This window comes from Bdellovibrio sp. 22V (assembly GCF_030169785.1).
Taxonomy (GTDB): domain Bacteria; phylum Bdellovibrionota; class Bdellovibrionia; order Bdellovibrionales; family Bdellovibrionaceae; genus Bdellovibrio.
The window spans coordinates 55,717-112,654 of sequence record NZ_CP125854.1 but is presented as its reverse complement, the minus strand read 5'-3'; the positions used below and the strand labels follow the sequence as shown (position 1 = coordinate 112,654).

Here is a 56,938-nt window from a genome sequence, read left to right as displayed (position 1 = left end):
CTTCCATGCCGAGCCGCCAAAAATACTTTCCCAATTATTCGGCTCTTTGCCATTTTTGCCGTCGCGCCAGATGTACCAATCGCGCTTGGGATTGTCTTTGGAAGAACGAGATTCAATAAACCAAGGGTGCTCATCGCTGGTGTGATTGATCACGAGATCAATCAAGAGTTTCATGCCACGCTTGTGAACTTCGCTTAAAAGTGTGTCGAAGTCTTGCATCGTTCCGAACTCAGCATGGATATCCTGATAGTCACTGATGTCATAACCATTGTCGTCCTGAGGAGATTTATACATAGGACAAATCCAGATAACATCAATTCCCAGGTCCTTGAGATAATCCAGCTTGGAAGTGAGGCCCGGAAGATCGCCAACACCGTCGCCATTGGAATCCATAAAGCTGCGCGGATACACTTGATATACAACGGACTCTTTCCACCATTTTTTCGTTGGCGCCATCTTCCTACTCCTGAACCAAGAACTCTTGGAAGTCATAGAACCAAAAAATGACGGCGCTGTCTACTTGGGGTGCGTATTTTTCCGTGGAAACTGATGTCTTGAGACAAACTAAAATGTTAAACTATTTAAAACCGCGTCCTGGGAGAAAACGATGTCCGCTGGTGACTGGAAAGAATTGTACTCTGCTGCGCTGAGTGGAAACATGGAGCTCGTTCGCTATCACATTGAAAACGACGTCAACCCCAACTATCAGCATCCCGAAATTCTAGCGACACCCCTTGTAGCTGCGATCACGGCAGGCCATACCGATATCGCCCTTTACCTTTTGGAAAATAAAGCGGATCCTCGTTTGCAGTCTTTTTTTGACGAGATGACCCCGCTTGAAGCAGCGATAAAATATAAAAACGAAGTCGTGCTGGCCCATCTGCAAAAATTGGGAGTGCAAATAGAAACCACGTGGTTTCACAAGCTGGGAACTTGGCTGAAGCGCTATTGCTGGGTTTTTTCTTTATAGGCGAAATGGGTTTTTAGTTTTCTGACAAACTTATCCATGGCGTAGACGACAGCACAGGCCGCGAAAGCTGCCGCGCCAAGGCCTCCGCCATAGCCTTTTACGAGTGGAATCAAGAATGTAAAAATCAGACCAAAGATAAGACTGGCCATGAACACACGCTTCCATCCCATGCGTGACTTGTCTGTCATACCAACGAAAGTGGCTCCGAAGAAAGCCGCCTGAAGGGCGCCGACAAATGAAATCGGTAACGCACTGACAAGCACGGCAAATACCAATGACGTAGCACTTGAGGCGCGCACCGTTGACATCTGTTTTTTGTGAATAAGAAAAAACGTCAGCTCGGCGGCTATAACGGAAACGGCGAGAACGCTAAAAAGAATCATTTCCAAAACCTCAAAGCAACGCCCATCAACGATGCAACAAACGCGATGAATCCCAATCGGCCGCCCAACCCACGAAGGTAGGGACTGACGAATGAATAAATCAGACTTCCGATAATAGACACGAACAGAATTTCCTTAAGTCCCGCATCGACGACCTTAGAACCCATGGCGACAAAAGCACCAATATAAATCGTCGCGTGAATATGCGTTCCTTCGATTCTTTTTGAGTCCGGAATAAACGTTCCCAAAAGGCCCGTGAATGAAGCGGCTATCACGGCACTGACTTTAAACTGAGATTGAAGAAAAAAGCAGAACCAGCAACCCGAAAGAAAGAAAAGAAATTTAAGAAACCAGAGTTCGAGTCGCTTGAGAGTCTGAGGCATAAGTGGAAATTTGCCATAGTTCATGTGTCGAAACAACTTGGGGAATGGGCCCTACCAAAAAACTCTACCCGGAATTTCACCCGAGTAGAGTTTTCTAATGAAGTCTCACATTTTATTCGTAGTTGGCGAGGATGTATTTAGACTGCCCGCCTTCGTTGATGTTCATGATACGAGCGCCTTTAAGACCAGAAACATCGCGGATACCAATGCTGTTATCATAAAGAGTCACACCAGAGCAGTTAGGACCGTCTTTGACTTCGAATCGCACAGAGTAGGCGAATCCATAGTCATAGTAGCCTCCCCAACCGCGTCTTTCACCAGGCTGCACGCAACCCGAGTCGCGGATATCTTGGAAGACGTTGTAGATTGTCACCCACACGGATTTTCCGTTACGAAGAGCATTGTGCGCTTCAATCGTACTGCCGCCTTGAACTTGCAAAGAGTCTTGTCTTACTTGCGCGACTTGCTCTTCCGAAAGTAGCGGTCGCACGCGAGGTTTGACGGACTCAGGTGACATCGTTACACGCCACATGTAGCGCTCGCGGCCTCCATCAGGATAAGAAAGCACTTTTGCATACACTCCGCGAGTCGGCTCCACTTTTGTTTCAATGTCATCAAGGTTTCCACCCGAACAATCGAGGTTTTCTTTCACTTCCGCGCGGATGTAGTATTCGAGTGGAGGATAGTAACCAGAGAATGTTGTATCTTGTCCATCACGCAAGCAGCGAGCCTCACGAACAGAACCGAACATGTTATACATCGTCACCCAGACGGAACGACCGTTACTCGCGCGATTTTGCGCAACAACGGAGTACGCTGGTGCACCCGTTACACCCACATTGTTTTGCTGAACATTTTCATCAGCGGAAGCCACAAGAGAAGTCACCAAAACCAAAACACCCAAAACACTTTTCATCACTGCTGTTTTCATACGCCCCTCCGGTCGTGTATCGTTCATCGATACAAACCTCTATTGCACTGGCGATGCCAATGGGGTTTTTATGTAATTTCAATAGTTTAGAGCGACTTCGACATGCCGGGTTTTCGGCATTGCCGAGGGCTCGGCGCGAGGTCTGCCGAGGGACCGGCAGTGCTAGATTTTAGACGTAGGCCCAATAAAAAGCGATAGGAATCACAAGGCCGGCGGTTACGAAGATCCATCCGCGTCTGCCAAAACCGTTTGCGCCTTTGACCATGAAAAGGCCCGAAAGACTTAAGTAGATCAATAAAACAGCGAAGACATCGGCGACGTATGTCCACACGCGTTTGGCTTTATTTAAGTGCAAGTAGTTCGCGAAAAACAGACCGAGTCTTTTTTCTGTCGTTTCAACATAAGCAGTTTGTTTGGTTTCATTCCACTCGACTCTGGAGCCTTCGTAGAAGAACAACACTTCTTCCGCGGAATCTCGCACTCGACTGCGGAAAGATGTTTTGATGCCAAGATTTTTTGCCAGAGCTTTTTCAAATTCTTCAGATTCGGCAGAGCCTGGCAAATCTTTAAGTGTGTGTTCGGATCTTGTGATAACATAGCTGGGATTCCAAGAGTCGACGTGATTCACGGCTATTCCCGAAATGGCGTAGATAAGGATCAAGCCTACGCAGAAATAGCCGATATCGCGGTGAAAAGATCTGTTCAAGACGAACAGCTTTTTTCGCCAGTCTACACTGTTCTTCTCAGAACCCGACATCTAGTTACTCCTCGATGACAGCGCCTGTTGCCTGAACTTGGTAGACAACCATTGGCTCTTTCACAGAAGCAGGATCAAATTTCTTTTTATTTTCTTCGGCTTGATGCTGCAAGAAAGACTTTGTCTGTTCCAGCGTCAAAGTCATTTTTTTGAATTCGCCTTTTGCTGCCGCTTTTTTACCGCGAGACTCAAGAGGAAAAACCATTTCGCCGTCATTGACTTTGATTCTGACTTTTTCGCTTTGATAATCCGTCGTCAATTGCATCCAGCATCCGCGCTTTGCACAGACGTCAACGATCAGACCCGACACCGTCACTTCTTTACCGACATACGACTCTGGGTTTTTCATAATTTTTGACATAGGAACGGCGTCAGAAAACTGAGCACCGGCGCCAAACTTTTTCTCTGCAAAAGCTCCCAGGACGAAAACAGTCACAAGGACAAAAAGTAAACTTCTCATTTAATACTCCCCTGCTAAATCTTAAAATATCGTTGCGAGCGACAGACTGTAATTACGACCTAATTCAAAAGTACCGCTAGGACTGTTATGAACGACATACTTTTTATCAAGCACGTTGCTGACTCCAAGACCCACTTCGAACTGGCCGATTTCGCGAACTTTCGGCGTCCATCGCATGTTAAAACCGTACACATCGTAAGACGGCGTACCGTAGCCCGCCAACAAATATCTTTCAGAAAGATTCTTTTGCGCGCTCACGTATTGCGCATCAGCGCCAATTTCGAGATTCAAAGAAGGGAATTCATAACCCACTGCCACGCCGAACTTGTCCGCCGGAGCCGTAAATAAAGGCTCGGTGATGGTCGTCGCCGTGTACATATCAGGACAGTCTCTACACTCCATGCGAATCATGGAGTACATCGTTTCAAACTCCCAGTTGCCATAATCCATTTGCGCTTGCGCTTCGACACCGTGGCGAAGAACCGTGGAAAGGTTGCGATTCATATACTCGCGATGAGTGGCGTTCGCAGGTCCCGCAGGAACACGCTGCCCGTTTTCGATGCGATACATCTCTGGCATGTTCTCGACATAATCGCTGATCGTTTCATCGAAGTACGTCACTTTCAAACGGCGTTGATCGACAGACTCTGGAGTTTTAAACAGAACAGAGACTTCTTTTGAATGAGCTTGCTCTTCATTGAGAGCTGGATTCGGAGAGTTCGAACATTCTTTGGCAGGACGATGACATTTAAATGGCACCCCTGTTCCGTAGTACATCTCTCGAACGTTCGGCGCACGATTAGAAACACCGTACTTACCGGAGACCTTCATCCAATTCACCGGAGAATAAGAAATGCCCACCATTGTCGACAAGGTGTCGCCGTCTTTGCTTGGAGTATCGAGGCTGAGCTTGTCGGATTGACGGTGATATTTGCTGACGCGAGCACCGGCCATCAACACGACTTTGTCTTCGGCGAGGCTCAAACTGTTTTCGGAAAACACGCTGCCATCGTACCCAGATGATTGACCGTAAAAGGGACTGTCAGTTCCGTCGTCTTCAGAAATACGACTTCCGATGCCTTCGATGCCGTTTTTCGAGAGAAGCACAAGATCTGAAGACAATGGGAAGATGGAGACTCCCGCGAGTTTCATTCCGGCGTTCTCAAGACGATCTTCAACTGTTCCCAAAGTCGCCTTAGAATTACGAAAAGCCGTGTGCGTGTCTTTGATGGAATCTGTTTTATTGTAGTAGCTTAAGAATTCGTATTTGAAATTGGAAGTAAGACTCTGCTCGTGATTCACGACCGCTTCGAGAGTCGAGCTTCTGTAATCAGAATTCGATTCTCCGTATCCTGCAAGATAAGACGCGTTCTTGCTTTGCGTATCGGAATACTCGGCCTTCACGTCGGTTTTTGTCGTGCCGGTTTTACGAACGTATTTACCAAGGAATGTGTTTCTTGTGGCCTCAGCCTCTTCGGTTTCTTTGCTGTCACCAGATTCGTTGGGCGAACCAGATTCGACTTTATTGGAGTTTCTCATCGTCACGCCAACAAGAGCGGATGAGTCTTTGTTAATGCGAGTTGCTGAATGAATGGAACGCGCCTGTCCTTCAGTTGCGGAGTCTCCGGAGATTTTTAACTTCGTCGAGACTTTTTCTTTCCCAATCAGAATATCTTCGGGCGTGATCGTTTTGTATTGAATGGTCCCGCCGATAGCACCAGAGATAGAGCTGACAGAGTCCGCGCCATTTTGCACGTCGATTTGCGAAAGCATTTCTGGCTCCACAGAGATCCCCGCAGCCATTCCCTCTTGCGTAGACTCAAGTCTTTGCGCGCCGTCGACTTGTTGGATCACGCGGAATCCATCAAGCCCGCGGATGAAGATTTTCTTGTTTTGCAGTTCTCCCCCACCGATAACGCTAACCCCGGGGACCTTTTGCAAGACATCGCTAACGTCTCGTGGATTTCCTTTAACAAGATCCTCGCGCGAAATCACGGTTTCGGAGTTGATGGACTCGTAGGCTTTTTCTTTCTTGTCTTTGTCTGCTTCGACGAGAATGGAGTCGAGAAGGTAGGACTTTTCGCTCAGTCGGCTTTCGCCGGCCGTGTCGTCTGCGAAGGATGATTGCGCGATCAGCAACAGTAGTAACAAAGATAAAGACTTAAGATTCACGAGCCCCCCCTGGCTAAGTCCTTAAAACATCAGGGATATCAACCGGGTGGCGCTTGTTTGTCTAATAAATAGGTTGTGCTAACAGAAGATGAAAATTAATTGGTACTTTCTATATTGATGCGCATAGGCAGGACCATAAAATCAGTGAGATCGCCTATAATCCAGAATCATCTTTTTTGTGACATCTGAAGGATAACACAGCGGCTGTTTGCCTCCTGGGCGACTATAGGCGCTTCTCTTTCCGCATGAGTGACCTTTCCTCGTTATATTATATGGACAGGGACAATTCCCAGAGTAATTTTCTATAGACTCTTTAATCAACACCGCTGCAATTTGACTGTCGCTAAGAGTTGTGGTCGCACTCACTTGCAACGATAAAAGGAGCATTAAGAATTTCACGATGCTTGTCCTTTTCCAATCTTAAGTTGAGTTGTGGGTTTAAACCCTTCGGAATTTTTATAGTTCATGTTGTGATTAAAGTTTTTCATACAGTCAGAGGGATCAATCTGATTAAAATTAAGATTCCACATACTTTCTCGAGGAATAAAAACGGACAATACGGGTTGCCGCTCTAAATTCCCAGTCGATGTATTGAGTAGATCTACCATCGCATGCACTAGGATCTTATCGACAGGAAACCATCCAAATAACATTTTGGCCACGGCAAGAGACACACTGCAAGTATAGTCTTGATACAATTGATTATACTGAGTTTTTGGAAAATCTTTTTCAGAAATTTTCCCCGTTTTTGTCACAGAGTATATTGTGTTAGGAAGAACCTCTTCCTCCCGAAGGATATCAATCTCGACATTCAAAACTCCATCGTTGAAACACAACCTTATCGCAGAGCAAATAATCGATCCATCTTTCAAAACAGACTTTGAGGAAAGAACCTTTTCATATGCATTTATATCGTTTTTAAAGATTTTCTCGGCAAGGTCTTTATCTCTTTTCCATTGATTATGTTCCGCTTCAAATTGGCTCCGCAACGTTCTGTTTTCCTCTTCATCCTGAAGCCGAGCCTTCGCTATTCTTTTTTTCAAGAGACTTTTTCGCCAACTATGAAGTCGGAACAACCGGATTAGAAAATTTGGGCTATAATTTTCGTATTTAAAAATGGCGCTTGTCTCACGCACAAATTTTTGCTCTGGTGGAACCGGTTCAGTTGCTTTCGCAAATACATTCCAGTCAGTTCTTTGTACAAACATTTTGTGAAATGTTTTAATCCTCTCAAGATAATTATTTTGGTTTTCAACAAGCTCTCTGGCTTTTTCAGCCTGTACTTGTTTTTCATATTGAATTTGGCGCTTCTCTGCACGCCTAATCTCAGCTCTCACTGATCTTAATGTACCTTTCCAGCCCACGTTAACTCCTTATTCAACTTTATTCGGAAAACATAGATTTTAGTTTAGTGAAATTATTTTGATAAAAATCTGTTAAGAACCGAACAAGCCTGCTTACAACCAAGGCAAACTAAACATTTTTATAAACAAACCGAAATATACGAAAGTTCAACCGATGCACATCGAAGAGAGGATTTAGGAATGGCTTTTAAATTAAGAGAAAATGAAGAAGTAAAAATGAGTGCAAGCTTTCATTGGTCCGATTATTTAGTGGCCGGCTTTTGGGCTGCCATCTGCACCCCTGGTTTCTTAATGACCGTCATTGAAAAATCCGAACGTGCACCGTCCCCAATGTTATTCGCTCTGATCGCATATAGCCCGATCATTTATAAGTTTATTAAAAACAAATCCAGAAAATATTTGATCACCAACCAAAGGCTTTATATTGAGACAGGAATTCTCACTAAAACTGCGACAGATGTACCTCTGAATAAAATTAACGATATCGCTTTCTCACAGAACTTCATTGAACGACTTTTTGACGTTGGTAGTTTAAATATTCTAACCGGAAATGATAAAGGAAATGCTATTCGAGGAATAGTGAATCCCGAAATCTTTCGAGAATGTTTAAGTAAACACTGCAATCACAAGGCTTCTTAGGACAAAGAAATGAAATATTTCTTTCGATTGAAACCATTTCTGTTTGCTGTTGCAGTATCTTTGCCAAGCAAGTTTCTTCTTTCTCATCTCGAGAAAGAAGAAACTCCGCCGATAAAACCAGCACAAAAGACTTCTCTGCTATCGCGCTCAGAAAAATCAACTCCAGAAAAAAGAATAGAAATCCAAAATAAAAAAACGACAGGAAAAGTTACTAAATCCACCCACAGCGAATCTGACCAAATCATCATTGATCGAGTTCGGGTAGGTTTCAAAAGCGGCGATTACACTAAATAAAGTATTAAATGGGAATTACCATGATTAAAATTGCACTTGTATCAGTATTATTCAGTCTTTCAGCGTCTGCAAATGATTGCAAACCACAATCATTTGTCATCTCACCTATTCTTCGCAAAGTAGCGACAGCCACCAATATGGCACCCACAACCAGAACGTCTACAAATTCAGAAGCTGAGCGAAGTGGATGTTGCTCTCATCACAAAGGTGTCTGCGGATGTTCTTTTGGGAGAGCCGTATGTTGTGACGGAAGCTATTCGCCGACTTGCGGCTGCAATTAGAGTTAGATTTTAATAACTGATTCAAAATCAAGATATACCATTCAGCGGGATAAATTATGACAATGTTAGTCTTGGGCTTAACTGCTCTGTTATCATATACTGCCTTTCTATTCTTCAAAAAAAAACGAGAACTATCTTCTGTAAGAAACGAAAACAGCCTCCTCAGAGAGCAAAACTCAACAATATTTTCAACTGCAGAAAAACTGACGTCCGAAAAGAAGGTCCTTGAGGAAAAACTCTCGCAACTTTCTCGTTATCAAGAAATTCAGGATGTAGAAAGTCATATCGAAGAACTTAGAACAAAAGCTGAAACAGAAATTTTTGAACTTAGACAACGGGAAGATTCTCGAATCAAAAACGAACAACATGCTCTTTTTCTTCTATCTACAAAAGCTAAAGAAGAAGCTGATTCTATTGTTACTTCGGCAAAGGAATCTACCAAGCAGGTTCAGCTTCGCAACAATCAAATTCTCGCTGACGCAAATAACAATGCAAAGCTGATAATTGAAAGAGCAAATCAGGAAGCTAGAAAAATTGCTTCTGATGCATTGGATGCAAAAGATAAGGCTGAATCTTATGAGCGAACAGCCATTGCCATGAAAAACATTATCGAAGGCTATGGGGACCGATTCTTGATCCCTACATTTAGCTTAATAGATGGCCTTGCTGAAGACTATTCCCATACAGACGCTGGAAATGAACTGAAACGTGCAAGAGAAATGACTCGAGCAATGATTAAAAATGACACAGCCGCGACATGCGAATATGTGGAAACAAATCGCAAAGAAACGGCTATTAATTTCGTTTTAGACGCTTTTAATGGAAAAGTAGACACAATTCTCTCAACCGTTAAAAAGGATAACTACGGAACTCTACAACAACGCATCCACGACGCATTTCAAACCGTCAATTTTAATGGAAGAGCGTTTCGAGATGCCAAAATAACGGACCTATATCTTACCGCTCGCCTTGAAGAGCTTAAATGGGCGTGCACGGTTCAGGCACTAAAAGATAGAGACAAAGAAGAACAGAGAAGAATTCGAGAGCAAATACGCGAAGAAGAAAAAGCTGCTCGCGACTACGAAAAAGCCATCAAAGAAGCTCAGAAAGAAGAAGAGACACTCTCCAAAGCAATGGATAAAGCTCGACAGGATCTCGAATCAGCGAGCGAAAAACAACGAATTAAATATGAGGAAAAACTGCGCGAGTTAGAACTTAAATTAAAAGAAACGGAAGAAAAGAATCAGAGAGCACTCTCAATGGCGCAGCAAACTAAAACGGGTCACGTTTATATAATTTCTAACGTTGGTTCATTCGGCGAAGAAGTCATAAAGATAGGCTTAACTCGAAGATTAGACCCCCAAGACAGAATTGATGAACTTGGAGATGCAAGTGTTCCTTTTGATTTCGACGTACATGCGATGATTCTGAATGAAGATGCTCCGGCTCTCGAAAAAGAGTTGCATCGACGCTTCTCTTCACATCAAGTCAACCGCGTAAATCCACGCAAAGAATTTTTTAAAGTGAAGATTGCTGAATTAAGAAAAGTTATTGAAGAAATGGGGATAAGTGTTCATTGGACCATGACCGCCGAAGCGAAAGAGTATCGAGAAAGCTTAGCAATTTCCCAAAGAGAACCGAAAAAAGCTGCATAATCAAATGGTATGACTCTATTTCGGACTAGTAACACATATCAATTACCTTGCACTTTTATCTACCGCGCGCTTCCACGCGCGATACCAAGGCGGTCTTCGTAAGCATTAAGAACCTTCACAAACGCCGGTCGTTCTTCGCAGCGGCGGCGGTAGTTCTCGATGTTCGGATACTGACGTAGAATTTCTGTTTTACGAAGCTCCCGCAGTACACCCGTCAAAGCAATATCCGCGACAGTAAACTCAGTCCCCGTCACAAATGGTTGGGTCTTTAGCATTTGATCAATCGCCGGGAAAAAGCGATCGAGTATTCCAACGTGCCACGGGCGCAGTGCCTTCATAGGCGGATTCGAATCACCTTGAAGATCGGCAAAGAAAATCGGTAGCGCAAACGGTTCGATATTATTTAAAGATGTAATCAACCAACGATACACCTGAGCGCGTCCCTGCAGATCCGAAGGAATCAGCTTTCCTGATTTCTCTGCAAGATAAAGAAGGATCGCACCCGACTCTGTTAAAACATATCCGTCGTCATCGATCGTTGGCACTTGCTTAAAAGGATTCAGCTCTTCAAACCACGTTTCATCCTGAAGACCGTTTGGTCCGCAATCGAGGCCGACAGTTTCGTACGGGATTCCGCACTCTTCTAGAGCCCACATGGCGCGGATGTCGCGAGTGTAGCCCCAAAGAAACGGCGGTAGTGATTTGAAGACATATACTTTTAGCATCTTACTTCCCTATTCGGAGTCTGGGCCTTCTGTTGGAGCCGTTTCTTCTTCTGATTCTTCAGGCTCTGGCGGAATGTCTTTTTTTGTTGTCGTCAATGTTGCTTCTTCCAAAGCGGAAGGAGTTTTTGCCAGAACTGCGTTACAAGAGGCTTTCGCTCTGAAGAAGTGCTTCCACATTTCTTCGTCGGTTTTTCCCTTGAGTTCAGGTTCTTGCAACTCGGAGCCCATGTAGGAGCCGGCTTTTGCGAATTCCTTCAAACGTTTCAAACGCGGGATTTTGCGTTCACCGTCGCACTCACCTTGAGAAGCTTTTCCCCCTTCGGCGATAAAGCTGTAAGCTTTAGGTGGGGATTTTCTTTTTGCGTGAGCGACGGAGCCTTCGTTCAACATGGGTTGGAGGAATAATATAGTCGCGAGAATGGTTAGGTTTTTAATTTTCATGTTACGCATGTGGAAAATGCTAGCAGGAAAAGCCGCGCGAAGAAAATGAAAGAGTCACTTTTGTTGGGAAGAAAATTTTGAGTAGTGCGAGAGCGGAGTGGGGCTCGGGCCGTCCGGGCCCTCGGTGCTTCGCACTGCCTCCGGCACCCTGGCGCTAGCTTCCTGCTGGGGCCATGAACCGCGAGGTTCGAGATTAGTTGCAAGTTCGCCGTTCGCGGCCAGATCTGTAAAAATAAAAAAGGCAGCACGTTGGCTGCCTTTTTTATTTTTAGAAAAATTTGGTAGTGAGAGGCGGACTTGAACCGCCGACCTACGGATTATGATTCCGTTGCTCTAACCAGCTGAGCTACCCCACCACACAGTAACGCTATGTTGCCAGATAAAAGAACCAGGCACCATATGCGTGAGACAGGATTTTTAATTGTTGGAGCGCAGTAAGTCAATAATGGGCTTTGCGTTATAATGCGAAAATTAAATATTCCGGATTTTCCTCGCCTTAGGTCTTGACCTGCCGACTCTTCCGAAATGCAATGACAGATGAGTTAAGAAAACCACGGAGGGGGAATTAATGAAAAAACTGATGATGGCACTGGCTGTGCCAGCGCTACTAGCCGGCTGTTCTAAGGCGGATAAACCGAAGAAACCAAGCGAAAATGGCATCTCAGGGTTCTTCTGGATGCAAGAAACCAACGTAATCACGATCAAAAACATCGAAGATCAACCGATCGCAGGTGCTCAAATCTTGATCGGCGACGCTCTCAATGCTCCTTTTTCAGGCAACTTCCTGACCACAGATGCCCAAGGACAAATCGAAATTCCAGCAGGTTGGGTGGATGCTCAAGCCGTGACAATCCAAGCTCCGGGCTACATCCGTGCGACTTATTTGTCACAAGAGCCCGGCGCCTTGACGGTTAAATTGCGTCGTGCTCCTTCAAAAACGCAATTTGAAGTCAAAGGCGGAACTTCCGGCCTTCCCGTTCAAGATAAAGACGGCTTCGTTGATTTCGGTCTCGTGATGCCGGCATTCACTAAACTAGATATGTTGGCGTTCAGCATCGATAACGTGATCAGCCCGCAAAGCGATCGCATCACAGCTGTCGGCCAAGACATCGACGTGCCAGCAAACATTTCTTTGCCAGAGCAAAGAGAGAAGTACGCTCTTTTCACAATCACTTTGGACAAACCGACCTATCGTATTTATTACGGACAATCCGGTGTGAATCGCGTCTTTGCGGCGCGCGGTCGTTTCCCGTTTAAATCGACAGTCGACGCTCTTCGCGGTGGCGCGGAGTTTTATGAATTGATCAACGATTTCAAAATCAACGGTGGAGCGATCCGCGACATCGACGTGAAATCCGGTCAAACAAAACTCGACATGCCCACTCGTGAGTTGAACTTCACAGAGGCAAAATCGATCACGGCTCCAAGCCTACGCGGGGATGAGCTTTTCCTTGCTGTCGGTGTTGCGAACCAATCTGGCTACATGATCCCAACAGACGTGAAGAAGATCGCAGCGAACCAAAAAATGAACTTGAACACATTGCCAGGGGCAGAGCCTTTCGTTCTGGGCGTGCTTAAGAAAACAGCAGAATTGAAAAATGGCGGAGACCGCATGTCTGTGACACTTCTTCCGTTCTCTAACGGAACTGCTCCGACAATGCTTCCTCTCATCCCAGATCCAACAATGGCAGCTGATGGCGAGATCTTGATGCCGAAGTTCAACACGATCACAGGTGTAAATCCGATCGCGACGTACTCGATCCTCACAAAAGAGGAAGAAGTTGTTCAGGGGTCTGCGAAAGTGAAGATCCTTCAGCCTCAGTGGGAAGTGTACGCTCAGAACTGGATTGAGCGCATGAAACTGCCCCAATGGCCGAATGACTCTGCAGTGACAGGCAAAAAACGTTGGGAAGTGAACTTTGTCGGCTCCCAAACTGCTTCACAAGCACCGGTTGGACCTGCTATGATTGAAGCCGCAACACATGTCACACACAGCTCAATCGCTTTCTAGAAAAATCCTTCTTGGACTTGTGATTATCACAGGCTGCACTCTTTTTGGGTGCAGCTTGTTCGACAAAAAGCCTTCCGCTCACGCCCGTATGGGGCAAATCACCAAACAAAAAGTCTTCTTTGCGAGTTACGACTCCGTTTGGAGAGCGGCGCACGCTGTTCTGAAATATCCTATCTCTAATGAAAACCAAGACACAGGCATAATTGAAACCGAGTATATCAAAGGTCTTGATGGTTGGTTGCCGCCGAATGAACAACGCCCGCCTTCAAGTGGCATTCGTTATCGTATTACGATGACCTTCGCACGCGGGAAAGCCGACGGTCGCGAATCCGTGCGTGTGACGATCGACAAGAAAATGGAAATTTTAAGAGATTTCTTTTCTGAACCAGAACCGATGGAGTCCGACGGACTTGAAGAAAAGATCATCTTCTATCGCATCGAACGGGAATTGATCGTTAATGACGCCCTTAAAAGAGCTGGATTCTAAAACTCCAGCTTTTCTTTTTTAACGTAGTCTCTCCACATACCGACCAAAGCAGACTGTTTCATAGAACCTACACCGAGTTTAACTCCTGTGAGTTTTTCTAAACCACGAACCGCCGGCATTTGCACTCGCGGGTCTTTGTCGGAAAGAAGTTGGGCAAAGATTTTGGCTTCGCGATCTAAAGGCTTGCTTGCAAGAACCTGCACGATTTGATGACGAATCCAGAGGGATTGCTCGTTTTTGAAATTGTACTTTTGATTGAGTTCTTCCCACAAAAGATCACGAACTTCCGGCGCAGAACTTTTTTGCAAAACATCCACCGCCGCAGAACGAATCACAAGCGCTTTATCTTTTAAAAGTTTTTGCGCGGTCTTTTCAGCCTGTGAAGGATTTACTTCCGCTAGCGCCACAAGCGCAGCATTGCGCATGTACCACTGATTATGTGTCGCCGCCTTCATCAAATCGGGCGTCGCTTTTTCACCGCGTGCTTCCGCCAAAGCCATCACCGCACGCCAGCGCACGTTCATCGGTTGCGCTTCATTAAAAGCCAAAGAAACAAATTGAGGATAATGTTTTTCGCCTTGAGACTGGACCACCATGCGGCGGTTTTCAGTAGGCAATTTAAGAACTTCAATCGCTGAACTTAAAGTACTGGATGAAGGTTTTGAAGGAGCTGCGAAAGCGCTTGAAGAAAGTGCGACAACAACACACGTACCAAAAAGAATCTTTTGCATAACGTACTAACCCTTCTTCGAAACGAAGTTTTCAAACTCATTCATGAGTTGATTGGTTTCATCTCCTGATTTTTCCGCTGTTTCAGTGCCGCTGCCCGCTTTGGTTGCCGCTTGGTCTAAAGCTTTCTGACCTTCAACCGCCGCTGCAAACTCACGCATCAATTCATCGTCAATGATATCACTCGCGGCAGATTCTGTTGCTGGAGCCGGAGGTTCTGGAGTTGGAACTGCATCCACAACCGGAACTTGCGCAGGTTCAAGTGCGGGCTCAGCCGCGACTTCTTCTTGCGGAGTCGGTTCTGGAGCCGGTGTTACAACGGGAGCCTCAGCTTGCGCTGCGGGAGCTCCCCCTGCCTTCAAAGCATCCAATTGTTTTTTAAGATCTTCATTTTCTTCACGATAACGAGAAAGATCGGCGATATCTTCACTGATGATTTCGTATTCTGCCAAACGCGCTTCAAGATCACGCACTTTGCCCGTCAGTTCCTCTTTTTCTTTGGAACCGATGCCTTCACCGGAAGCCACGGATCCTGCCGCCGTCGCGATCTCGACTTGTTGAAGAGCGTCCTTCAACTGTGCTTGCAGAGTTTCCACTTTTTTCTGGCTGTCTGTTAATGAAACACGCAGTTGAGACACCTCTTCAGCCGCAGCTCCAGAAACTTCGCCTTGCGAGCCTTCACCACCCATTGGCGCGCGCTCCATCGCATCCAAGTCCACATCCATACCAAGATCTTCGCCCGCACCGCTACGCGAGGCTTTACCACCGCCGCCTGCAGATTGATTGTCGAGAATCTTTTGCAGAGTTTTCTCAAGCTGAGCCGTATCTAAATTAGAGCCGTTTTCAGCGCCCGCATCCTTTGATTTCTTCGCGAAAAAACCACGATACGCTAAGTAAAGCGAGAGCAAAATGATAAGAGCAACGAGGCCCTCAATGATAGCGGTATTGTACTGACTCCAGAAGGAGAGGAATTTTTCAATTGTCACAATTCAAATTCTCGCCTATCCAAAGGACCTCGTCAATGCTGGACCTTCGAAGGTAGGTGGTGATATCGTCTTTTCAATCCGAGGTGATACATGTCTCAAAAACCTTTCGATCTTCTAATACAAGGCGGAACTTGCATTCTTCCTCACCCGAATGGGAATGGCTTGGTAGAGCAACAGGCCGATATCGGTATCCGGGATGGACGCATCGAAAAAATCAGCACCTCCATTCGTGAGTCTGCTCTCAGAACCATCGATGCTAAAGGCCTTCATGTTCTGCCCGGAGTGATTGATAGCCAGGTTCACTTTCGCGAACCCGGATTAACTCACAAAGAAGACCTCGAAACAGGAACAAAGGCCGCTATCCTTGGCGGTGTTACGAGCATTTTTGAAATGCCGAATACCAATCCCCCGACCACAACGACAGAGCTTTTCCAGGACAAATTGCAGAGAGCGCAAGGGCGTGCTCACTGTAACTATGCTTTCTTTATCGGCGGTTCCCATGACAACGTCGCGAACCTTGGAAATCTTGAACGGCTTCGTCATTGTTCAGGTATTAAGATTTTTATGGGCAGCTCGACCGGAAATCTTTTGGTTGAAGACGATGCCACTTTAGAAAAAATCCTAAGCCAAGGCCATCGCCGCGTGATTATCCATAGCGAAGATGAAATGCGTCTGCGCGAAAGAAAGCATATTGCAGTTGATAATGCCGACCCGCACTTTCACCCCGTATGGCGTGATGTTGAGACCGCGGTGAACTCAACGACCCGCCTTTTAAGAATTGCGCGAAAAACCGGCCGTCGCATTCACGTTTTACATGTTTCCACGGGCGAAGAGATGGACATTCTGAAAAACGCGAAGGACATCGCGACTGTGGAAGTGCTTCCACAGCATCTGACTCTTTATGCTCCGGACTGTTATGACAAACTGGGAACTTATGCCCAGCAGAACCCGCCCATTCGGGAAAAACGCCACATGGACCGTATTTGGAAAGCGGTTCTGGACGGCACCGTCGATGTTATCGGCTCGGACCATGCTCCGCACACGCGCGAAGAAAAAGAGAAACCCTATCCTTCAAGCCCTTCGGGAGTTCCCGGCGTGCAAACTTTAGTACCGATTATGCTGAACCACGTTCATGAAGGACGCTTAAGTCTGTTACGCTTTGTCGAGATGGTGACAGAAAATCCTCGCCGCGTTTTTGGAATTAAAAACAAAGGACGCCTGCAAGAGGGTTTTGACGCCGATGTCACTCTGGTGGATTTAAAGAAAACGAAAACTATCGACAACTCATGGATTGCGAGCCGCTGCGGATGGACTCCGTTTCATGGCATGTCGGTGACAGGTTGGATGACCCACACTGTTGTCGGAGGCCATGTGGTCATGGAGAATGATCAGGTCGTTTCCGCCGCTTCAGGCAAACCAGTCGATTTTGATGAAACGAATTTATGAGTAACGCCAATAATCCCAAAGCCCAAGCCGCGAGTCTTTTCTTCGCCGGCCTCGTTCCCGTCATCGCTTTCACTTTGATTGAAGAATATTACGGGACCATGGCGGGCTTGATTGCCGGAATGGTTTTCGGAGTTGGTGAAATTACTTACGAACTTATCAAATACAAAAAAGTTCAGAAGATCACGTGGTTCGGAAACGGACTGCTTTTGGGTTTAGGAGCAATCTCTTTAATTTCCAGCGAAGGCCTGTGGTTTAAACTTCAACCTGCGTTGATGGAAGGCGCTTTTGCTTTAGCACTTTGGGGTTCCGTTCTTATTAAAAAACCGTTACTCAGTTACCTTGCCGAACTTCAAGGTCATCAGTTTCCGCCATTTATTAAAGAACGTATGACAGGCATTACAATTCGTTCGGGATTTTTCTTTGCCATTCACACGGGCCTTGCGGTGTGGGCGGCACTGGCATGGAGCACGACGGCTTGGGCTCTCCTCAAAGGTATTGGCCTGACGGTGAGTTTCATTCTGTATCTTGTCATAGAGGGTTTTCTCTTACGGAGAGCCGTTCTAAAACAAAGATCGGAATGAGATATTTATTTTTAATTTTCATCCTCTTTAACACTCTCGCCTGCAGCCGTTCGGACGTTCTTGTTCGTTTCTTTGATACGCTTGCCGTTTCCGAGGCCGACGACTACTTTGATCTCACAAGTGAGCAAAAAGAAAATCTGAAAAAGAATATTCAAAAAGATCTGGGCCGCGCAAAAAAAGAACTTTTCCCCGAGGTTGCCAAGAAACTTCGCGAGTTGGAGCCCGCGGTCGCCAAGGACACTCTGGATGCCCAGAAGGTCGCGGCGCAGTTTGCGGATTTTCAAACTTATGTCAAAAAATTCTCAAGCTATTTTAAAGACAGCGCCATAAAAACGACATTGTCGCTCAAGCCTTCGCAGTACGACCATTTCTCGGGGGAGCTTCATAAAGAAATTCAAAAAAGTGAAGACCGCAACGGCGACTCCGATCACGCGCAGAGGGAAGCTTATAAACGCTACCGCCGCTCCTTGGAGTTTTGGGTCGGAGGCATATCCAAAGATCAACGCGACCGTCTGAACAAGTTTTTAGAAACGCATCCTTTTCCGTGGAAGCTGCAAAATCAAAACAAAGAACATGTTCTGTCACAATTCCTTGAAGCACGAAAAAATCCTGAAACCTTAAAAAAATTCGTCGGGGATTTTTACGAAGATTTTGAGGCCGTGCGCCTGCCCGCCTACACGGAGGCGCTCGATGCTCACAAAAAGGCTTTTCAAAATTTTCTGGTGAATGATTTTTGGAAAACACTTTCCGAAGTCCAAAGAAAGCGCCTGCGCGAAAACATTTTGGATCGCGCGCAGGAACTGGAAAAAATCGCAGAATCGACTTAACTTCCTTTAAATTCAGGAACCCTTTTGTCTTTCATCGCTTGCAAAGCCGTAAAGTGATCCTCGGTTCTTTGCGTGATTCCTTGATAAGCCGCAGACAAATCCAAAATCGTATGCAAATCATTAAGATATGCCATCTTCATCGCCTTCTTTGTCATTTGCACGGCGATGGGAGCATTGTTTGCGATCTTCTCTGCCAGTTTCTGCGTTTCATTTTCTAGATCAGCTTCATCAACAAAATAATTCAGAAGACCCCAGCGTTGCGCCTCGTCCCCGGCGACCAAATCCCCCGTTAAAGACATTTGCATGGCTTTAGAGAAGCCGATCACACGCTGAAGGAAGAACGTCCCGCCGTCGCCGGGAACAAGTCCCAGCTTCACGAAAGTTTCGCCGAATTTGGATTTCGTGGTGCCGATACGCAAATCACACATCATCGCCAGATCACAACCCGCACCGATCGCCGGTCCATTGACCATCGCAATCACTGGCGTCGAAAGCTCTTCAATACATTTAGGAATTTGCTGAATGCCATGGATGTAGCGCATGCGCAATTCATTGCCTTCACCAGCGAACATGCCGGTTTTATTTTGCATCGCTTTGATGTCGCCGCCAGCGCAAAAAGAAGTGCCTTCCCCCTTGATCACAATCACACGCACTGCCGGATCAAAATCCGCATGCTTCAAAACGCGTGTCAATGAATCCACCATTTCCAAAGAAATCGCGTTGCTTTGTTCGGCATTGTCGAGCGTCAACCAAAGGACGGTTCCGTTCAACTGCGTTTTGAGATGTGTCCATTTTTGCGAATAAAAATCCATGCAGAGCTCCTGTTTCGATTGAAACAGAAGAGCTTCGTTTTGTGAACAGCATTCGTTCTTAAGGCAGGAAATATTCAATGATTGCGGGAAGACCGTTTTGTTTCACCATCATAACAAGGCGTTTTGGTTTCGGTCCTGACGCGGCCTTCACAAGAATACGTCGCCCCTCGCAGACAATATTATCCGTCGGCATCGTCAATTCCGTGACGGTAAAGTGCGTGTTGTACACCAGCGGCCAATTCGCTTTTGAAGTGAGATCTCCCGCATTCGTGATTGTCGCCTTATAGACTTTGCCGCCAGAACAGTAATAAATACTTCCGGCATCATAAGCAAATCCGCCCGGTGCCGTGGGCAGAGTCAGCATTTTGTTTGCGACACCACCGGCAACAACGTGCATATCCGCAGCGTATGCCGACGACCGAGTCGGATTAAAGAGCCAACCCGAAAGCGGGCCGTAATAAACGGGTGCTCCCTTTGTATGAACGCCGCGAGGTCCGATATCACAATTCGCGGAAGATCCGTCAGGGCATACATCCCCGTCTTGATTTTGCGCGATAGTACCTGCAACGTAATTAGTAGTCGTCGGAGTCACCAAACGGAAATGGCTGCTATTGTGGGCGGTGCCGTTCCAGTAGAATTGATTGATTAAGAAATTTCCACCTTGGTACGCGACGACTTCCGGTGAATAACCGGCAAGTTGTAAATCAGCGCGGGCCACTGTCGCTTGCGTGTAGCTGGGTGTAGCGCCCTGTCCATCAAAGAGCTCTTCCCAAAGTCCCGTTGCCCGGTTAAGGCGGCACACACTGTGATATGAAGTATAGCCATCCGGAGGTGTTGTAAGAATCGAAGCCGCCGAACAGTTCATGTAAATGTCACCATTCGCAGGATTGGTTGCAAATGGGTTTGGATCCCACCAGTTCCCCAGACGAATATTCTGAGCATTGGCCGCGGTTGCGAAATTCACGTTGCCGTTTTGTCCGTTCCCTGCGACGAGGCGCACTTCCGGCGATGCTCCGGGAGAAACCTCACGTAATTTATTTTGCTGATGATCTAAGATCACGACGCTGTCACCAGCACCGTGATCAAGATAATAAACCATCGAAAGACGCATGTCGGTTGCAACACCTCCATCACCCGCGTCTTTGCGTTGTCCGAACAAGGTATAAACGTTTCCATTGTAAACAGTTTTGATGATCCCGCGAGTGGAGAAGAAAATACGACCATAGCGATCCACGAATGCATCGTCCAAAGAAACCGCACACGAAGTCGCCGCCGTTCCGTCAGCACATTCTCCCATGGCGCCGGTGCCAAGAACGCGGGTCCATGTGCCATTATCATTCAAGCGTACCAGAGAATGCTCTGTCGCCCGGTTCGCGCGATAGACATAGCCATCCATCGACTGAACTTCATAGTAGTTCAAGCTGGCATTCGTATAAGGATGATTTGGATGAACACCGTTTGCAATCCACGTGTTGATATCCAGCTCCGTCATATTCCCGTAAGAGTTGCCGGGAACCGAGTACACAACGTTGACGTACGCTTTTAAAATATCGCTCGTTTGGGAGTCATAACGCAAACTGAAGAACGAATAGTCTTTTGTATTTAAATCCCATGTCGGAAGATCTTTGGCTCCAGTTCCTGAAAACCGAAACGCTTCCACACGCGGAACTGCCAACGAACCTTTGTACACGCGGATGCGCCCGCCGTTGTCTTTTCCCTTGCCTGGATTGTCCGAGACAAAATAAATATCCCCGTTCGGATGCGCTTGAAAAATAGCGCGGCGACGGATCAACCAGCTTTGATCATTCGTTGAAATATAAGAAATATCGATCTTTAAATCTCGTGGATCCGCCACAGTATCAGCCGTGTTGGTTCCTAAATTCCCGGCAGGATCGGCACCGATAATAGTTTCAATCGTCATGGGCTCAACGGACGTGTCAATTCGGCGGATCATATGGCGGTCATAGACAAGCACACGATTTTGATAATCCAGAGTAGCTCTGTAAATCGCCTTCGCACGCGCCTGTTCGACTGGAATTCCGTCACCGTACGAATCTTCGTTAGACTTCGCCAAACGCAAAAGCACTTTCGAGTTGTTGGTCTTTGGATCGACATACATCAAACCATAAGAAGAATCGTTGAAGAAAATTTTTCCGTCTGTCGTTACAAGCAAAGATCCAGGAGCCGTATCATTGCCCACATTCGTGTTAAACACTGTTTGCTTGGCATTGCCGTTATGTCCCGGGTCCTGATTCCCCGCCAGCAAATTCACATTTCCGCTATTTAGCGGCGGACTTGTCACCTGCGAAGTCTGACCGTAATTATCCGTGAAACGCAGTTGCAATTTAAAGAAAGTGTTATTAGGGAAGGTTGAATTCCACACATAACATCCCGTATGCGGAGCTGAATAACTGCAGCCCGCTCCATTATCAGAATTATTTGCCAGTGCATCGCTGATTAAAGTGTACTGACTGCCATCTTGCGAAGAATACAACTCCACTTTCGTAATCGTACCGTTATCCGAAGCTTTCCACTTCAAATAAACCGCAGCACCGTTTGCGAAAGTCATATCGGTATTGATCGGCGGAGCATTCGGCGTCGTCGAGTTCACCGCCAAAAAATTGCCAACAACAGGAGGCGCATCATTAATATAATTGACGGTGTTGTAGTCTTTCTTAAGAGTCGCCGAGTTCGTGCTGATGTTTCCGGCAACGTCCTTCACCCACGCATAAATGTTGTAAGTCCCAAAATTAATTCCTAAGAAAAAGTCAAAGTCGACCAGGAAAAGATCGGGCAACTCTTCCAAACCTGGTTTCGGAGCTTTCACGGAAACCCAGCACGCATCCGACGCTGCAGGAGCTGTGTTAGTCGTCTTAAGACAAAACTCACTCACGGCTGTCTCGGCATCGTGACCTTGCAAACTCACCGTGACGTAAGAGCGAACCGAATCATCCGGAGTCAAAGAACCGTTGATCTTCATTTGATTTGCAAGGATTGTTGGCGGAGTCACGTCAAAGACAACGTCGAAAAGATTCGACTCGCCATAACCTGTGTTGCCATTATCGTCGGTCAAAACCGCACGTACTTTTAAGCCGGTATAAAAACTTGTCGGTGTCCACGAAATTTCAAAAGACTTGTTATTCATTGGGCCGGCAAGCCCCAAAGTACGTGAAGCCCCGTTGTTCCAGGTCACTCCGTCGGCCGAATACTGCAGCGATAAAACAGCCGTTGCCGAAACAGTGGCTTCTGTCACATACACGACAAATGGATACGCCACGTTTTTCGCCAACGTCGGCACCGCATCCAACGTCATGATCGGCGCTTTTGAGTCGTAAGTGATTGTGAAAACAGTCGCTGTCGAAATATTCCCAGCTTCATCGCGCGCATAAAAACGCACGTTACGCAGCCCTTGCTGATCCGTCGCGCTTAAATCAAAAACATAGTTTTGCGCCGCTGTCGAACAAGGCAGCCAACCCGCATCTCCTAAAGCTGGCGGAGCGTTTTGTTCTTTCAGCATAATCATTGTATGATCGGAACAATTGTTCACAGTGAACTTCGCCAAGGCGGCACTCATCATCACCGGCGTATTCATCGTCACATTCGGCGGAACAATCTGCGTATCTTTAGTCACCGAGTGAAATGCAACCGCCGTCGTATTGCCTGCACCATCGGTCGTCGAGACAGAAATATTTTTAGCTCCATCCCCCGCCGATAAAGTAAGATTCATCGAGTAAGTGCCACTCACCGAGCATGTTTGCGTTGACGGCGCTGGAGTAAAATCCCCCGTCGCACTCACAATCAGACCTGCCTCACAAGTTCCCGTAAGAGTAAATGTCGAATGGATTTTGCTATTCGCGACCGGAGTGGCAATTGTCAACGCAGGAGCCGTCTTATCAATCACAACAGCGCCACTTTCGACGAGCCCCGCCGCCGATGCCCAGTTATCAGCCTGGTCTCCGGCCAAAGCACAAATGCGATAAGTGCCGTCACCGCTAAAACTTAAAGGAATATCGGTCCCGGCTGCAACCGGCGTCGCCGCCATCACAGCCGCCCACTGTCCCGAGCAATCGGCGTCCTTCACAATAATATACTTATACTGAGTGCCGCCATCCGAAGGCAGAGTCACGGAAACCTGGCGAGTCGTATCGTCGTTGCTAAGCGCACTGCCTAAAGAACCAAAACTTGGCAACAACAAGGGCGCAATCGTATCTTTATTAAAAGTCATACTTGTTGCCGTTCCCACATTGTTCGCAATATCTTTTTGCTTCACTTCGAAAACATTGCTGCCTTCAAGAAGTCCCGCTCCGTCAATCATCGTCGCAAAGGTTCCATTGCTTTGACATGAAAAACTTGAAAGCAACTGCGCACCCGAATAAATTTCAACCGGCCCGTCTTCACTTTCACAAGTCCCCGCCACAGGAATGCTCCCGACAGTCGCATTTCCAACCTCCGCCGCAATCGCCGAAGTGAAAGAGACAACCGGAGCCACAATATCTTTAAGAACTGATGCCTCAGTGCTTGAAGAAACACCCGCAATCGAAGTCACAGCCAAAACTACTTTATAAGAGGTGTCCGTCCATGCCTGCGTATCAAGCTGCAGTTCAAATTTATTATTCACACACCGAGCATTGAATTTGCGCGTTTCATGCTGCGCTAAAGAAGAGTTTTCGGGAACAAACGAAACTTGAATATCCTGATTCTCGTAGAAACACTCCCCTTGCACGGTCACATTCTGAACATCCGAAGATTTGTTAATGACAAAGGAGTCCATCCGCTCCCCAAGAGCGTCAGTAAGAACCGGTGGAGTCAGCGCGTTCATATCAAGAACACTGCCGCTGAGCGAACACCCCACTAGAAAATGGATCATGATGAGAAGTACCGTGACGTTCCGCATGCTATAACCTTCGGAACACAGGAATAAGTTCTAAATACTACAAATTAAGATTCGAACTCACTATCTCAAATCGACACAAGACAATCGTTCCACCAAAATCCGAAACAAAGAATCATTTAATTCAAAACCCACGACCACATCAAAAAAACCAACATTCATTGGAAATCCATCTCCCATCCCTAGACCCCAAAAACACTCTTAAAAAAGCGCAACAAACATCCCTACCAACCAAAATAACGAAGCAAGAAACTCCCAAGTGGCCTTTATTTTTTTGAACTTGTCTTTATGAATTCAGCGAAATTTGCGTGCAGCGAAATTATGGGTGTTCGTCCGAAGGCTCGGCCTTTGCCGGCGCCACGATGGCGCGAACCGCCCAGAGGGCGGCGGCAACTGAGCCCGGATGGCGTGCCGACCGAAGCGACGAAGACCCATAACTTCGCTGCACGCAAATCCCCGCCCGAAGCCAAATCACCCGAGCAAAAAAAAAGGCCCCCTCTCGGGAGCCTTCTTATCATCCGCCTATTTAGCTTGGCAGAATGGAAGATCTGGTTGGAGTTGACAGATGATCTGACAGATCATCGGATCCCCAAGCGGACATTCACCTGGTTCACCAGGGTTGCCTGGATCAGGAAGACCGCCACCATCATCTGGAGGATTCGAGCCACCTGATTTAGCGCCTACGTTGATGTTCAATGTAGAAGCTGTTTTACCATCAGCGTCTGTAACTGTGATTGTCGTTGAACCGTTCGCAACAGCAGTCAAAGTTCCGTTGTCAGCGATAGTTGCTACAGAAGTATTGCTAGAAGCATACTTGAATGGAGCTTTACCGTGAAGAACAGAGAATGCCAAAGTCTCAGAAGGTTTGATAGTTGCTGCAGCAGGAACTACAACCATTTTCTTAGACATAACAGTGTCGATAGCTTCGTAAGCGTCAACGCGGCAGTTACATGCAGTCTCGATAGAAACTTTAGCACCTGTCGTTTGTAGGATCGCACGAACTTGCGCACCTGTTAGAGAAGGATCTTGAGCTTTCATCAAAGCAACAAGACCAGATACAAGCGGAGTTGCCATAGAAGTACCAGAAAGGTTTCCGTACTTATTGTTTGGCAATGTGCTCATGATGTTCTCACCAGGAGAAGCTACGTGAACAGTCGCTGTACCGTAGTTAGACCAAGATGGTTTTGCATCAGACGGACCAGAAGCTGCAACTGTGATTGAGTTCGGGTAGCCGTTGTTAGCTGGATACATCTCAGTTTTATCGTTGTTCTTACCATCGTTAGCAGCTGCTGCGATGAAGATAACGCCTTTATCGTCAGCACGCTTGATCGCCTCAAGAAGAGGAGCTGCTGTAGAGCGAGGAACCGCGGCACCCCAAGAAGCAGAGATGATTTGCGCGCCTTTTTCTACTGCGTAGTCGATCGCTTTAATAGCGTTGTTCAAGTCACCAGAACCGTCTTCACCCAAGAAGCGAAGAGGCATGATAGAAACTTCTGGAGCCAAACCTACGATACCACCATCTACCAAACCAGTCGCACCTACTGCACCAGCGCAGTGAGTACCGTGACCAGGGTTTTGGAAGCCTGTTTTATCCATTGGATCTGCGTCGTTTTCTTTGAAGTCATAGCCCGCGATCATGTTCGGAGCCAAAGATTGGTGTCTGTAGTCAACACCAGTATCGATAACAGCTACGATCACGTTGCGGTTACCTTTGTTACCAGCGCGTTGCCATGCTTTTTCAGCTTGAACTTTCGCGATAGCCCATTGTTCTTTCAAAGCTGCTGTTTCAACAGGAGCAGTGAAAGCTCTGATTTTGAAGTTAGGAACTACATACTCAACGCCAGGTTGAGAAAGTAGAGTCGCCAAAGCTTGCGCTTCGTGTTTCTTTTGGATGTCAACTTTTACAAGGCTTGCTGTTGCGTTATGATCCGTCATTTGGATCGTAGCAACCTTCGACATTGTCATTGTGTTGAGCATGTTAAGAGCGCTTGTGTTCTTATATTTTACCAAGTATTCGCCTGCGAACGCCTGGCTTCCGAACAACAATGCACCTACTAATAATGCACGTTTCATATATTAACCCCCTCCGTGGTGAAAAAATCATATTCAGATTTCATCCACAAATGTTAGGAAAATCTTAAATAAATCTTAAATTTTTTGACACATTCCATCGAACATTGAACCCACCGACGATCTTTTCAAGAATGATCGCGACTGATTTTTCACACCGAACTGAGGAACAACTTATGAGTTATCTGCACGCTATCATTCTCGGCATCGTCGAAGGCATTACGGAATTTCTGCCGATCTCCTCCACAGGCCACATGGTTATTGCCAGCTCCTTTATGGGGATCGAAGACAGCGCTTTCACAAAAGCGTTTGAAGTGATCATTCAGTTCGGCGCGATTCTTTCCGTGCTTGTTCTGTATTGGAAACGTTTCCTTCCTAATTGGGGCTTCTATAAAAAATTGTTCGTGGCATTTCTCCCCACAGGCATCATCGGCTTCCTTGCCAAAGACCTTGTCGATCAACTTCTTGGCAGTGTGCAAGTTGTCGCTTGGGCGCTGATCGCAGGAGGTCTTATCCTGGTTTGGTCGGATAAGATTTTTGCGCATCTGACAGCGATGGGTCGCAAAACCAGCGACCTCTCTTATGCAGATGCGGCGAAACTGGGAATGTTTCAAGCCATCGCTATGATCCCCGGTGTGTCCAGATCCGGAGCCACCATCATGGGTGGATTGACACTTGGCATGAACAAAAAAGAGGCAGCTGAGTTTTCATTTTTTCTCGCTGTTCCCACGATGGCCGTCGCCACGGGTTATAAATTGTTAAAGATCTATAAGACCATCGAACCTTCGCAAATCGGTCTTCTTGCCGTGGGCTGTTTGGTGGCTTTCATCGTTGCGATGATCGCAATTAAATTTTTTATCGGCGTGGTGGCGCGCTACGGGTTCCGTGGATTTGGATATTATCGTATCGTCCTCGGCGTGATTCTTTTGATCATGATTTATTCAGGTCGCAACCTGACGTTGATGTAGACATATATATAAGGATACTTCGTTCATGGAAAAACTCATTCTCGATCAAGCTGCTTTGATTTCCGATGAATTGGCGCAACTTTTAAAGACGACCGTTTTGGTGATGCCGAATTGGAAGTGGGGGGTGTTGCTGACGGCGATTGTTCTTGGCTTTATCCTCCGCCCCGTCATTCAGTTTATTCTGAAGGAAATTAAGAAGCACAATCCGTTCACGAAAAAATATCCGAAAAGCTTTTCGGCGTTTTTCCTGAACCTGCCTGTCGAAAAACCAATAGCCTGGTTGCTTGTGATTTTCTTCTTCTTTGCCATTGGTGATGCCGTTGCATTGTCGGGTAAGTTTGAAACTTACTACAATCATTTCTTGCGCGGCCTTGTGGCGCTTTGTCTTATTCGTGTGATTTATTATGCTGTGGATGCTCTGTCTTCCGTCTTTATGGAGATGGCGGCAAAAACGGAAAGCACTTACGATGATCAACTTGTACCTTTCGCATCGAAGGCGTTGAAAGTTTTGGTGGTCGTTCTTGGTGTTTTGATCGCCTTGCAAAGCTTCGGACTTAACGTGATGTCTCTGCTTGCCGGTCTTGGACTGGGAGGTTTGGCGTTGGCCTTGGCAGCGCAAGACACCGCTGCAAATCTTTTTGGTTCCATCACGATTCTTGTCGACCATCCTTTTAAGATCGGCGACTGGGTGAAAGTGAAAGACATGGAAGGGACGGTCGAAGAGATCGGGTTCCGCTCCACACGCATCCGCACGTTCTACAACTCTTTGATCACGATTCCGAATGCGATGATGGCAAAAGAGACCATCGACAATATGGGGGTGCGCCCTGCCCGTCGTTCACGTCAAATCTTGGGTCTTGCTTACGAAACGCCGCCGGAAAAAATCAATTCCTTTTGCGAGCACGTTCGTTACATGATTAAACAACACCCGAAAGTAAATCCGGAAACTGTGACTGTTCATTTTAATAATTACAACGCTTCTTCATTGGATGTTTTGGTGAATTTTCACTTGAACGTCTTTACGGGACCGGAAGAACTCGAAAATCAGCAGCAAATCTTTATTGAAATCCTCAAGATCGCCGCTGACATGAAAGTCGACTTCGCTTATCCCACACAAACTGTTTATTATAAATCGGCGGAGCCTGCGACTCCGTCCCTCACCACGACTTAAAGAGAAGAGCCCTTGTCCTGGACAGGGGCTTTGTCTTTTTCCTGCCAGGGCCAACGCCCATGAATCTCAACTCCCAGCGACAAGCTTAAGAACGTTCTGATTAGCACGATAAGAGCTAGAACTCCGACACTGACAAATGTAGGTTCTACGGCGACAGTGCCGATAATATCCCCGGCGACTAGAAACTCCAACCCTAGCAGAATGGCATTTCCCAAAGAACTGCGATATCTGAAATAGGCTTCTGCGGACTTGTTTAAGTAGTTTTTCAAAAATTCAAATGTCGAGACAATCGCGCCAATAACAACGACGCCGATGCCAGCGACTTCAAAGATCAAAGCTATGTGACGAAACGTTTCGTGGACCATGATGCCATTGTTAACGTCTTTGCCTCATCAAGGTACGGCAATTCCAGTGAGTTTTAACATAGAATGCTGGATGCAAGAGGACGTCTTTCAAAAGCGGAGATTTGACATAAAAAAACTCCGCGTTTTGAGACGCGGAGTTTTTGAATTTTTATTTAACAGGAAGAAATTATTTTTTCTTCTTTTTCACCAAGCCGGCATCAGTGCGGATTTTCTGTGCTTCGAGTTTCATTTTCTCAGCTTCCGCTTCGGCTTTACCGGTTTCCATTTTGATTTTTGCTTCTTCTGCTTTGTTCAGAGCCACATCCATTTGTTGCTCCAAATTTTCGCGCTCGTTTTTCGCTTTTTCAGCTTCGTCACGAAGGCGCTTCAACTCAGATTCGGCACGAAGAGTTTCAGCCTCGCTGTCAGCAATGGCTTTTTTCGCTCTTGCGATTTCAAGACTTGCCGCCGCTTGTTCTTTTTTAAGAGTGTTGCGGTTGCTTTCCAACTCTTGGCGCGCCTTCGCGGCTTGTTGTTTTACTTTCTCTTCTTGAGATTTCAACTCGCCCGCTTTTTTACGCTCAACTTCCGCTTGCTGAAGAGCTTCTTTCGCTGCGGATTGCGCCGACTTCAATTCACCGTCGATCTTTTCAATCAGGGCTTTTGATTGTTCTTCTTGAACTTTCAAACGTGCCATTTCCGCTTCCGCTTTTGCTTTATCAGCTTCCGCACGAGCGATCTCTTGTTTGCCTTTGGCTTCGCGAGCTTTGGCTTCCGCCACCGCTTTTTGCGTTAGCAAACGAGCTTTAGAAAGATTTTGTTCGGCTTTCGCAGCGTCTGCTTTGGCAGCTTCCGCTTCTTTCGTAGCCTGCATTCCATTCTCAGTCGCTTCTTGCGCCTGCTTTTCTTGCTCTTTCGCCTGGTCGCGAAGCTGCTCGGCTTTTTCTTCCGCTTGCTTACGCTTACCTAAAGCTTCATCACGAACTTGCTGGGCCTTTTGAGTTTTTTCTTGAGCCGCTTTGATACGTGCTTGAGCTGCCGCTTGATCTTTCTCGGCTGCTTTTTGCTGGCGCTCATGCTCGTTGGCTTCGGCTTTGAGTTTTGCGGATTCTCTTTCAGACTCCGCCTGCTCTTTCTTCGCATCGTTTTCCAACGAACGCGCTTTATTAATAGCGGATTGCGCTTCGGCTCTCATTTTGTCACGGCGTTTGCGATCTTCTTCAGCGCGTTTTTTTGCTTCCGATGCTTCAGCTTTTGCAGCCTCGGCGTCCGCTGTTGCTTCTTCCGCTTCAATCTGCGAGCTGTCCACTTGTGCAAATACTGGCTGAGCGCTCACGATAGCGGCCAATAGAAGAATACCAAGGGGTTTTTGATACATTGACTGTCTCCTTAAGATGATGTCTTTGAACAGAAATTAGAATATCGGGATTTTTGGCAAAAAAAAAGCGACCAGGATTGGGGGGGGAGGGTCCTGGCCGCCATGGGGGGTTGCTTTCTACTAAAGCAACGGCGGTGCCATGATCACTTCTTTGCCAAAATGGATAAAACTTGCGGCGATCGCAAAACCTATGTCGAGCTTTTAGACAGAAAACGACAATTGCGGGCCACTTTTTTGAGCAGCGAAGCATCTCCTCGCATATCTAAGAGTCTGACAAAATATTTTAAAGTCTTCCCAAAATGAGACGGGCAAAAGTCTAACTTGCATGGATTTCAAAGATTAAGAGGCCACAAGCAAGACCTCATTACGCTCCAATGCACACGATCTACACCAAGCGGCTCACGCGTTCCACATGAGATAAGTGAAATGAAAATAACCGGTAAGAGTTTCTGTTTTTCGATTTCTTTTTGTCAGCTCTCAGATTCAAAAAAGTAATTCTGCAAATTCTTGATCACGATGCGGATTTCGAGGAAGACCTTTCACAAAACAAGAAAGGAAACTTCCTATGAAAACACTCATCGCACTTTTAATAATGGTAGGCACAGTTCACCAAGCTCAAGCTTTGGAAAGTTATTATGGCAAAGCGACTCGCTCTGGCAGCAGTCTGTGGACGTGCTCCTTGCACAACCACACAGACAGTACTCTCGACATGAAGTACGTCGTTTTTGAATTTGAAAGAACAGGCGCCCATGGCAATACGTTCACAAAACAAGTGCGCATCGACGAACGCGTCCGTTCCGGCGAATCTTTGTCCAGCACTGTCAGAGAATTCCATGTGCAACAGGTGTCTCACTGTAAATTCTTGGCGCGTTAAAACTTTTTCCGGCGGTGCAACGTATGTACTGCCGGAATTCACCACGGCCTTGGTCTGTTACGGACTCGACAACCTCCGTCGGCCTTTCTAATCTAAAAAAATGAACTTTTTGCGTTTCAAACAGGCCGTGGCTGTCAGTGCGTTGTTGTGGGCTCTTCCCGCTTCCGCGCTTCATATCATGTTGGATCCCGGTCATGGCGGCGTTGATACGGGGGCCGTTCACGGTCCCGCTAAAGAAGCGGACCTGGTTTTGAAGGTCGCTCAACGCGTGAAAGCGCTTCTTGAAAAAGACACGCAATTCAAAGTGACTTTGACTCGTCATCACGACAAAAACGTGACGTTGCCTGCGCGTGTGAAAATGGCCGAAGAAGCGAAAGCGGATTTATTCGTCAGCCTTCACGCGAATGCCGCTTCCGATCAGCGCGCGAAGGGCGTTGAATTCTTTTTCCAAAACAATCTGCCCCCCGATGAAGAGAGTTTGTTTTTGGCAAGCCAAGAAAATCAAATGATCCTTAACAGTAAAGAGCTGCACAGCATTTCCGGCGGCGACGAGCTTTCCAAAAAAGGTGACGTCGCTGCGATTGTCGAGGACTTGCATCGACAAAATCGTCTGATGAGCAGTCTGCGCCTGACACAAACTTTAACGAGTGTTTGGGGCGCGGATCAAAATGCGGCGCACGCGACAATCAAACAAGCGCCGTTTTATGTGATTTCAAAAACGACGATGCCTTCCGTTCTAATTGAAATTGGTTTTCTCACGAATCCCAAAGAAGCTAAGCGTCTTTTAACCTCTGACTATCAGAATGATCTTGCTCAGAAAATCTACAGCGCTTTGCTCTCCTACAAAGAAAAGATGGACAATCACACGGCAAAAACATTAGATTAACTCCTGTCCAACCTAGGAGTTTTTCATGCGCGCAGACGGCCGTCTTTACGACCAACTCAGACAAGTTAAAATCACACCTCATGTTTCTGAATACGCCGAGGGCTCTTGTATCGTTGAGTTCGGAAAAACGAAAGTTTTGTGCACAGCTACTTACGAACCGAAAGCACCGCAATGGCTTGTCGGCACGGGCGCAGGCTGGGTGACAGCGGAGTACGGGATGCTTCCCCGCTCGACTCACACTCGGATCAAACGTGAAAAATCCATGACCGGCGGACGCACGCAAGAAATCTCTCGCTTAATTGGGCGTTCACTGCGCGCCGCTGTTGACTTAAAGCAACTCGGTGAAAAACAAATCATCGTCGACTGCGACGTTTTAAATGCCGACGGCGGAACACGCACAGCTTCTGTGACTGGTGGTTATGTCGCTTTAGCTCTGGCTTTTAAAAAACTTCTTGCTGTCAACGAAATCAAAAGCAACCCGTTGATCAATTACGTTTCTGCGATCAGCGTCGGCCTTCATGAAGGAAACATCCTTCTTGATTTGAATTACGATGAAGACTCTGCGATCGGTACGGATATGAACTTCGTGATGACTGACAAAGGTCATTTCGTTGAGGTGCAAGGAACGGCAGAGCATGTTCCATTTACACGCGATCAACTTTTCAAGATGATGGATGTCGCTGAAAAAGGCTGTCGTGAATTATTCATTCACCAAGCTTCTGTTGTTTCCGAAATCTACAAAATCGCGGGTAAATAAAAATGGAACTTTGGATCGCTACAGGTAACAAGGGCAAACTTTCCGAATACAAACAACTCTTCCGCGAAATCGCGGATTTGAAAGTGTTCTCACAAGGGGACCTGCCTTCCTTCACTCCCCGCCCTGAAGACGGAAAAACTTTCGAAGACAACGCTCGTATTAAAGCAAAAACTTTGCGCGCGGTAAAAAACAACGTGTGGGTTTTAGGTGAAGACGCCGGCCTTGTTGTTGAAGGTCTGAACGGTCTTCCGGGAATACACTCCGCTCGTTATGCGGGACCAAAAGCTTCTGACAGTGAAAACGTCGCAAAACTTTTGAAAATGATGACGTTAAAACCGATGCAAAATCGCAACGCGAAGTTCGTGTGCACGACGGTCGTTTATACGCCGACAGGTGAAGAATGGGTTTTCACGGGAGAGATGAAAGGCACCATCGCATCAAAGCCTGCGGGTCTTCATGGCTTTGGTTATGATCCTGTTTTTATCCCGGAAGGCCAGACGCAAACTCTGGCCGAACTCGGTGCCGGTTTTAAAGCGCAGCACTCGCATCGCGCTCAGGCCGCCCGCGATTTCCTCGCGAAATTGCAGACGTAAGCAAGTAAATTTTTCCTATCTCTACGAGCCTGCCTTCTGGGTCGGCTTCCTCTGCCTTTTTTCATAGCAAAGTCCCCGTTTTTCCGAGGGAAAACACTCTAGCGATCCGCGAAAAAGTGGACAAAGGCCTGACCTCTTTGCTAGGTTCTTCCAAACGGACTTTTACCTCAGGAGACTACGAGTGATGAAGGGCCTAAAAATCTTTACTGCCAATGCTAATCCTCAACTGGCAAAAAAAGTAGCCGAAGCCGCGGGTGTGGACCTCGGGTACTGTGAAGTCAGCAGCTTTGCGGATGGCGAAATTCAAGTTGAAATTCATGAGAGTGTTCGCGGACAGCATGTCTTTGTCGTACAAAGCACCTGCCCTCCAGTGAACCAAAACTACATGGAGCTTTTTGTGATGCTCGATGCTTTAAGACGAGCTTCCGCAGCCTCCATCACGGCCGTCATTCCTTATTACGGTTATGCGCGCCAAGATCGTAAAGTGGCGCCTCGCGCCCCGATCTCGGCAAAATTGATGGCCGATCTTTTGACCACGGCCGGAGCCACTCGTGTGGTTTCCGTCGACCTGCATGCGGCCCAAATCCAAGGTTTCTTCAATGTTCCAGTGGATCACTTGTTTGCGATTCCGACTTTAGCTCGCGCTTGGCGAGAGGCTTATGGCCAAGGCGGCGACTTTGTCGCGGTGAGTCCAGATGCCGGTGGGGTTGAAAGAACCCGCGCCTTCGCAAAACGCATTGAGTCCTCGATGGCGATCATCGATAAACGCCGTTCCGGCCCGAACGAGGCAAAAGCCCTCCATCTAATTGGGGATGTGACTGGCAAAACGGCGGTGATTGTCGACGATATGATCGATACAGCAGGAACCCTTACACAAGCAGTTGACAGCCTCTTGAAGAATGGGGCAAAAAGGGTGTTCGCCGTTGCAACGCACCCTGTTTTTTCAGGACCCGCGATCAGTCGTCTCAAAGAAAGCCCTATCGAAAAAGTATGGGTGACCGACACGATCCCGCTTAATGAAGCGGCGAAAAGCTGTGGAAAAATCGAAGTGGTTTCTGTAGCTCCGGTTTTGGCCGAGGCGATCAAACGAATCCACGGAAATGATTCCGTCAGCAGCTTGTTTGACTAGGCCGGATGGCCACAGTGCCGAAGCACCGAAGGGTGTACAGGCTGAAGTAAATTTTAAACCCAGAAATGGGATTTTATTAACAAACCCTCTATTGGACTAGAAGGAAAAAAACATGAAAAATAGAATCGAACTAGAAGTAGCTCCTCGTGAAACTGGTAAACACAACAGCCGCGCACTTCGCAACTCTCGCAACGTGCCTGCAGTTATCTACGGAGCTGTTGAGCCTATCAACGTATCTGTTGGTGAAAAAGAAATGGTTAAGTTCAACACTCGTGCTTACGAGAATGCTCTTTTCACATTGAAAAGCTCTGACAAAAAAGCCAACGGTATCGTTGTTCTTGTTAAGTCAGTAGACGTTCACCCACTTTCTCGCCGTCCTCAACACGTTGATTTCTTCGCTTTGGATCTTAAGAAAGCTGTTCGCGTTAACGTTGAAGTTCGTCTTGAAGGTAAACCAATCGGTCTTTCTGAAGGCGGCTTGTTGAACGTCGTTCTTCGTTCTGTTGAGGTTGAAACTCTTCCAACTGAAATCCCTGAATTCATCACTGCTGATATCTCTAACTTGGCAGTAGGCGATGCTCTTCACGTTTCTGATTTGCAAGTAACTGGTTCAGTAAAAGTTATCACTGGCGGTGACCAAACTATCGCGGTTGTTAACGCTCAAGAAGAAGAAGCTGCTGCTCCTGCGGCTGCCGCTGCTCCAGCTGCTGCTGCACCTGCTGCTGCCGCTCCTGCTGCTGCAAAAGCTCCAGCGAAAAAGTAATTCCGCTGAGTGCACAATGCTGAAGGGACCTTCGGTCTTGGAAGCTGACGTAGTAATAAAATCAAAGGCAGCCGTTATGGCTGCCTTTTTTTCTTTCAGAGGCTTTGATTTATGTGGTTAGTGGTTGGACTTGGAAATCCCGGCGGAGAATACAAACTCACTCGTCATAACATTGGTTTTATGGCGGTGGATTATGCTCTTCAAAGTTTGGGAAATCCCCCGATCAAAAATCAGTTCAAAGCAGAAATCGCACAAGTAAAGTGGCATGATCATCAGATCATTTTTTGCAAACCGCAGACTTACATGAATCTCTCGGGTGAATCCGTGCAGCCTTTGATGGGCTTTTATAAAATTCCGATGGCTCATTTGATTGTCTTGCACGATGAAATTGATCAGCCTTTTGGTCAGCTCAAAATCCAGAAAAATCGCGGTCACGGCGGGCATAACGGAATCAAGAGCATCTCAGGTTTGCTGGGCTCCGCCGATTATATTCGCCTGCGTATCGGTGTCGGACGCCCTGAGAACCCGCATATTCCAGTTGCGGACCATGTTCTTGGAAAATTCTCAAAAGAAGAGTTCGAGAAGATGCCAGACTTCCTCAACAAAAGTATCGATGCCGTCGAGAGTATTATCCTCGATGGAATCCAAAAAGCTTCGACAAAATTCAATAGTTAAGCTAGATTGGCCTCTTCAAATAAGGGGTTTTTAGATGGCTTTACAAGTCGGTATCGTTGGCCTTCCCAACGTAGGTAAAAGTACACTTTTCAACGCGCTCACTTCTGCAAAGGCGGAAGCAGCCAACTACCCTTTCTGTACGATTGATCCCAACGTCGGCGTGGTGACGGTTCCAGATCCGCGCATGGATAAAATCACAACGTTTATTAAGCCACAAAAAGTGATTCCAACGACGATGGAGTTCGTGGATATCGCAGGTATCGTGAAAGGCGCGTCCCAAGGTGAAGGCCTTGGTAACCAATTCCTTTCTCACATCCGTCAAACAGATGCGATCGTTCACGTAGTTCGTTGTTTTGACGATCCAAATATCGTGCACGTATCTGGCTCTGTAGATCCTATTCGCGACATCGAAGTTATTAATACAGAGTTGCTTTTGGCGGACTTGGATTCTGTTGATAAAAAATATCAGCGCATCGAAAAGATGGCGAAGAATACAACAGACAAAAAGTTGAAAATGGAAGCGGAAGTCACAAAGAAAATCAAAGATGCTTTGGGCAAAGGTCTTCCTGCACGTTCTGTTGCTTTGGATGATTTAGAGCTTCCTTTCTTGCGCGACATGCATCTTTTGACAGCGAAGCCTGTGCTTTACGCGATGAACGTGTCTGACACGGACTTCGCAGCCGGTGGCAACGATTGGACAAAATCTGTTGAGGCACGCGCGGCTGAAGAGAACAACAACACGATCTTGATCTGTTCTGCGATGGAAGCGGAAATCTCTCTTCTTCCTCCTGAAGAGCGCAAAGACTTCTTGGATGCAATGGGCGCTGAAGAGCCAGGCTTGAATCGTTTGATCCGTGAAGCTTATAAACTTTTGGGCCTGCAAACTTACTTCACTGCGGGCGAAAAAGAAGTGCGTGCGTGGACAATCCGCGCGGGCACAAAAGCTCCGCAAGCAGCGGGCGTCATTCACACAGACTTTGAAAAAGGTTTTATCCGCGCAGAGACTTACCACTGCGAAGATTTGTTCACCTACAAATCGGAGCAAGCTGTTAAAGAAGCTGGTAAATATCGACTTGAAGGAAAAGAATACGTCGTTAAAGATGGAGATATCTTGTTCTTCAGATTCAACGTTTAGAACGTTAAGGAGAAAGGGAGCGACAAGCTCCCTTTTTAGTTTTTATGAACGAATTGTTGAAACTTTCCGCTTTAGAAATCGCCGCGAAGGTAGCGAAAAAAGAAGTCTCTCCGACAGAAGTTCTTGAGGCGCACATTGAACGCATTGAACAGGTGAACTCCTCACTCAATGCCATGGTCGAAAAAGACTATGAGCGAGCGCGCCAAACAGCGAAAGAACAAACCGAACAGCTTGCAAAAAACAATTCAGATCTACCTCCCCTCTTTGGTGTGCCTTTTACCGTTAAAGAAATGTTCTCCTATGAAGGCATGAAACGCACCGGCGGGAGTATTCATCAAACGCAAAGTGTGATGGATTGGGATGCGACCGTCGTCGCACGCATGAAAAATGCCGGCGCCATTCCGATGGGAACGACCAATGTTCCTGAACTTGGTTTTTGGTTTGAAACCTTCAATCCCGTTTACGGTCGCACGAACAATCCCTATGATCTTTCCCGTACATGCGGCGGCTCCAGCGGTGGCGAGGGCGCTCTTTTAGGTGCTGGCGCAACTCCTCTAGGACTTGGCAGTGATATCGGCGGAAGTATTCGTATGCCTGCTTTTTTCTGTGGCGTTTTCGGGCATAAACCCACTCGTAAACTTTTACCTTTAACAGGTCACTTTCCTTTTAGAAAAGAAGAACTTCTGGGCCTTGCCGAAAACAAATATCCATACACCTCCATGGGGCCAATGAGCCGTCGTGCGAGCGACCTCTATCCGATGATGAAAATCCTTATGGGTGCTGATGGTCTCGATCCGCATACGATGCAGAATCCTGTTTTGAAAGAGCGCACCCAAGAATGGGCCGGTCGGAAAATTTTGATTTGTCCTGAACCGATTTTTCATCGCACGCGCAGCACTGATTACGAAATGGCGCAGGTCGTGCGTAATTGCGGAAAACTTTTTGCGGAACTGGGTGCCGTGGTTGAAGAAGTGGATCCTCGCTTCTTTGTGCGCGGAACTGAATTGTGGTTTGCGGCACTCAAAAGCTCTAAGAATAGAAATCTTTTTGAAACATTGATGGGACCGACGAAGCATCTTTCTATCGGAAAAGAAATTTTGAAAGTGGCTCTGGGCCGCGGTGATTATACCTTCCCGAATCTTTTGGTTTCTTTGGCCGAAATGTTTGATTCCGGGAACGGCGATTACACTCAACAAATGGCCGACCTTCAAAAAATGGCGCGCGACCTCGATGCGATGCTGGGAGAAGAAGGACTACTTCTTTTGCCTCCACATCCGCGAGTGGCGCCAAAACACCGCGCTCCGCTCTGGTCTCCGTTTGATTTTATCTACACAGCTATCTTTACAACGCTAGGCCATCCAGCCACAGTCGCACCGACAGGCCTTAACGCCGACGGGCTGCCGTTGGGAATTCAAATCGTGTCCCGCGAAATGAATGACCACCTGACATTGTCCTGTGCCGAGTTCATCGAAACAACTTTCGGCGGCTGGCAACCCCCTTAAACGTACCTGCTTCCCTTTGTTCACAAAGGGAAGCAGGTACCCTTCTAGGATTTGAAGTGGTCCAATAGGATGTGGATGCTCCACACAGTCAGAAATAAAATCAGAGATGGAAAAAGAATGAGATGGGGGAAGCTTGAAAGAGTTTTCCAACCTTCGCGCACAAGAATGCCCCAACTTGTGTAAGGCGGATGTACGCCGAGGCCGATAAAACTCATAAAGCTTTCGTAAAGAATATTTGTCGGGATCTGCATGGCCACGAGAATGAGCAATGTGCCCAGCATATTCGGCAGAACGTGACGCCAAAGAATATGTGTGCGGCTGCCACCTAATGCGACGGCGGCTTCGACGAAAGGTTTTCTGCGGATTTCTAAAACCATTCCTCGTGTCACTCGCGCAAGACTCATCCAGTGAGTCGCGGAAATTCCGACGCACAGACTTAAAAGAGCTTTCATGTAAACGTCTTGTATCGGCAACAGCAATTGCAAGCTTAGACATAAAACGGAGACAAGAATAAAACTCGGCACGGCCATGAGAATGTCGCAGAAACGCATGAGGATCTTATCCACGACACCTTCGAACCATCCCGCGACAGCACCGTAAATAAATCCAAATACGAAAGATAAAAGCGCACAGAACACGCCTACAAGTAAGGATATTCTTCCACCCGATAAAACGCGGGCGAACATGTCTCTGCCTAAAGAGTCCGTGCCAAACCAGAATTGATGGCCCGGCCCCGTCAGAATTTGTTCAATGTTCTGTTCAAGTCCCGATGAGAAACCAAGGACAGAATAAAAAAGAGTCAAAAGTAAAAGCAGAATCAAGTACGTGCTTGCGACAACCAGGAAGATTTTTTTCATGCGTTCTCCCTTAAACGCGGATCTACCAACCGTAAAAGAACGTCGATAAACGAGTTCACCAGAATCAACAACGTTCCGTAAAACAAGGTTAATCCCACAATCAATGTGTAATCGCGATCGTTCAAAGACGCAATAAACTCCGTGCCAAGCCCCGGAACCGCAAAAAGCACTTCCACCAGGAAAGAACCCGAAAGCAGCGACACGACAAGAGGGCCCACGTAGCTTAAAAAAGGAATCAGGGAGTTTTTAAGAACATGATGAACTAGAATTGCCCACGAACTGACACCCTTCGCGCGGGCTGTGCGCACATAGTCTTGCGTGAGGTTGTCGTGCAGAGAATTTTTAAGAAGACGGATGAGCACCGCCATCGGACGAAGACTGAGTGTCAAAAGCGGCAAAATATAATGCTGAGGTGTCGTCAAAAAAGCGACGGGCAAAAGGTTCCAATAAAATCCAAAAACGTAAATAAGCAAGGGCCCCCAGAACAGACTTGGAAGAGATAAAAACGCGATCACACCTTGATCAATCGTCTGCTCGATCCAAGTTTCTCGATAGCGCACAGCTAAAAGTGAAATCGCAAACGCGCCACAAAGAATAAACACAAGCGAAAGACCATTGAGCATCAGCGTGTTCTGTATTCCTTGCGCAATAATCTCGCTGACGCTGCGATCGGGTCTGGCCATGGAAATTCCCAGGTCCCCCTGCGCCACGGAAGACATATAGGAAACGACTTGTCCTGCCCAAGAGGCTTCCACATTCCAATGCTGCATGAGTTTTTCTTTAACCAGAGGATTCAGGGCAATATCGTCGTCGAAAGGACCGCCGGGCAAGGCTTTAAGCAAAAAAAACGTAAGCGCCGCAAGGACCACCAGCGACGCTAACATTTCAAATAATTTTTTTAAGACAAAACGGAAAACGTTCTCTCTCAAATGTCATCCCAATTTTCTTTCCCTACTAGCTCTGCCGAAACCTTCACAGGTACGGACCCCGCCATATAAGGGAAAAGGTCTTTTTTGTTGCCGTACAATTGACTGTAAATATAAGCGTTAGAAACAACTCGTTTTACGTAGTTGCGAGTTTCAAGAAACGGAATGTGTTCAACGAATTCATCTGTTTCCAAATTGCCGAAGCTCACCAACCAGTTTTTTACGCGATGAGGACCGGCATTATAACCGGCCGCCACCAAAGGAATCGTATTTTCAAAACGATCCATCAAGCGCTTCAAATAACGAGAGCCGATTTTCACCGAAGTCTCTGGCTGCAAAAGCATTGGCGATTTAAAATCTTTCTCGCCCAAAAGTGTCGCTACCTTGTGACCTGTGAAAGGCATAACTTGCATCAAGCCAAGAGCTCCCACTGGAGAAATTGCGTCGCGGCGGTAATTTGTTTCCGCGCGCATGATCCCCCAAACGAGCTCTTGCGGAACGTCGAACTTCTTCGTGTATTTATTCACGAACTCAGAATACGCCTTGGGATATGCGAACTCCCAAAGATAACGGATTCCTTCAAGACCGTGCGCCGCTCTTTGTCCGCCGAAATTGATTTGCGCGATATACGAAGAACGGTTGAAATGTCCTGCCGTATTGTATTCGCTCATCAAAGTGCGAAGATATTCGCGGTTCGACGTTTTTCTTTCGATATCGTAAAGATCCCAGCGAGCCCATTCGTACTCCCCTAAGATCATCATATCGCGCGCACGCTCAAAACGTTTCATCAACACCGGATTTGAGAATGTCGTGACTTTGTCACCTGCGACTTCAGGAACGGAACCGGCCTCTTCCGCCACTTCCACCGATTTCAAATCGGCGTTGTCGGACTCTTCCGCCTCTTCTTCTTCACCTTTTTCATCGTCTGCTGAGTATTGAGTCAGAACCAGGTTTTCTTCCGATTCCGAATCATCCCCGCGGTAAGTTTCTTGCGATCCCGGCATCAAGAACTCGCTTGCAGAGAAGCGCGAGATCACACGCGGCTGCGTAGGCAAAGATGTTGTTTGCGCCAGTTTTGGCGCTTTGACTTCTTCGATTTTTTTCAAACGCGCTTGCGCCACGATCGAGTAATAACCCATCAATGGATCTGCCGCGAGATCTTCCATCATGTCTTTGGCTTGATCCGTTTTACCTTGGCGCAGAAGGCTCATCGCCATCCAGTAGTTCACTCTGTCTTGCGGGAAAGACTTCCAGCCTCTTTTGTTTTTTCTTTTTTGCGCATTCAAGTTTGCAAACGCTTTGTAAGCGCCTTGATAATCACCCTTCAGATATTTCAACCACGCCAAGTGCCATTGCGCATCTCTGTTCAAACCTGATTTAGGATAGGCCTTCATGAATTCCTGGAAGCGACGAGCCGCTCCGTCGTAATCCTGGAACTGATAACTTAGGAATGCCGACTGATACAAAGCCTGACGACCCGTTTTTGAGCGCGGGCTCATTTTGTAAGCGGAATAGTAAGAACCCACCGCTAACTGCACCTCACCTGCACGCGCGGCCGCCGAAGCAAAGAGGATCAAATAGTCGAAATTTCTTTTATTGTTTTCGTAATAGGGCTTGAGGATATCAACGGCTTTAACAACTTCACCCTCTTGCAAGTAAAATTGCGCCTGAAGCTTGTCGGCCAAGTATTTATCGGACTTTGCCAGCTTCTCTTTCATGATATTGATTTCGCCTTGAGCTTTTTGATCAAGCCCCGCCCAAAGCAAATAGCGAACGCGCGTACGGAAATCTTCCGTCGTCACGTGGCAGTCTGTCGGTTTTCCTTCAAATTCATTCGCCGCGAGGTCCACTCCCCAATCAGCGACCTTGGGATAAGCCGGATATCTTTCATACATTTTCACGAGCCACTTACACATCGGCGCATGACGATTCAAACCTTTTTCCGCCAACGCCAAGTTGTAAATCACGTCCGGATAGTCTTCCGTGTTGCGAGTTCTCTTTTCGAGTTTGGCAAAATGCAGGCTTGCTTGTTTGTAGTTTTTCTTTTCCAAAGCGATCTGCCCCAAAAGATTGGAAGCTTCAATCGACATTTTGACATTCGGAGAAAGCTCGAGAATCTTTTTTAACTCCGCCTCGGCCTGATCCCATTTACCTGTCTTCATGTATGATTGTGCCAGATAAAAACGCGTGTACTCTTCCAGCGTTTTATCTTTAAGAACACTTTCAAAACTCGGAATCGCTTCGTCATATTTGGACAAGCGAAATACGTCCAAACTTTTTTTGAAAGCTTCCAAGTCATTTTTTGGTGTTGAAGGTAATTGTGCGCCTGCGACAGGGCCCAATAAGAGAGAAATAATAATACACTTCAGGGAGGTCCTCATGTCCACCACTCCAATACGATATGATGTTGTACAGTCCTTGTATCTATCACTTAATAATGATACCGAATATCTATGGCAAAATCGAAGACGAAAACGATCTATACCTGTCAAAATTGTGGAGCCCAACGACCAAAGTGGGAAGGAAAATGCACCGACTGCGGCGCGTGGAACTCTTTTGTTGAAGAACTCCAATTTTCCGAACCAAAAACTCGAGGATGGTCGACCGCTCCATCTGAAAAAGGAACGGCTGCGTCTAAACCGATTTCACTCGACCAAAGCCTCGAAGAAGTGAAATTGGATCGTTTTGATACGTCTTTTGAAGAACTCAACCGCGTTTTGGGCGGCGGACTTGCGCGGGGCAGCTTCGTCCTTCTTGGTGGATCTCCCGGCATCGGTAAATCGACTCTGCTTTTACAAATGGCAGGAGGACTTGCCGGCGATAAGCGCAAAGTGCTTTACATCTCGGGCGAGGAAAGCGTTTCACAGACGGGTTCGCGCGCGCACCGCCTGGGCATTCGTTCGCCTCTGATTGAGATCGGTTCCGAGTCAAATCTGCACAACATTATGGAGATGGCTCGTCATAAAAAACCCGATGTGCTTGTCGTCGACTCTATTCAAACAATGTATCTTTCGGATTTGCAGGCAGCTCCAGGTTCGGTGTCGCAAGTGCGTGAGTGTGCCGGGCACTTGATGGGTCTTGCAAAACAAGACAACATCGCTGTGATCTTGATTGGTCACGTCACCAAAGATGGCAGCATCGCCGGTCCTAAAGTGCTTGAGCACATGGTCGACTGCGTTCTTTCTTTCGATGGAGATACCTCTTATAACTTCCGTCTTTTGCGCGCGTTGAAAAACCGTTTCGGGGCGGCTCACGAACTGGGTGTTTTTCAAATGAACTCGAAAGGCCTCGAGGAGGTTTCAAATCCTTCCGAACTTTTCCTTGAAGAGCGCGGCGATCAGCTGATCGGCTCGGCCGTGTTCGCATCCATGGAAGGAACACGTCCCCTTTTATGTGAAGTCCAGGCTCTGACTCTTTCAAGCCCGATGGCCATGCCGCGAAGAACAGCTCTAGGCATCGACGTGAACAGGCTGCATCTTTTGACGGCGGTTCTGGATCGTCACTTGGACGTTCGCTTAGCTCATAACGATATCTTTATTAACGTGGTTGGCGGTTTGAAGCTGGTCGAGCCTGCGGCCGATCTCGCTGTCGCTGCCGCTATCTTGTCGACGGAAGGACGCCGGGATCTTGATGCCAAGACCTGCTTCTTTGGCGAAATCGGTCTGACCGGCGAGGTCCGTGGTGTTTCTTTCGTGGAAAATCGAATTAAAGAAGCCGATAAACTCGGTTTCACTCACTTTGTGATTCCGTTTTCCAACAAACGTCACCTGGGCGAGTATAAATTACCGAAGGACAAGAAAATTTCATTTGTCAAAAGCGTACATGAACTCAGTAAAATCATTTAGAGCCTTGGCTTTAAATGGTGGTGGATCATGTCTGAAGTTTTAAGTGCAATTCAAAAAGAATCTTATGGCGCCGGAGAGTTTATTTTCTTTGAAGGCGATATCGAAAACCATTTCTATATCGTCGAATCTGGTGTCGTCGAGATCTTCACGAAAGACAACATGGGAAAACGCATCCCCATCACTGAAATTGTCGACGGGGAATCTTTCGGCGAATTCGCTTTGATTTCGAAATCTCCTCGCTCCGCCTCGGCCCAAGCGATGACCGACGTTGTTTTAGTGAAAGTTTCAGAAGACGGTTTCAAAGAGCTTCTCTCGGAGCTTCCAACGTGGGCGGAGTGTATGTTGAAGTCCTTCGTCGATCGTCTGCAAAACATGACGGAAAAAGTGCGCGAACTTGAACAGTTCAAGAAGCGCGAGTAATTATTTTTTGTGATTGGGATATTTTAAAAACAGTTCGCGCTGCAAATCCATCATCAGACTCAGCAACCGTGTTTCGAGAATATGGTCCACATTAAGGAACTGAACGCCCGCCGTTTGAATCAAGCCCTGCTCTGATTCGCGATTTTGCACAAAGCGCACTTCAATTTCAAACTCCATCGGGCGACGGGAGCCCAAGCGCAAGCTGCCTTTGACTTTATCACCGATCTTGAGTTCCGGTTTTTCTCCTAAAAACTCCATCTTAAATCCGCCGGCACTCACATCGCGCACGCGAGTATCAAGAAAATAGGATTTACCGCCATGATTCGTTAGCAAAAACACAGCGTCGTATTTTGCCGGAATGTCGACACGCGCATTCGCCCGACGTTGCAACTGAAAGAGGTCGACGTCGGTTCTTAAAACCGCCCACCCCGCCTCAAAGCTTAGCTCCGTTTTGAAAAAATATCTTTCACTCTTAAAAGAGAAATTTACCACCGCCGCCTGGTTCGTCGCAAAGGACTTCGAGTCCGCCGTATGATGACAAAGGAGCGCTTCATCTTTTTCAGTTTGCACCGCAATAAGATGGAAAATTTCTTCGTGCGCGGAGCCTTTGATAGTCAACTGAATCTTGTCGTCAGCGATTTCACGAAAGAGCAATTTCTTTTCAGAAAGAGCTACTTTTTTAAAAATAGTCTGACCGTTTCCGCCGTTCATTAAACTCTCTCCAACGCCTTTTCCCAACGCACACGACGAGCTTTGCGCTCTTTCGGAGTCATCTTTACTTTGAACTCCTTATTCACTTTCCACACTTTTTTAATCTCGTTGAGATTTTTCCAAAGTCCCACGCCAAGTCCTGCCATGAAGGCCGCGCCCAGCGCTGTCGTTTCAAGATTTTCTGGACGAACGACGTTGGCCCCGCAATAGTCAGCCTGCATCTGCATCAAAAGATCATTGGCAGCGGCTCCGCCATCGACGCGGACGCCGCGCAGTTTTTTTCCGAGATCTCTTTGCATCGTTTCTAGGATATCGACATTCTGCAAAGCCATCGCCTCCAGCGTCGCTCTGGCGATATGCGCTTTCGTTGTTCCGCGTGTAAGACCGCAAATAATTCCGCGCGCCTCAGGATTCCAATGAGGCGCTCCCAATCCCGTGAGTGCCGGAACGAATTCGACTCCCTCAGTAGTGTCGACAGTTTTCGCCAGAGCTTCGATATCCGAAGATTGTTGAAAAAGACCCAAACCATCGCGCAGCCATTGTACGGCAGCTCCACAAACGAAGGCGCCTCCTTCAAGGGCATAAACCATTTCTTGATCTTTGAGTTTCCACGCGATCGTCGTTAAAAGTTTATTTTTCGACTTCACCGCTTTCTTGCCGGTATTTAAAAGCAAAAAGCTGCCTGTGCCGAAGGTGCATTTGGATTCGCCGACTTCGTAACATGCTTGCCCAAAAAGGGCCGACTGTTGGTCCCCGATCATTCCTGTAATAGGAATTCCGTCGGGCATAAATCCCAAGCCGCGTGTTTTTCCAAAGTCCGCATTCGAAGGACAAATTTCCGGCAGGATTCCCTCGGGCACGTTGAAAAGTTTCATGAGTTCTTCGTCCCACCATCCTGTGTGAATGTTCATCAGCATGGTGCGGGAGGCGTTGCTCACGTCAGTCTTATGCGCTTGGCCCGCTGTTAATCTCCACAAGAGATACGCGTCGACCGTGCCCGCAAGAACTTGACCCTCGCGCGCTTTTTTCAGAGCGTTCGGGACATGTTTAAGGAGCCACTGAATTTTTGTGGCAGAAAAATAAGGATCCAGCACCAGACCGGTTTTTGCCGTGATCATTTTTTCTTTTTTGTTCTTCTTTAATTTTTCGCAAATCTCTTGGGTACGACGGCACTGCCAGACGATGGCGTTGTGAAGAGCCTTCCCCGTCCGCGCATCCCACAACATGACTGTTTCACGCTGATTTGTAATCCCGATCGCGCGAATTTGTGCTCCACTGATCTTGGCTTTCTCAAGAGCAAGACGCATTGAGCGCTGTGTGGAAAACCAAATGTCCTCAGGATCGTGTTCGACCCAACCCGGCTTCGGAAAAATCTGCTTGAAAGTCTCACGCGCCTCGGCGACAAGACCTCCGGCTTGATTGATAATGCATGTTCTTGAGCTGGTTGTACCCTGGTCGATAGCCATGATAAAAGAAGAAGACATAAACACTCTCCGGTCGATGGATAGAACTAATAACATCATGAAGAATTTCTTGAAGAAACCCAACGAAAAAATTTTTGGTCTTCGGAACCTTGACCGAGACACTCTGATTTTTCGTGTTCTGCCGCGTTTTCTTTTAGAGATCCTCCGCAAGTATTTCCGTCTCGAGATCGAGGGCATTGAGAACATCCCCCGACGCGGAGCTGTTATCATCGCTCCCAACCACTCGGGGTATTCCGGTTTCGATGCCTTTCTTTTAGGCCACGTCATTCAGCAAGAGGCAAAACGAATCCCGCGCGTTTTGACTCATCACTTTTGGTTTCTAACCGAGACCACGGCGATCCCCGCGCAAAAAATGGGTTTCACGGAAGCGACTTATGAAAATGGCGTAAATGCTCTTAAAAAAGGGAATGCGATCGTGCTTTTTCCTGAAGGCGAGCATGGCAACTTCAAGCCGACATCACAGCGCTATCAACTGCAAGAATTCAAACGCGGTTTTGTGCGCATGGCTTTGGAAACGCAATGTCCGATTGTGCCTGTTGTGATTCTTGGCGCCGAAGAGACGCACATTAATTTGAAACAGCTCAAGTTCACGAAGTTTTTGAAAGGCTCCGTAATCCCGCTCCCCTTGAACGTGATTCCATTACCTGCGAAGTGGCGCATCCGTTTCCTGGAGCCGATCTACCTTCCGTACAAAGCTTCCGCCGTCGAAGACGCCGAACTCGTGCACGACATTGCTCAAGACATCCAAGAAAAAATGCAAACAGCCGTCAAAGAAGAAATCCGCAAACGCGGCGGCGCCTTCCTCTAAAAGGTGCCTGCTTCTTTTTTCTGACTACGCCGCAAAAATGCTGCAGTATCGCCAGAAAAAAGAACCAGGCACCTTTTATTGGCGGCGGTCTGGGACGTCTTCTCCGATTGTTGTTAGGATGGATTGCCATTTGGCCGTGAGTACGCCCGGATCGTCCTCACTACGGCTGACCAATTGACTTACTAAAAGGGCGGCAACGCTGACGGCGATAACTAAGAGGAGCACGTACTCCACCACGATCTGACCGCTTTGACCTTTTCTCTTCATTTAATAATGATATCACAGTTCTGCGGGAGAGGAAGACGGCTCCGCCATAGCTGGACGCCAGTTTTCCATTGTGAGACGAAGTGTCTCTATCAAAAGATCTAGGTTTTCGTCTTCGATAGGACCGCGAAGTCCGATAACCACGTCGTTATGCCACTTTTCGACTTCCAAAGGGCTGATATGCTTCTCTGCGCCCTCAAAAGAGAGCAGGAAAGAGTCTTCTGTTGGATAAATCATCACAAGGATGTTAGCGCCAGAGTTTTTCGAAATCTCTTTCGCCTTCGCCATCTGCTCGACCAACTTCTGTTGGATGAGGAAATAGACTTTGAGCGCTAAAGCTTCATGAAATTGGGCGAAATAAATACGCACGGGACCATCAAAGATGGCACTGTTAAAAGCAGGATTAAAATACTTCGATTGCATCAAAGTGCTGTATGACGATCTCATGCTGTAACTTCCCCCCCAAAAAGGTGTCTGACATTTTTTTGCGGCGTAGCCAGAAAAAAGAAGCAGGCACCTTTTAGCTCAAGACTAGGAAGAAAAGGGGGGATTATTCAAAGGAAATTTTAAGAATCTTAAATTTTCTGACGCAGTAGATTATTTGAGGCTGTCGAAAACTTTCTTTCCTCTCGAGAAAACCATCTTCTCAGAACGCTCACCCACACTGTAAAACAAGGTTTGCCAATCCTGATCGATGCACAAAATATCAGCAGATTTTCCGACCTCTAAAGAACCGACTTCGTTGTGCAGATTCAAGGCGTGAGCCGCCCCCACAGTGTAAGCTGCGATCACTTCTGGCAGAGTCATCTTCATTTCAAGACGCGCAAGAAGTCCAACTAGATTCAAATCTTGTGTTGGAGAGGTGCCCGGATTGAAGTCGGTCGCCAAAGCCACCCGCGCTCCGGCTGCAATCATTTCTCTCGCCGCGGGATATTTTGTTTTCATATAAAGATCCGCTGTCGGCAGAAGCACACAGGTCGTTTCTGACTTCGCAAGATTTTTAATTTCTTTTTCCGTCAGTTGCAGCAGATGGTCGCCTGAAAGCGCACCAACTCGCACGGCCACATCACTGCCTCCGCTGAGTGAAAGCTGATCTGCATGAATAAGAACGTCAAACCCCAGCGCCTGAGCCTTGCGGAGATATTTCTCCGAAGCCTCTGCCGGGAAAAATCCTTTTTCAATAAAAACATCCACCCGGCGAGCAAGATTTTTCTTCTTCACGACAGGAAGAACTTCATTTCCGAGGAACTCCAGATACTCTTCATAAGACTTAAATTCAGGCGGCAGAGCATGGGCGCCAAGAAACGTATTCAGCGTGCGCACGTTTTCGATCTTTTGCGCCGCCTGCAACATCTTCATTTCGTCTTTTAAATTAAGAGCGTAACCAGACTTCACCTCAAGAGTTGTCACACCTTGGGCGATAAACTGACTCGCACGCTTTTGCGCGACACTCGCCAAATCATTGACGGAGGCTGCCCGCGTTTTTTTAACAGTGGAAAGGATGCCTCCGCCTTTTGCGGAAATTTCCTGATAACTCACGCCTTGATTACGCATCTCAAATTCAGCGGCGCGATCGCCAGCAAAGACAAGATGAGTGTGGCATTCTACAAATCCAGGAAGTACCGTCTTCCCTTTCAGATCGATTTCTCTGTGATTCTTTTTGGCGAACTCTTTAGGAAGTTTTTTATGCGGCCCCACCCAGGCAATTTTATCTTTTTCAATCAACAGAGCCGCTTGATTTGCAATACTCAGATCCTGCTCTTGAATTCCGCGTCCTTTTTTTTGAGAAGCGCCTTGCAACGTAAGAAGTGTGGAGATGTTTTTAAGTAAAATGCCCATATGCTCATTCAAACACATGGGCTTCGAGGATCAAGGAAACTCTACATAACCTTGATAGATTGACTGCGTGCACCCTCAGCTTTGGGGAGGTTGATCTTTAAAACGCCGTCTTTAAACTCCGCCTTCACCTTGTCACCGGCAATTTGGTTCGGCAAAGAGAAGCTGCGCTCAAATTTACCGTAGTACCGTTCGGTGTATTTTCCCTCGCCTTGAGTTTCACGTTTTCTTTCGCCCGAGATGGTCAGAATATTCTCGGAGAGATCGACCTTGATTTCGTCCCTTTTTATACCAGGAAGATCCACCGTAACGATATAGGCATTGTCTTTTTCTTCCAGATCCACCGCTGGAGAGAAATCGAACTGACCATGGCGAGTGGGCGATAAACCACGATCAAATTCATTGATAAATTCCTCAAACTGACTCATTAAATCGTGACTGGGCCCACGACGGCCACCCACCCAGGGACCCAAAGAACGCATAGGCATATATCCTCCTTTTGATAGGAAGATTATCGACTGCCGCTTGCATAGAGAGTCAAACTCTGCACTATAAGACGTCAAAAATACAAAGGTCTTATAAAATAAAAACGGCGCTTTTTCAGCGCCGTTTTTCATTTGCTTTTTAACTTTGACTATTTCGGTTGTGGAGCAAACCACAAGTCGATAACAGCACCTTGCTTTTCTTTGCCTTTTTCCTTGAACACAAAAGTACTGCGTTCACGAACTTCGGCGCGGTCTCCCATTGAACTTGTTTGTGAGGAGTCATATTTCAACGAAATCGACTTCACTCGTTTCTTCAATGGCACCAATTCACCGGCATCGCTGATACCGTCTCCATTACGATCAAACCACAAGAGAAGCTTCGCAAATTCTTTATCTTTGGCGTCGATTACGTCGTCTTTGTTGGAATCAAACTCACGCAATGCTTCGAAACCGTTTTTATATTTATCGCCAAGGTTTCCGAAAAGCTCTTCCGCTTTTGTAATTTTCTTATCGCCATCACGATCCACAGCGATAAAGGCACCAGGAGCACCCTTTTCAGGCCATCTTGTTTTCATGCCCGGGATCAATGGGAAATCCACAGAAGCATTGAACTGAGGACGTTTGTCATCAAAGAACACCATAAGAGGAGAGAAATAACCGCCGCAGAAACCGTTCTCACCAGGGAAGAATGCAGAAATACTATACTGCTTTCCGTCCTTTGAATGGCTCGTATAAACGTTACCGGATAGGTCCCCAGTGAAACCCATGTATTCACGTCCCGTTTCTTTTCCGGGCGCAAAACTTTGATGGAAACGAACAGCGCCCAACTTCACATCGAAGTCATCGCTGATATTTCCTTCTTCATCCACTTTCGTTGTGAAATTGATTGGCACTGTAATACGCACGTTATTACCGGCGTAAGAGGCAACAACACCATTGCCCGAGGTATCCCCGTCAGGAATTCGCACTTCACTGGCATTTCCAGAAAGCGAGACGACTGCCGCTGGATATTTCACATGATAAAGTCTATTGGTCCCTTTATCATTCAAAGTAATATAAAAAGTAATGATTGAATCTTTCGCAATTGGATTTTGCACGTGTCGCAAGTTTGTTCCAAAGCACGAATTCGCGATATTGATCGTAATCCCTTCAGTCGAAGCACGCGATGCCTGCCCTGAAAGTACGACTCCTTGAAATCCTGCCGTGCCACCAGCCCCGGAGTTGACTGCTGCTGGTTGCTCTGCTTGGGCCTGTAAGCCCATAACCACCGTCAGTGGCAAACAAAGCCATTTATTGAGTAACATACAAGCCCCCTCTGTTGGTTCCCCTACTATTTCCCGCTTTTATCAGGACGCATGATTTTATAATAAATCAATGAGTCATGAGCATCTTTGCGAGAAAACTCAACCCCAGTGACATCCGCAGCGAAGAGCTGACCTTGATCAAAATCTCTTCCGTTAAAAGATGACCGCCATAGGTTGATTTTGTTCCCCTTTGATTCCTTAGCTAAATAATACTTGATTATTCGCACTGCTTTCAAGCGAACAAGTGGTGCCGCGCCCCCCATGGGCGGAATGTCTCTTAAAAACGAATCCTCGTCTTTGATTGTCTCATTCGGATACATAGGGTGCGTGCGATTAAGAAAGTTCGGCAACATCACTGGATTCAAACGCGACTCGCCTGCCGCCGTCACAACTCCTACAAAGATCGGAGAGCGCGCAGGGCGATTGTAGTTGGGACCAAGCGGAGTCATCTCACGAACAGCTGCTGGCGAGTCGAGCATTAAAATAGTGCCCACACCCCAGAGTGCTCCATTCGAAGCTTTATAAACTTCGTTGTTCTTATTTAAAGAACGGAACGTGAGATCGGCCGCCTTGAACGGATTTCCATTTACGTTGGACATATCATAAGCCGTCGCTGGCGTATACATCAGCGTTGGCAATTTCTCGGCTGAAACAAGGAAGATAAGCTCATTGCGACGCCCGAGTTGCAGAGTAAGTTTACGCTCTGCCTGATCCACTGAGATATCGGTAACGTCCGACACGTAATCAAAGAAAGGACGACCATAGTCATCGGTAACTACAAGATTGTTAAATGAAGGCTCCGAATTTTTGAGGTCCTTCAATAGCATGCGCTCCGCGATGATATTATCGACTTTATCTTCAATCTCGTTTGTGATTTCTTCTTTCTGCTTAGCTGTGAATACGAAGAACGAAGCGGCCACCATCCCCATAATTCCAAGGAGAGCGACCCCGACGACCATTTCAGCTAAAGAAAAACCTTTTTGATTCAGTCTCATTGCGAGTTCACCACAAACTGGTAATCGACGAAACCATAAGAGTTCGCACCGGCATCTTTTGCAGATTCGTTGCCTTGGCTCCACTCTTTATGACTAAGTCGCACGGTTACTAAATAAAGTCCCTTCATTCCCGGATACGCTTGAATAACGAATCCATAACGGCCTGGACAAGCTTTACATTTCTCAACTGTAGAGATGGTTCCATTTCCCCAAGCCATTGGAAGCTTATCCAACGCTAAAGCCGCGTTGCGGGCTTCATCTGTCGGGTAATAATTAATTTGGTACATGCGAACATTGGGACGAATATTTTCGATGACGTCATTGATTTGCTTGTACACCGAGTTTTTAGTTCCGCTTTCTTTAGCCACTTTACGCATGCTTAAAGTTCCGGAAATAAAGAAGGAACCGACAAGCGTGATCATCGCCATACCCAGCAAAGCCTCGATAATTGACATACCTTTTTGGTTTCTCAGCAATGACTTCCTCATATTCCAGACTCCCGAGAAACTTCAAGAACGTAGAATCTGACCAAACGGTTTTTACAAACTGTGGATTTGGCAGGCTGATTCGGCAATAATCCACAATCAGGATCCACCGCTGTCCAGCGGAACGGATCCGCTTTTGAACGTAACGAAATAGCGTTACAACGATAGAGATTCGCGACGTCTTTCATCGATGGCATCGGATGCCATACTGGGAAGCGATTGATCGTTGAACAACTTTGGTTGTCCATAGCTTTCAAGATTCCAGCTTGGCGAAGTTCGTAGGTTGCCATTGGATGATAAATTGTACTCCAACGTATGCCATGTTCATATGCCTTGTCGTCGATGAATACACCGTTGGTGACAATGAACGAACCAACGATACGAAGAGGAGTCGATCTCGCCTGGATGTATAACCGCTCACACGTCATGAAACCGGCAACAAAATTGGCTTCCGACGTAATGATACAATCTTTTGCCATTGATTTAATAATGAAGGTCGCTGTGCTTGTGTTCACACCTTTGTAAGCATTGCCGGCATTGAACACAAAATTCGCACGATCGTCATACTTGTTCGTGAATGACCAAGAGTGTTTGGAGTTCGGCGCAAACGACTGTGACCATTGCGCCGTTCCGAACGCCGAGAAACCGCTGTTCGAACAACGCTCATCATAGTTAATATAAGGATCGTCATCAGGAAGAGACCCTTTCGAGTTCCCCCAGCGGTCGGTTAACGCTTGCGGAGAGTTGAAACCGAAGCCGTTTCGCGTGAACATCAACCAACCCTTCGTGTTGTCTTGGTTTTGTTGCGACCACGTACGAAGTGACGTTCCTTGGAAATAAGAAACGTCATAGGCTTCAAACTTCAAATTGATATTTTGCGGATCACCGTTTCCGTTAATAAGCAGCTCTGCATTTTCAAACGAAACTTCAAGATCACGGAAGGTCGGATTCGACTCTTTGTCACCCGGTTTTCTTGGATCCGTCGGTTTTTTAATCGAGATGTGAATTTTAGGTTGCACGCCATCTTTCGATGCCAATGCCGCTGCTTGCCTGTTCAGCGAAGTCAATCTTTCTTCAGCCTCTAAAACTTGCTGATTTTGACGTTCGCGCGCTCGTCGAGCATCCCGCAAGCGGTCTTCGTTGTTTTCGATACGATTTTGCAAAGAAGCGATTCTTCCTTTATCTGGATTTTTCTTTTCCTCTTCATTGCGAAGCTCCGCACGCAACTCACCGAGGCGTCCTTCAATTTGCTCGATTTCACGAGTCATGTCATTCAAGCGGCTTTTTTCATATTGAAGAGCGGAGTCCGCTTGTTGAATTTGCGACTTGATACGGTCTTTCAGAGGACGCAAATTGATTTCAGGCTCTAAAGTCACTTGACCGTCATCTGGAATTTCTCCGGTGATCTCCATCTGACCAAAATACAAAGTGTAACGGGCAACAGCTTCAACATTCTTGCTGAGATTCCAGCCTTTCAGTATTTCTCCGAGGAAACCTGAACGAGTTACAGACGGCTGATCCACTTCACCCGTTTGCGGGTTAAAGCGGTTCTTATCCGTTAATCCCATACGGTAGCTGAACTTATTGTTATTACGATCCATCAACTGACCCGTCACTCTACTATTGAATGTACGGCCCAGATCATATTTAGAGAGATTGTACTCGATACATCTTTGCATCATGTTCGGGTCGGCTGTGCTTGCTTCTGTTCTTAAACCAGAAAGAAAGTCGAGCCCTTCGTCTCGGTCCCCGTCAACTTCGACACCTTTTTGAAAGCCACCAAACTGACGCACATTCGACCAGAACTGATCAGACTCGTAGCCTGAAGTCCGCGGACGGAACTCACTGATCGCTCCGGTCTCTGGGTCCTTTCTCATGATCGGACCTTGCCCTAAAATAATTTTATCTTTGAACGTGACGGGAGCATAAACAGTGTCACCTTCTGGCGCTCCAGGATTCAAAGGCGGCGTATCGGGAAGAAAGACGCTTCCGTTGACGAACACTGGACTTTCGAAAATCAAACCAGGATAACGAAGACGCTCAGCACGTGACGGGAATCTTTTAATGTAAGCGTCTCCTGCTTTTAAACCTGCCCCTGAAGCCATATCCAAATGAAGATCGCCTGCAACCATTAATCCGAAGCTTCCCACTTCACGAGGATAAACACCTACACGAGACGTCGTTTTCAACTCACTAGAACCTACTTTGATTGTGGCGCCATCGGCTCCGATAAGTTTCACAGAGACCGTAAGATAAACTTCACGACCATACTCGGGGATGACGCCGCGACGATCTCTCATGATCTCGACTTCGATAGCTTCAACTTTATAACCTTTCAAATCACCGATAATTTTATAAACAGGATGCATGGCTGAAAAGTTCTTCAACTGCATGCGATGATAAATACGATCGAGAGGAACTTTGTCAGGGTTAGAAACCCCCATCAGACGCAAATACTCAATCGTGTCATCTTTCATCAAAATACGCTCGACTGAGCGAGGATGACTGAGAATTTGCAATACCGAAGCATTAGCCCCAGGAGCACACGGCTCGGGCATCCAGCTTTCCGAAAAACACCAGCGCTGTTTAATTCCAAGAAGTGTAAAATCCACCATGGAGTGAAGCGCAAGGCGTGCCGTAATAATAGAAGCCGTTTTCGTGACTTGTTGGCGGTGTTTAATAACTTGAGGAGATAAATAATAAAGCATCGTCCCGACGACGCCGACGGCGACGAGTGCCTGAACAAAGGCACTACCTTTATTATTTCCGCGAAAGACAGAACGTCCCAGCCAAGAGAGTGGTTTCATGGCGAATTCTCCTATCTGTCCGTATCGACAGATAGGATATCAAACTTAAGACACTCCCCTGTATCATGTCTTAAAAATCACCTTCCGGTGATTCAAGTTAAGACACGACGAAGGCAGGTCTGGCTCAGAAAGAGATGACTATTTTGCCTTCCCCTGATTCGCGACGGCTTCGATCGCCGCCTTCACTTCTTCAGGGTCGCCGATGAATTCGCGCTTAAGAACCTTCAAGTTTGCGTCCAATTCATACATCATTGGAATTCCGGTCGGCATATTCACTCCCATGATTTCGTCAGGAGTCATGCCTTCCAAGTGTTGCATCAAAGCCCGCAAGCTGTTGCCGTGAGCAACAATCAAAACTTTTTTGCCTGATTTAATAGCAGGCGCGATCGTGTCGCCCCACAAAGGTAGAAAACGAGCCACCGTGTCTTTCAAAGACTCTTGGCTAGGCAGAAGTTTTGGGTCCACACCTTTATAACGCGGGTCATGAGAAGGATGACGAGGATCGTTCACGTCCATTGCCGGTGGCGGAACATCATAGCTGCGACGCCAGATTTTCACTTGGTCCTCACCATGACGAGCTGCGGTTTCTGCTTTATTCAAGCCTTGCAGAGCTCCGTAGTGTCTTTCGTTCAAACGCCAGTCTTTGTGTACAGGAAGCCACACTTGATCGACTTCATCCAAAATGAAATTCAGAGTTTTTATCGCTCTTTTGAGCACGCTCGTATAAGCGACGTCGAATGTAAAGCCTTTGTCTTTGAGGGCTTTTCCACCTTTTAGAGCTTCCGCTCGACCTTTCTCAGAAAGATCTACGTCTTGCCAACCCGTGAAGCGATTCTCTTGATTCCATACACTTTCGCCGTGTCTGACCAACACCAACTTATACACGTTAAACTCCTTCAATTTCCTAGGAAAAAGAACTATCATGACAGGGGCCGATTTTAGTATCAAAAGCTTCCTGTTTTTGCTGCGCATTAAGGCGTGTCAAACTCTCGAAATTTTTGAATATTGGCAGCAAGAAAATAGACCTTTTGAGGCTGCACAGAAAAGCAGCCCTTAGCGGAGACCATCGTGAACAACACTGGCATCAATCGTGCGAACTTAGAGTACATCGAACAACTCTATGCTGATTTCAAATCCAATCCTGAAGCGCTTGCTCCTGAGTGGAGAAGTTTTTTCGAGGGGATGGAGTTTGCTCAAGAAGGCAAATTCGGCATGTCCGACAAGGAACTTGCTGTCTTCCA

At 46.9% G+C, this 56,938-nt stretch carries 56 protein-coding genes and 1 tRNA gene (2 of these 57 running past the window's edge); 24 read left to right on the top strand and 33 right to left on the bottom strand.

Annotation, left to right across the window (positions count from 1 at the left end):
* Positions 1-456: the start of a glycoside hydrolase family 13 protein gene (locus QJS83_RS00575; protein ID WP_284606861.1), read on the bottom strand. The gene continues 1,215 nt to the left of window position 1, outside the view; the window shows 456 of its 1,671 coding nt (coding positions 1-456); it begins with the start codon at positions 454-456; its stop codon lies off the left edge, out of view.
* A gap of 151 nt (positions 457-607) precedes the next feature.
* Between QJS83_RS00575 and QJS83_RS00570 the strand changes: the two genes are divergently transcribed.
* Entirely contained in the window at positions 608-970 is a 363-nt protein-coding gene (locus tag QJS83_RS00570; RefSeq protein ID WP_284606860.1) for an ankyrin repeat domain-containing protein, read from the top strand.
* Here the strand turns inward: QJS83_RS00570 and QJS83_RS00565 are convergent.
* From QJS83_RS00565 to QJS83_RS00535, 8 genes are all read right to left on the bottom strand, one after another.
* Positions 946-1,353: a hypothetical protein gene (locus QJS83_RS00565; protein ID WP_284606859.1), complete on the bottom strand. Its 408-nt coding sequence runs from the start codon at positions 1,351-1,353 to the stop codon at positions 946-948. The two genes, QJS83_RS00570 and QJS83_RS00565, sit on opposite strands and share 25 nt — an antisense overlap.
* Positions 1,350-1,628 carry a hypothetical protein gene (locus tag QJS83_RS00560; RefSeq protein ID WP_284606858.1) on the bottom strand — a complete coding sequence of 93 codons (279 nt, stop codon included), beginning with the start codon at positions 1,626-1,628 and terminating at the stop codon, positions 1,350-1,352. The genes QJS83_RS00565 and QJS83_RS00560 overlap by 4 nt, the downstream gene beginning before the upstream one ends.
* Positions 1,629-1,848: 220 nt before the next feature.
* Positions 1,849-2,667, bottom strand: coding sequence for a hypothetical protein (locus QJS83_RS00555; RefSeq protein WP_284606857.1), 819 nt, complete (start codon positions 2,665-2,667; stop codon positions 1,849-1,851).
* A 169-nt stretch (positions 2,668-2,836) separates the two neighbouring features.
* Positions 2,837-3,424, bottom strand: coding sequence for a PepSY-associated TM helix domain-containing protein (locus QJS83_RS00550; protein WP_284606856.1), 588 nt, complete (start codon positions 3,422-3,424; stop codon positions 2,837-2,839).
* 4 nt (positions 3,425-3,428) lie between these two features.
* On the bottom strand, positions 3,429-3,884 hold the full coding sequence (locus QJS83_RS00545; RefSeq protein WP_284606855.1) for a DUF4920 domain-containing protein: 456 nt from the start codon (positions 3,882-3,884) through the stop codon (positions 3,429-3,431).
* A 21-nt stretch (positions 3,885-3,905) separates the two neighbouring features.
* Complete coding sequence (locus QJS83_RS00540) at positions 3,906-6,056, bottom strand: TonB-dependent receptor domain-containing protein (RefSeq protein WP_284606854.1); 2,151 nt, start codon at positions 6,054-6,056, stop codon at positions 3,906-3,908.
* A gap of 141 nt (positions 6,057-6,197) precedes the next feature.
* Positions 6,198-6,443, bottom strand: coding sequence for a hypothetical protein (locus QJS83_RS17430; protein ID WP_350159300.1), 246 nt, complete (start codon positions 6,441-6,443; stop codon positions 6,198-6,200).
* A gap of 8 nt (positions 6,444-6,451) precedes the next feature.
* On the bottom strand, positions 6,452-7,420 hold the full coding sequence (locus QJS83_RS00535; protein WP_284606853.1) for a hypothetical protein: 969 nt from the start codon (positions 7,418-7,420) through the stop codon (positions 6,452-6,454).
* 180 nt (positions 7,421-7,600) lie between these two features.
* Here QJS83_RS00535 and QJS83_RS00530 point away from each other — a divergent pair, with 180 nt between their 5' ends.
* From QJS83_RS00530 to QJS83_RS00520, 3 genes are all read left to right on the top strand, one after another.
* Positions 7,601-8,059 (top strand): PH domain-containing protein, encoded by a 459-nt coding sequence (locus tag QJS83_RS00530; protein ID WP_284606852.1) that lies wholly within the window; start codon positions 7,601-7,603, stop codon positions 8,057-8,059.
* A gap of 9 nt (positions 8,060-8,068) precedes the next feature.
* Positions 8,069-8,353, top strand: a complete 285-nt coding sequence (locus tag QJS83_RS00525; RefSeq protein WP_284606851.1) for a hypothetical protein — start codon at positions 8,069-8,071, stop codon at positions 8,351-8,353.
* A 343-nt stretch (positions 8,354-8,696) separates the two neighbouring features.
* The gene (locus QJS83_RS00520; protein WP_284606850.1) at positions 8,697-10,289 is read left to right on the top strand and encodes an SNIPE associated domain-containing protein; all 1,593 of its coding nucleotides are present in this window, start codon (positions 8,697-8,699) and stop codon (positions 10,287-10,289) included.
* Between the two features lie 59 nt (positions 10,290-10,348).
* Here QJS83_RS00520 and QJS83_RS00515 read toward each other — a convergent pair whose 3' ends face one another.
* The 3 genes from QJS83_RS00515 to QJS83_RS00505 form a co-directional block, all read right to left on the bottom strand.
* Entirely contained in the window at positions 10,349-11,014 is a 666-nt protein-coding gene (locus QJS83_RS00515) for a glutathione S-transferase family protein (protein WP_284606849.1), read from the bottom strand.
* Between the two features lie 9 nt (positions 11,015-11,023).
* Positions 11,024-11,404, bottom strand: coding sequence for a hypothetical protein (locus tag QJS83_RS00510; protein WP_284606848.1), 381 nt, complete (start codon positions 11,402-11,404; stop codon positions 11,024-11,026).
* 330 nt (positions 11,405-11,734) lie between these two features.
* Positions 11,735-11,811: transfer RNA gene (locus QJS83_RS00505), tRNA-Met, on the bottom strand.
* A 212-nt stretch (positions 11,812-12,023) separates the two neighbouring features.
* Here QJS83_RS00505 and QJS83_RS00500 point away from each other — a divergent pair.
* The gene (locus QJS83_RS00500) at positions 12,024-13,466 is read left to right on the top strand and encodes a hypothetical protein (protein ID WP_284606847.1); all 1,443 of its coding nucleotides are present in this window, start codon (positions 12,024-12,026) and stop codon (positions 13,464-13,466) included.
* Positions 13,438-13,953 (top strand): hypothetical protein, encoded by a 516-nt coding sequence (locus QJS83_RS00495; RefSeq protein ID WP_284606846.1) that lies wholly within the window; start codon positions 13,438-13,440, stop codon positions 13,951-13,953. The genes QJS83_RS00500 and QJS83_RS00495 overlap by 29 nt, the downstream gene beginning before the upstream one ends.
* Here QJS83_RS00495 and QJS83_RS00490 read toward each other — a convergent pair.
* Both QJS83_RS00490 and QJS83_RS00485 read right to left on the bottom strand, forming a co-directional pair.
* Entirely contained in the window at positions 13,950-14,684 is a 735-nt protein-coding gene (locus QJS83_RS00490; protein WP_284606845.1) for a HEAT repeat domain-containing protein, read from the bottom strand. The two genes, QJS83_RS00495 and QJS83_RS00490, sit on opposite strands and share 4 nt — an antisense overlap.
* A 6-nt stretch (positions 14,685-14,690) precedes the next feature.
* Complete coding sequence (locus QJS83_RS00485; RefSeq protein WP_284606844.1) at positions 14,691-15,668, bottom strand: hypothetical protein; 978 nt, start codon at positions 15,666-15,668, stop codon at positions 14,691-14,693.
* A gap of 90 nt (positions 15,669-15,758) precedes the next feature.
* On the opposite strand from QJS83_RS00485, the gene QJS83_RS00480 reads away from it, so the two are divergent.
* From QJS83_RS00480 to QJS83_RS00470, 3 genes are read left to right on the top strand one after another with little or no spacing between them, the layout of a single operon-like run.
* Entirely contained in the window at positions 15,759-17,114 is a 1,356-nt protein-coding gene (locus QJS83_RS00480) for a dihydroorotase (protein ID WP_284606843.1), read from the top strand.
* A complete protein-coding gene (locus QJS83_RS00475) occupies positions 17,111-17,695 on the top strand; it encodes an inner membrane-spanning protein YciB (protein WP_284606842.1) in 585 nt (194 codons plus the stop codon). The genes QJS83_RS00480 and QJS83_RS00475 overlap by 4 nt, the downstream gene beginning before the upstream one ends.
* Entirely contained in the window at positions 17,692-18,522 is an 831-nt protein-coding gene (locus tag QJS83_RS00470) for a DUF6279 family lipoprotein (RefSeq protein ID WP_284606841.1), read from the top strand. Before QJS83_RS00475 ends, QJS83_RS00470 begins: the two co-directional genes overlap by 4 nt.
* On the opposite strand, the gene QJS83_RS00465 is transcribed toward QJS83_RS00470, so the two are convergent.
* The 3 genes from QJS83_RS00465 to QJS83_RS00455 all read right to left on the bottom strand — a co-directional run bounded on the left by QJS83_RS00465 (position 18,519) and on the right by QJS83_RS00455 (position 26,298).
* Positions 18,519-19,334 (bottom strand): enoyl-CoA hydratase-related protein, encoded by an 816-nt coding sequence (locus QJS83_RS00465; protein WP_284606840.1) that lies wholly within the window; start codon positions 19,332-19,334, stop codon positions 18,519-18,521. The two genes, QJS83_RS00470 and QJS83_RS00465, sit on opposite strands and share 4 nt — an antisense overlap.
* A gap of 58 nt (positions 19,335-19,392) precedes the next feature.
* Positions 19,393-24,228 carry a hemagglutinin gene (locus QJS83_RS00460; protein WP_284606839.1) on the bottom strand — a complete coding sequence of 1,612 codons (4,836 nt, stop codon included), beginning with the start codon at positions 24,226-24,228 and terminating at the stop codon, positions 19,393-19,395.
* Positions 24,229-24,747: 519 nt separating this feature from the next.
* Complete coding sequence (locus QJS83_RS00455; RefSeq protein WP_284606838.1) at positions 24,748-26,298, bottom strand: S8 family serine peptidase; 1,551 nt, start codon at positions 26,296-26,298, stop codon at positions 24,748-24,750.
* 173 nt (positions 26,299-26,471) lie between these two features.
* Here QJS83_RS00455 and QJS83_RS00450 point away from each other — a divergent pair, with 173 nt between their 5' ends.
* Both QJS83_RS00450 and QJS83_RS00445 read left to right on the top strand, forming a co-directional pair.
* Positions 26,472-27,263, top strand: coding sequence for an undecaprenyl-diphosphate phosphatase (locus QJS83_RS00450; RefSeq protein ID WP_284606837.1), 792 nt, complete (start codon positions 26,472-26,474; stop codon positions 27,261-27,263).
* Positions 27,264-27,288: 25 nt separating this feature from the next.
* Complete coding sequence (locus tag QJS83_RS00445) at positions 27,289-28,434, top strand: mechanosensitive ion channel family protein (RefSeq protein ID WP_284606836.1); 1,146 nt, start codon at positions 27,289-27,291, stop codon at positions 28,432-28,434.
* On the opposite strand, the gene QJS83_RS00440 is transcribed toward QJS83_RS00445, so the two are convergent.
* Positions 28,431-28,799 carry a DUF1622 domain-containing protein gene (locus QJS83_RS00440; RefSeq protein WP_284606835.1) on the bottom strand — a complete coding sequence of 123 codons (369 nt, stop codon included), beginning with the start codon at positions 28,797-28,799 and terminating at the stop codon, positions 28,431-28,433. The two genes, QJS83_RS00445 and QJS83_RS00440, sit on opposite strands and share 4 nt — an antisense overlap.
* A 166-nt stretch (positions 28,800-28,965) precedes the next feature.
* A complete protein-coding gene (locus QJS83_RS00435) occupies positions 28,966-30,156 on the bottom strand; it encodes a hypothetical protein (RefSeq protein ID WP_284606834.1) in 1,191 nt (396 codons plus the stop codon).
* A 565-nt stretch (positions 30,157-30,721) separates the two neighbouring features.
* Here QJS83_RS00435 and QJS83_RS00430 point away from each other — a divergent pair.
* From QJS83_RS00430 to QJS83_RS00390, 9 genes are all read left to right on the top strand, one after another.
* Complete coding sequence (locus QJS83_RS00430) at positions 30,722-31,030, top strand: hypothetical protein (RefSeq protein ID WP_284606833.1); 309 nt, start codon at positions 30,722-30,724, stop codon at positions 31,028-31,030.
* A 100-nt stretch (positions 31,031-31,130) separates the two neighbouring features.
* Entirely contained in the window at positions 31,131-31,916 is a 786-nt protein-coding gene (locus QJS83_RS00425) for an N-acetylmuramoyl-L-alanine amidase family protein (protein WP_284606832.1), read from the top strand.
* 25 nt (positions 31,917-31,941) lie between these two features.
* The gene (gene rph / locus QJS83_RS00420; RefSeq protein ID WP_284606831.1) at positions 31,942-32,673 is read left to right on the top strand and encodes a ribonuclease PH; all 732 of its coding nucleotides are present in this window, start codon (positions 31,942-31,944) and stop codon (positions 32,671-32,673) included.
* A 2-nt stretch (positions 32,674-32,675) separates the two neighbouring features.
* The gene (rdgB, locus tag QJS83_RS00415; protein ID WP_284606830.1) at positions 32,676-33,266 is read left to right on the top strand and encodes an RdgB/HAM1 family non-canonical purine NTP pyrophosphatase; all 591 of its coding nucleotides are present in this window, start codon (positions 32,676-32,678) and stop codon (positions 33,264-33,266) included.
* Positions 33,267-33,450: 184 nt separating this feature from the next.
* Complete coding sequence (locus QJS83_RS00410) at positions 33,451-34,395, top strand: ribose-phosphate diphosphokinase (protein WP_284608803.1); 945 nt, start codon at positions 33,451-33,453, stop codon at positions 34,393-34,395.
* 112 nt (positions 34,396-34,507) lie between these two features.
* Complete coding sequence (locus QJS83_RS00405; RefSeq protein ID WP_284606829.1) at positions 34,508-35,158, top strand: 50S ribosomal protein L25; 651 nt, start codon at positions 34,508-34,510, stop codon at positions 35,156-35,158.
* 111 nt (positions 35,159-35,269) lie between these two features.
* The gene (pth, locus tag QJS83_RS00400; RefSeq protein WP_284606828.1) at positions 35,270-35,833 is read left to right on the top strand and encodes an aminoacyl-tRNA hydrolase; all 564 of its coding nucleotides are present in this window, start codon (positions 35,270-35,272) and stop codon (positions 35,831-35,833) included.
* Between the two features lie 34 nt (positions 35,834-35,867).
* Positions 35,868-36,968: a redox-regulated ATPase YchF gene (ychF, locus tag QJS83_RS00395; RefSeq protein ID WP_284606827.1), complete on the top strand. Its 1,101-nt coding sequence runs from the start codon at positions 35,868-35,870 to the stop codon at positions 36,966-36,968.
* Positions 36,969-37,012: 44 nt separating this feature from the next.
* On the top strand, positions 37,013-38,470 hold the full coding sequence (locus tag QJS83_RS00390) for an amidase (RefSeq protein ID WP_284606826.1): 1,458 nt from the start codon (positions 37,013-37,015) through the stop codon (positions 38,468-38,470).
* Between the two features lie 44 nt (positions 38,471-38,514).
* Here QJS83_RS00390 and QJS83_RS00385 read toward each other — a convergent pair whose 3' ends face one another.
* The 3 genes from QJS83_RS00385 to QJS83_RS00375 are packed head-to-tail and all read right to left on the bottom strand — an operon-like array spanning position 38,515 to position 42,634.
* Positions 38,515-39,327 carry an ABC transporter permease gene (locus QJS83_RS00385; RefSeq protein WP_284606825.1) on the bottom strand — a complete coding sequence of 271 codons (813 nt, stop codon included), beginning with the start codon at positions 39,325-39,327 and terminating at the stop codon, positions 38,515-38,517.
* Entirely contained in the window at positions 39,324-40,211 is an 888-nt protein-coding gene (locus QJS83_RS00380; protein ID WP_284606824.1) for an ABC transporter permease, read from the bottom strand. Before QJS83_RS00380 ends, QJS83_RS00385 begins: the two co-directional genes overlap by 4 nt.
* A gap of 41 nt (positions 40,212-40,252) precedes the next feature.
* Positions 40,253-42,634, bottom strand: coding sequence for a transglycosylase SLT domain-containing protein (locus tag QJS83_RS00375; protein ID WP_284606823.1), 2,382 nt, complete (start codon positions 42,632-42,634; stop codon positions 40,253-40,255).
* Positions 42,635-42,706: 72 nt separating this feature from the next.
* On the opposite strand from QJS83_RS00375, the gene radA reads away from it, so the two are divergent.
* Together radA and QJS83_RS00365 are read left to right on the top strand one after the other, a co-directional pair.
* Entirely contained in the window at positions 42,707-44,098 is a 1,392-nt protein-coding gene (gene radA / locus QJS83_RS00370) for a DNA repair protein RadA (protein WP_284606822.1), read from the top strand.
* 27 nt (positions 44,099-44,125) lie between these two features.
* On the top strand, positions 44,126-44,518 hold the full coding sequence (locus QJS83_RS00365; protein WP_284606821.1) for a Crp/Fnr family transcriptional regulator: 393 nt from the start codon (positions 44,126-44,128) through the stop codon (positions 44,516-44,518).
* Here QJS83_RS00365 and QJS83_RS00360 read toward each other — a convergent pair whose 3' ends face one another.
* A complete protein-coding gene (locus QJS83_RS00360; RefSeq protein WP_284606820.1) occupies positions 44,519-45,229 on the bottom strand; it encodes a flagellar brake protein in 711 nt (236 codons plus the stop codon).
* A complete protein-coding gene (gene glpK, locus QJS83_RS00355; protein ID WP_284606819.1) occupies positions 45,229-46,713 on the bottom strand; it encodes a glycerol kinase GlpK in 1,485 nt (494 codons plus the stop codon). Before glpK ends, QJS83_RS00360 begins: the two co-directional genes overlap by 1 nt.
* A 16-nt stretch (positions 46,714-46,729) precedes the next feature.
* Here glpK and QJS83_RS00350 point away from each other — a divergent pair, with 16 nt between their 5' ends.
* Positions 46,730-47,521, top strand: a complete 792-nt coding sequence (locus tag QJS83_RS00350) for a lysophospholipid acyltransferase family protein (RefSeq protein WP_284606818.1) — start codon at positions 46,730-46,732, stop codon at positions 47,519-47,521.
* 75 nt (positions 47,522-47,596) lie between these two features.
* Here QJS83_RS00350 and QJS83_RS00345 read toward each other — a convergent pair whose 3' ends face one another.
* The 9 genes from QJS83_RS00345 to gpmA all read right to left on the bottom strand — a co-directional run bounded on the left by QJS83_RS00345 (position 47,597) and on the right by gpmA (position 56,582).
* Positions 47,597-47,788, bottom strand: a complete 192-nt coding sequence (locus QJS83_RS00345; RefSeq protein ID WP_284606817.1) for a hypothetical protein — start codon at positions 47,786-47,788, stop codon at positions 47,597-47,599.
* Between the two features lie 12 nt (positions 47,789-47,800).
* Entirely contained in the window at positions 47,801-48,232 is a 432-nt protein-coding gene (locus QJS83_RS00340; RefSeq protein WP_284606816.1) for a hypothetical protein, read from the bottom strand.
* Between the two features lie 150 nt (positions 48,233-48,382).
* Complete coding sequence (gene hutI, locus QJS83_RS00335) at positions 48,383-49,624, bottom strand: imidazolonepropionase (RefSeq protein WP_284606815.1); 1,242 nt, start codon at positions 49,622-49,624, stop codon at positions 48,383-48,385.
* Positions 49,625-49,665: 41 nt separating this feature from the next.
* Complete coding sequence (locus QJS83_RS00330) at positions 49,666-50,109, bottom strand: Hsp20/alpha crystallin family protein (protein ID WP_284606814.1); 444 nt, start codon at positions 50,107-50,109, stop codon at positions 49,666-49,668.
* A gap of 146 nt (positions 50,110-50,255) precedes the next feature.
* Positions 50,256-51,410, bottom strand: coding sequence for an EF-hand domain-containing protein (locus QJS83_RS00325; protein WP_284606813.1), 1,155 nt, complete (start codon positions 51,408-51,410; stop codon positions 50,256-50,258).
* A gap of 26 nt (positions 51,411-51,436) precedes the next feature.
* Positions 51,437-52,405 (bottom strand): prepilin-type N-terminal cleavage/methylation domain-containing protein, encoded by a 969-nt coding sequence (locus tag QJS83_RS00320; protein WP_284606812.1) that lies wholly within the window; start codon positions 52,403-52,405, stop codon positions 51,437-51,439.
* On the bottom strand, positions 52,402-52,860 hold the full coding sequence (locus QJS83_RS00315) for a hypothetical protein (RefSeq protein WP_284606811.1): 459 nt from the start codon (positions 52,858-52,860) through the stop codon (positions 52,402-52,404). Before QJS83_RS00315 ends, QJS83_RS00320 begins: the two co-directional genes overlap by 4 nt.
* Before the next feature lie 29 nt (positions 52,861-52,889).
* A complete protein-coding gene (locus tag QJS83_RS00310; protein ID WP_284606810.1) occupies positions 52,890-55,697 on the bottom strand; it encodes a hypothetical protein in 2,808 nt (935 codons plus the stop codon).
* A 138-nt stretch (positions 55,698-55,835) separates the two neighbouring features.
* Positions 55,836-56,582, bottom strand: a complete 747-nt coding sequence (gpmA, locus tag QJS83_RS00305) for a 2,3-diphosphoglycerate-dependent phosphoglycerate mutase (protein WP_284606809.1) — start codon at positions 56,580-56,582, stop codon at positions 55,836-55,838.
* A 183-nt stretch (positions 56,583-56,765) separates the two neighbouring features.
* On the opposite strand from gpmA, the gene QJS83_RS00300 reads away from it, so the two are divergent.
* A protein-coding gene (locus tag QJS83_RS00300; RefSeq protein ID WP_284606808.1) for a 2-oxoglutarate dehydrogenase E1 component crosses the window boundary here: on the top strand, positions 56,766-56,938 show its beginning. 2,530 nt of this gene lie beyond the right edge of the window; only the first 173 of its 2,703 coding nucleotides appear in the window; its start codon is at positions 56,766-56,768; the stop codon falls past the right edge of the window.

What these genes read in the sequence shown, in the direction of transcription:
- QJS83_RS00570 (WP_284606860.1), top strand. Translation starts at nt 608, where the DNA reads ATGTCCGCTGGTGACTGGAAAGAATTGTACTCTGCTGCGCTGAGTGGA.
- QJS83_RS00565 (WP_284606859.1), bottom strand. Translation starts at nt 1,353, where the DNA reads ATGATTCTTTTTAGCGTTCTCGCCGTTTCCGTTATAGCCGCCGAGCTG.
- QJS83_RS00555 (WP_284606857.1), bottom strand. Translation starts at nt 2,667, where the DNA reads ATGAAAACAGCAGTGATGAAAAGTGTTTTGGGTGTTTTGGTTTTGGTG.
- QJS83_RS00550 (WP_284606856.1), bottom strand. Translation starts at nt 3,424, where the DNA reads ATGTCGGGTTCTGAGAAGAACAGTGTAGACTGGCGAAAAAAGCTGTTC.
- QJS83_RS00545 (WP_284606855.1), bottom strand. Translation starts at nt 3,884, where the DNA reads ATGAGAAGTTTACTTTTTGTCCTTGTGACTGTTTTCGTCCTGGGAGCT.
- QJS83_RS17430 (WP_350159300.1), bottom strand. Translation starts at nt 6,443, where the DNA reads ATGCTCCTTTTATCGTTGCAAGTGAGTGCGACCACAACTCTTAGCGAC.
- QJS83_RS00530 (WP_284606852.1), top strand. Translation starts at nt 7,601, where the DNA reads ATGGCTTTTAAATTAAGAGAAAATGAAGAAGTAAAAATGAGTGCAAGC.
- QJS83_RS00525 (WP_284606851.1), top strand. Translation starts at nt 8,069, where the DNA reads ATGAAATATTTCTTTCGATTGAAACCATTTCTGTTTGCTGTTGCAGTA.
- QJS83_RS00520 (WP_284606850.1), top strand. Translation starts at nt 8,697, where the DNA reads ATGTTAGTCTTGGGCTTAACTGCTCTGTTATCATATACTGCCTTTCTA.
- QJS83_RS00515 (WP_284606849.1), bottom strand. Translation starts at nt 11,014, where the DNA reads ATGCTAAAAGTATATGTCTTCAAATCACTACCGCCGTTTCTTTGGGGC.
- QJS83_RS00510 (WP_284606848.1), bottom strand. Translation starts at nt 11,404, where the DNA reads ATGTTGAACGAAGGCTCCGTCGCTCACGCAAAAAGAAAATCCCCACCT.
- QJS83_RS00500 (WP_284606847.1), top strand. Translation starts at nt 12,024, where the DNA reads ATGAAAAAACTGATGATGGCACTGGCTGTGCCAGCGCTACTAGCCGGC.
- QJS83_RS00495 (WP_284606846.1), top strand. Translation starts at nt 13,438, where the DNA reads ATGTCACACACAGCTCAATCGCTTTCTAGAAAAATCCTTCTTGGACTT.
- QJS83_RS00490 (WP_284606845.1), bottom strand. Translation starts at nt 14,684, where the DNA reads ATGCAAAAGATTCTTTTTGGTACGTGTGTTGTTGTCGCACTTTCTTCA.
- QJS83_RS00480 (WP_284606843.1), top strand. Translation starts at nt 15,759, where the DNA reads ATGTCTCAAAAACCTTTCGATCTTCTAATACAAGGCGGAACTTGCATT.
- QJS83_RS00475 (WP_284606842.1), top strand. Translation starts at nt 17,111, where the DNA reads ATGAGTAACGCCAATAATCCCAAAGCCCAAGCCGCGAGTCTTTTCTTC.
- QJS83_RS00470 (WP_284606841.1), top strand. Translation starts at nt 17,692, where the DNA reads ATGAGATATTTATTTTTAATTTTCATCCTCTTTAACACTCTCGCCTGC.
- QJS83_RS00465 (WP_284606840.1), bottom strand. Translation starts at nt 19,334, where the DNA reads ATGGATTTTTATTCGCAAAAATGGACACATCTCAAAACGCAGTTGAAC.
- QJS83_RS00460 (WP_284606839.1), bottom strand. Translation starts at nt 24,228, where the DNA reads ATGCGGAACGTCACGGTACTTCTCATCATGATCCATTTTCTAGTGGGG.
- QJS83_RS00455 (WP_284606838.1), bottom strand. Translation starts at nt 26,298, where the DNA reads ATGAAACGTGCATTATTAGTAGGTGCATTGTTGTTCGGAAGCCAGGCG.
- QJS83_RS00450 (WP_284606837.1), top strand. Translation starts at nt 26,472, where the DNA reads ATGAGTTATCTGCACGCTATCATTCTCGGCATCGTCGAAGGCATTACG.
- QJS83_RS00445 (WP_284606836.1), top strand. Translation starts at nt 27,289, where the DNA reads ATGGAAAAACTCATTCTCGATCAAGCTGCTTTGATTTCCGATGAATTG.
- QJS83_RS00440 (WP_284606835.1), bottom strand. Translation starts at nt 28,799, where the DNA reads ATGGTCCACGAAACGTTTCGTCACATAGCTTTGATCTTTGAAGTCGCT.
- QJS83_RS00435 (WP_284606834.1), bottom strand. Translation starts at nt 30,156, where the DNA reads ATGTATCAAAAACCCCTTGGTATTCTTCTATTGGCCGCTATCGTGAGC.
- QJS83_RS00430 (WP_284606833.1), top strand. Translation starts at nt 30,722, where the DNA reads ATGAAAACACTCATCGCACTTTTAATAATGGTAGGCACAGTTCACCAA.
- QJS83_RS00425 (WP_284606832.1), top strand. Translation starts at nt 31,131, where the DNA reads ATGAACTTTTTGCGTTTCAAACAGGCCGTGGCTGTCAGTGCGTTGTTG.
- rph (WP_284606831.1), top strand. Translation starts at nt 31,942, where the DNA reads ATGCGCGCAGACGGCCGTCTTTACGACCAACTCAGACAAGTTAAAATC.
- rdgB (WP_284606830.1), top strand. Translation starts at nt 32,676, where the DNA reads ATGGAACTTTGGATCGCTACAGGTAACAAGGGCAAACTTTCCGAATAC.
- QJS83_RS00410 (WP_284608803.1), top strand. Translation starts at nt 33,451, where the DNA reads ATGAAGGGCCTAAAAATCTTTACTGCCAATGCTAATCCTCAACTGGCA.
- QJS83_RS00405 (WP_284606829.1), top strand. Translation starts at nt 34,508, where the DNA reads ATGAAAAATAGAATCGAACTAGAAGTAGCTCCTCGTGAAACTGGTAAA.
- pth (WP_284606828.1), top strand. Translation starts at nt 35,270, where the DNA reads ATGTGGTTAGTGGTTGGACTTGGAAATCCCGGCGGAGAATACAAACTC.
- ychF (WP_284606827.1), top strand. Translation starts at nt 35,868, where the DNA reads ATGGCTTTACAAGTCGGTATCGTTGGCCTTCCCAACGTAGGTAAAAGT.
- QJS83_RS00390 (WP_284606826.1), top strand. Translation starts at nt 37,013, where the DNA reads ATGAACGAATTGTTGAAACTTTCCGCTTTAGAAATCGCCGCGAAGGTA.
- QJS83_RS00385 (WP_284606825.1), bottom strand. Translation starts at nt 39,327, where the DNA reads ATGAAAAAAATCTTCCTGGTTGTCGCAAGCACGTACTTGATTCTGCTT.
- QJS83_RS00380 (WP_284606824.1), bottom strand. Translation starts at nt 40,211, where the DNA reads ATGTTAGCGTCGCTGGTGGTCCTTGCGGCGCTTACGTTTTTTTTGCTT.
- QJS83_RS00375 (WP_284606823.1), bottom strand. Translation starts at nt 42,634, where the DNA reads ATGAGGACCTCCCTGAAGTGTATTATTATTTCTCTCTTATTGGGCCCT.
- radA (WP_284606822.1), top strand. Translation starts at nt 42,707, where the DNA reads ATGGCAAAATCGAAGACGAAAACGATCTATACCTGTCAAAATTGTGGA.
- QJS83_RS00365 (WP_284606821.1), top strand. Translation starts at nt 44,126, where the DNA reads ATGTCTGAAGTTTTAAGTGCAATTCAAAAAGAATCTTATGGCGCCGGA.
- QJS83_RS00360 (WP_284606820.1), bottom strand. Translation starts at nt 45,229, where the DNA reads ATGAACGGCGGAAACGGTCAGACTATTTTTAAAAAAGTAGCTCTTTCT.
- glpK (WP_284606819.1), bottom strand. Translation starts at nt 46,713, where the DNA reads ATGTCTTCTTCTTTTATCATGGCTATCGACCAGGGTACAACCAGCTCA.
- QJS83_RS00350 (WP_284606818.1), top strand. Translation starts at nt 46,730, where the DNA reads ATGGATAGAACTAATAACATCATGAAGAATTTCTTGAAGAAACCCAAC.
- QJS83_RS00345 (WP_284606817.1), bottom strand. Translation starts at nt 47,788, where the DNA reads ATGAAGAGAAAAGGTCAAAGCGGTCAGATCGTGGTGGAGTACGTGCTC.
- QJS83_RS00340 (WP_284606816.1), bottom strand. Translation starts at nt 48,232, where the DNA reads ATGAGATCGTCATACAGCACTTTGATGCAATCGAAGTATTTTAATCCT.
- hutI (WP_284606815.1), bottom strand. Translation starts at nt 49,624, where the DNA reads ATGGGCATTTTACTTAAAAACATCTCCACACTTCTTACGTTGCAAGGC.
- QJS83_RS00330 (WP_284606814.1), bottom strand. Translation starts at nt 50,109, where the DNA reads ATGCCTATGCGTTCTTTGGGTCCCTGGGTGGGTGGCCGTCGTGGGCCC.
- QJS83_RS00325 (WP_284606813.1), bottom strand. Translation starts at nt 51,410, where the DNA reads ATGTTACTCAATAAATGGCTTTGTTTGCCACTGACGGTGGTTATGGGC.
- QJS83_RS00320 (WP_284606812.1), bottom strand. Translation starts at nt 52,405, where the DNA reads ATGAGACTGAATCAAAAAGGTTTTTCTTTAGCTGAAATGGTCGTCGGG.
- QJS83_RS00315 (WP_284606811.1), bottom strand. Translation starts at nt 52,860, where the DNA reads ATGTCAATTATCGAGGCTTTGCTGGGTATGGCGATGATCACGCTTGTC.
- QJS83_RS00310 (WP_284606810.1), bottom strand. Translation starts at nt 55,697, where the DNA reads ATGAAACCACTCTCTTGGCTGGGACGTTCTGTCTTTCGCGGAAATAAT.